This window comes from Limosilactobacillus sp. DJ3M12, assembly GCF_947381695.1.
Classification (GTDB): domain Bacteria; phylum Bacillota; class Bacilli; order Lactobacillales; family Lactobacillaceae; genus Limosilactobacillus; species Limosilactobacillus kinnaridis.
Genome location: NZ_CANCWY010000009.1, coordinates 1 through 57,346 on the forward strand (window position 1 = coordinate 1; position 57,346 = coordinate 57,346).

General features: G+C 38.9%; 60 protein-coding genes, 3 tRNA genes, 1 other RNA gene and 1 other annotated feature (1 of these 65 cut by a window edge). Of the genes, 11 read left to right on the forward strand and 53 right to left on the reverse strand.

Translation table 11 applies throughout. From position 1 onward, the window contains the following. Positions 1 to 131 precede the first annotated feature (131 nt). The 12 genes from QOS06_RS05985 to tadA all read right to left on the reverse strand — a co-directional run bounded on the left by QOS06_RS05985 (position 132) and on the right by tadA (position 7,969). On the reverse strand, positions 132 to 893 hold the full coding sequence (locus tag QOS06_RS05985) for an acyl-[acyl-carrier-protein] thioesterase (protein ID WP_085680164.1): 762 nt from the start codon (positions 891 to 893) through the stop codon (positions 132 to 134). Between the two features lie 9 nt (positions 894 to 902). Next, complete coding sequence (gene rsmI, locus QOS06_RS05990) at positions 903 to 1,769, reverse strand: 16S rRNA (cytidine(1402)-2'-O)-methyltransferase (RefSeq protein WP_085680166.1); 867 nt, start codon at positions 1,767 to 1,769, stop codon at positions 903 to 905. 8 nt (positions 1,770 to 1,777) lie between these two features. After that, positions 1,778 to 2,128 carry a DNA replication initiation control protein YabA gene (locus QOS06_RS05995; RefSeq protein ID WP_003670513.1) on the reverse strand — a complete coding sequence of 117 codons (351 nt, stop codon included), beginning with the start codon at positions 2,126 to 2,128 and terminating at the stop codon, positions 1,778 to 1,780. Positions 2,129 to 2,138: 10 nt separating this feature from the next. Then, entirely contained in the window at positions 2,139 to 3,152 is a 1,014-nt protein-coding gene (gene holB, locus QOS06_RS06000; protein ID WP_085680168.1) for a DNA polymerase III subunit delta', read from the reverse strand. Between the two features lie 14 nt (positions 3,153 to 3,166). After that, positions 3,167 to 3,490: a cyclic di-AMP receptor DarA gene (gene darA / locus QOS06_RS06005; protein ID WP_003670516.1), complete on the reverse strand. Its 324-nt coding sequence runs from the start codon at positions 3,488 to 3,490 to the stop codon at positions 3,167 to 3,169. 19 nt (positions 3,491 to 3,509) lie between these two features. Next, positions 3,510 to 4,151 (reverse strand): dTMP kinase, encoded by a 642-nt coding sequence (gene tmk / locus QOS06_RS06010; protein WP_085680170.1) that lies wholly within the window; start codon positions 4,149 to 4,151, stop codon positions 3,510 to 3,512. Positions 4,152 to 4,160: 9 nt separating this feature from the next. Next, positions 4,161 to 4,409, reverse strand: a complete 249-nt coding sequence (locus tag QOS06_RS06015) for a YaaL family protein (RefSeq protein WP_003670521.1) — start codon at positions 4,407 to 4,409, stop codon at positions 4,161 to 4,163. A 4-nt stretch (positions 4,410 to 4,413) separates the two neighbouring features. After that, positions 4,414 to 5,016, reverse strand: coding sequence for a recombination mediator RecR (gene recR, locus QOS06_RS06020; RefSeq protein WP_003670523.1), 603 nt, complete (start codon positions 5,014 to 5,016; stop codon positions 4,414 to 4,416). Between the two features lie 3 nt (positions 5,017 to 5,019). Next, complete coding sequence (locus QOS06_RS06025; protein WP_003666329.1) at positions 5,020 to 5,328, reverse strand: YbaB/EbfC family nucleoid-associated protein; 309 nt, start codon at positions 5,326 to 5,328, stop codon at positions 5,020 to 5,022. A gap of 20 nt (positions 5,329 to 5,348) precedes the next feature. Beyond that, positions 5,349 to 7,184 (reverse strand): DNA polymerase III subunit gamma/tau, encoded by a 1,836-nt coding sequence (gene dnaX, locus QOS06_RS06030; protein WP_283595658.1) that lies wholly within the window; start codon positions 7,182 to 7,184, stop codon positions 5,349 to 5,351. Between the two features lie 139 nt (positions 7,185 to 7,323). Next, an RNA gene (ffs, locus tag QOS06_RS06035) (signal recognition particle sRNA small type) lies at positions 7,324 to 7,421 on the reverse strand. A 35-nt stretch (positions 7,422 to 7,456) separates the two neighbouring features. Continuing rightward, positions 7,457 to 7,969 (reverse strand): tRNA adenosine(34) deaminase TadA, encoded by a 513-nt coding sequence (gene tadA / locus QOS06_RS06040; RefSeq protein ID WP_085680174.1) that lies wholly within the window; start codon positions 7,967 to 7,969, stop codon positions 7,457 to 7,459. Positions 7,970 to 8,226: 257 nt separating this feature from the next. Here tadA and nrdH point away from each other — a divergent pair, with 257 nt between their 5' ends. The 4 genes from nrdH (at position 8,227) to adhE (ending at position 14,847) form a co-directional block, all read left to right on the forward strand. Then, positions 8,227 to 8,448, forward strand: coding sequence for a glutaredoxin-like protein NrdH (nrdH, locus tag QOS06_RS06045; RefSeq protein WP_003666324.1), 222 nt, complete (start codon positions 8,227 to 8,229; stop codon positions 8,446 to 8,448). A gap of 99 nt (positions 8,449 to 8,547) precedes the next feature. Then, positions 8,548 to 10,719, forward strand: a complete 2,172-nt coding sequence (gene nrdE, locus QOS06_RS06050; RefSeq protein WP_085650324.1) for a class 1b ribonucleoside-diphosphate reductase subunit alpha — start codon at positions 8,548 to 8,550, stop codon at positions 10,717 to 10,719. Between the two features lie 114 nt (positions 10,720 to 10,833). Continuing rightward, complete coding sequence (gene nrdF, locus QOS06_RS06055) at positions 10,834 to 11,853, forward strand: class 1b ribonucleoside-diphosphate reductase subunit beta (RefSeq protein ID WP_003670529.1); 1,020 nt, start codon at positions 10,834 to 10,836, stop codon at positions 11,851 to 11,853. A 357-nt stretch (positions 11,854 to 12,210) separates the two neighbouring features. Then, a complete protein-coding gene (gene adhE / locus QOS06_RS06060) occupies positions 12,211 to 14,847 on the forward strand; it encodes a bifunctional acetaldehyde-CoA/alcohol dehydrogenase (protein ID WP_003670531.1) in 2,637 nt (878 codons plus the stop codon). Positions 14,848 to 14,947: 100 nt separating this feature from the next. Here the strand turns inward: adhE and QOS06_RS06065 are convergent, their stop codons facing one another. From QOS06_RS06065 to QOS06_RS06075, 3 genes are read right to left on the reverse strand one after another with little or no spacing between them, the layout of a single operon-like run. Next, positions 14,948 to 15,703, reverse strand: a complete 756-nt coding sequence (locus QOS06_RS06065) for a DUF4097 family beta strand repeat-containing protein (RefSeq protein ID WP_085680176.1) — start codon at positions 15,701 to 15,703, stop codon at positions 14,948 to 14,950. Further along, the gene (locus QOS06_RS06070) at positions 15,704 to 16,315 is read right to left on the reverse strand and encodes a DUF1700 domain-containing protein (RefSeq protein ID WP_078009989.1); all 612 of its coding nucleotides are present in this window, start codon (positions 16,313 to 16,315) and stop codon (positions 15,704 to 15,706) included. Beyond that, positions 16,308 to 16,640: a PadR family transcriptional regulator gene (locus tag QOS06_RS06075; RefSeq protein ID WP_085680178.1), complete on the reverse strand. Its 333-nt coding sequence runs from the start codon at positions 16,638 to 16,640 to the stop codon at positions 16,308 to 16,310. Before QOS06_RS06075 ends, QOS06_RS06070 begins: the two co-directional genes overlap by 8 nt. Positions 16,641 to 16,746: 106 nt before the next feature. On the opposite strand from QOS06_RS06075, the gene mscL reads away from it, so the two are divergent. The 3 genes from mscL (at position 16,747) to QOS06_RS06090 (ending at position 17,899) form a co-directional block, all read left to right on the forward strand. Further along, positions 16,747 to 17,118 carry a large-conductance mechanosensitive channel protein MscL gene (gene mscL, locus QOS06_RS06080; protein ID WP_003670538.1) on the forward strand — a complete coding sequence of 124 codons (372 nt, stop codon included), beginning with the start codon at positions 16,747 to 16,749 and terminating at the stop codon, positions 17,116 to 17,118. Between the two features lie 133 nt (positions 17,119 to 17,251). Beyond that, a complete protein-coding gene (locus QOS06_RS06085) occupies positions 17,252 to 17,482 on the forward strand; it encodes a hypothetical protein (RefSeq protein WP_139561175.1) in 231 nt (76 codons plus the stop codon). A 132-nt stretch (positions 17,483 to 17,614) separates the two neighbouring features. After that, entirely contained in the window at positions 17,615 to 17,899 is a 285-nt protein-coding gene (locus QOS06_RS06090) for a hypothetical protein (protein WP_139561174.1), read from the forward strand. A gap of 187 nt (positions 17,900 to 18,086) precedes the next feature. Here the strand turns inward: QOS06_RS06090 and rplL are convergent, their stop codons facing one another. From rplL to QOS06_RS06170, 16 genes are all read right to left on the reverse strand, one after another. Continuing rightward, positions 18,087 to 18,452, reverse strand: coding sequence for a 50S ribosomal protein L7/L12 (gene rplL, locus QOS06_RS06095; protein WP_003666310.1), 366 nt, complete (start codon positions 18,450 to 18,452; stop codon positions 18,087 to 18,089). Positions 18,453 to 18,514: 62 nt separating this feature from the next. Next, entirely contained in the window at positions 18,515 to 19,015 is a 501-nt protein-coding gene (gene rplJ, locus QOS06_RS06100; RefSeq protein WP_003666309.1) for a 50S ribosomal protein L10, read from the reverse strand. 32 nt (positions 19,016 to 19,047) lie between these two features. Further along, positions 19,048 to 19,166, reverse strand: a sequence feature (ribosomal protein L10 leader region). Between the two features lie 46 nt (positions 19,167 to 19,212). Then, positions 19,213 to 20,334 (reverse strand): non-hydrolyzing UDP-N-acetylglucosamine 2-epimerase, encoded by a 1,122-nt coding sequence (gene wecB, locus QOS06_RS06105; protein ID WP_182589891.1) that lies wholly within the window; start codon positions 20,332 to 20,334, stop codon positions 19,213 to 19,215. 158 nt (positions 20,335 to 20,492) lie between these two features. After that, entirely contained in the window at positions 20,493 to 21,284 is a 792-nt protein-coding gene (locus QOS06_RS06110; RefSeq protein WP_231119689.1) for a glycosyltransferase family 2 protein, read from the reverse strand. 848 nt (positions 21,285 to 22,132) lie between these two features. Beyond that, positions 22,133 to 23,326, reverse strand: coding sequence for an aminotransferase-like domain-containing protein (locus tag QOS06_RS06115; RefSeq protein ID WP_107690470.1), 1,194 nt, complete (start codon positions 23,324 to 23,326; stop codon positions 22,133 to 22,135). A 177-nt stretch (positions 23,327 to 23,503) separates the two neighbouring features. Then, positions 23,504 to 24,196: a 50S ribosomal protein L1 gene (gene rplA, locus QOS06_RS06120; RefSeq protein WP_003666300.1), complete on the reverse strand. Its 693-nt coding sequence runs from the start codon at positions 24,194 to 24,196 to the stop codon at positions 23,504 to 23,506. A 91-nt stretch (positions 24,197 to 24,287) separates the two neighbouring features. Next, on the reverse strand, positions 24,288 to 24,713 hold the full coding sequence (gene rplK / locus QOS06_RS06125; RefSeq protein WP_003666299.1) for a 50S ribosomal protein L11: 426 nt from the start codon (positions 24,711 to 24,713) through the stop codon (positions 24,288 to 24,290). Between the two features lie 139 nt (positions 24,714 to 24,852). After that, positions 24,853 to 25,395 carry a transcription termination/antitermination protein NusG gene (gene nusG / locus QOS06_RS06130; protein ID WP_003666296.1) on the reverse strand — a complete coding sequence of 181 codons (543 nt, stop codon included), beginning with the start codon at positions 25,393 to 25,395 and terminating at the stop codon, positions 24,853 to 24,855. A 116-nt stretch (positions 25,396 to 25,511) separates the two neighbouring features. Next, a complete protein-coding gene (gene secE / locus QOS06_RS06135) occupies positions 25,512 to 25,688 on the reverse strand; it encodes a preprotein translocase subunit SecE (RefSeq protein WP_003666294.1) in 177 nt (58 codons plus the stop codon). A gap of 11 nt (positions 25,689 to 25,699) precedes the next feature. Then, positions 25,700 to 25,849 (reverse strand): 50S ribosomal protein L33, encoded by a 150-nt coding sequence (gene rpmG / locus QOS06_RS06140; protein ID WP_003666293.1) that lies wholly within the window; start codon positions 25,847 to 25,849, stop codon positions 25,700 to 25,702. A gap of 65 nt (positions 25,850 to 25,914) precedes the next feature. Continuing rightward, positions 25,915 to 26,664 carry a 23S rRNA (guanosine(2251)-2'-O)-methyltransferase RlmB gene (rlmB, locus tag QOS06_RS06145; RefSeq protein ID WP_003667343.1) on the reverse strand — a complete coding sequence of 250 codons (750 nt, stop codon included), beginning with the start codon at positions 26,662 to 26,664 and terminating at the stop codon, positions 25,915 to 25,917. Continuing rightward, on the reverse strand, positions 26,654 to 27,067 hold the full coding sequence (locus QOS06_RS06150) for a Mini-ribonuclease 3 (RefSeq protein WP_003670544.1): 414 nt from the start codon (positions 27,065 to 27,067) through the stop codon (positions 26,654 to 26,656). Before QOS06_RS06150 ends, rlmB begins: the two co-directional genes overlap by 11 nt. A gap of 11 nt (positions 27,068 to 27,078) precedes the next feature. After that, positions 27,079 to 28,491, reverse strand: coding sequence for a cysteine--tRNA ligase (gene cysS, locus QOS06_RS06155; protein ID WP_107690467.1), 1,413 nt, complete (start codon positions 28,489 to 28,491; stop codon positions 27,079 to 27,081). Positions 28,492 to 28,871: 380 nt separating this feature from the next. Beyond that, on the reverse strand, positions 28,872 to 30,029 hold the full coding sequence (locus QOS06_RS06160; protein WP_003670546.1) for a PIN/TRAM domain-containing protein: 1,158 nt from the start codon (positions 30,027 to 30,029) through the stop codon (positions 28,872 to 28,874). A 17-nt stretch (positions 30,030 to 30,046) separates the two neighbouring features. Beyond that, positions 30,047 to 31,420 carry a DNA repair protein RadA gene (radA, locus tag QOS06_RS06165; RefSeq protein WP_003670547.1) on the reverse strand — a complete coding sequence of 458 codons (1,374 nt, stop codon included), beginning with the start codon at positions 31,418 to 31,420 and terminating at the stop codon, positions 30,047 to 30,049. 25 nt (positions 31,421 to 31,445) lie between these two features. Further along, positions 31,446 to 31,982 carry a dCTP deaminase/dUTPase family protein gene (locus QOS06_RS06170; protein ID WP_003670548.1) on the reverse strand — a complete coding sequence of 179 codons (537 nt, stop codon included), beginning with the start codon at positions 31,980 to 31,982 and terminating at the stop codon, positions 31,446 to 31,448. A 138-nt stretch (positions 31,983 to 32,120) separates the two neighbouring features. Here QOS06_RS06170 and QOS06_RS06175 point away from each other — a divergent pair, with 138 nt between their 5' ends. From QOS06_RS06175 to QOS06_RS06185, 3 genes are read left to right on the forward strand one after another with little or no spacing between them, the layout of a single operon-like run. Next, a complete protein-coding gene (locus tag QOS06_RS06175; RefSeq protein WP_003666282.1) occupies positions 32,121 to 32,417 on the forward strand; it encodes a GNAT family N-acetyltransferase in 297 nt (98 codons plus the stop codon). Between the two features lie 11 nt (positions 32,418 to 32,428). Beyond that, the gene (rpiA, locus tag QOS06_RS06180; RefSeq protein WP_003670550.1) at positions 32,429 to 33,112 is read left to right on the forward strand and encodes a ribose-5-phosphate isomerase RpiA; all 684 of its coding nucleotides are present in this window, start codon (positions 32,429 to 32,431) and stop codon (positions 33,110 to 33,112) included. 28 nt (positions 33,113 to 33,140) lie between these two features. Next, positions 33,141 to 34,481, forward strand: a complete 1,341-nt coding sequence (locus QOS06_RS06185) for a C1 family peptidase (protein WP_085719644.1) — start codon at positions 33,141 to 33,143, stop codon at positions 34,479 to 34,481. A 107-nt stretch (positions 34,482 to 34,588) separates the two neighbouring features. Here the strand turns inward: QOS06_RS06185 and QOS06_RS06190 are convergent, their stop codons facing one another. From QOS06_RS06190 to QOS06_RS06215, 6 genes are all read right to left on the reverse strand, one after another. Beyond that, positions 34,589 to 35,380 carry a transporter substrate-binding domain-containing protein gene (locus QOS06_RS06190; RefSeq protein ID WP_283595660.1) on the reverse strand — a complete coding sequence of 264 codons (792 nt, stop codon included), beginning with the start codon at positions 35,378 to 35,380 and terminating at the stop codon, positions 34,589 to 34,591. Positions 35,381 to 35,395: 15 nt separating this feature from the next. Beyond that, entirely contained in the window at positions 35,396 to 36,145 is a 750-nt protein-coding gene (locus QOS06_RS06195; protein ID WP_003670553.1) for an amino acid ABC transporter ATP-binding protein, read from the reverse strand. Positions 36,146 to 36,150: 5 nt separating this feature from the next. Beyond that, entirely contained in the window at positions 36,151 to 36,852 is a 702-nt protein-coding gene (locus QOS06_RS06200) for an amino acid ABC transporter permease (protein WP_003667322.1), read from the reverse strand. Between the two features lie 26 nt (positions 36,853 to 36,878). Further along, positions 36,879 to 38,021, reverse strand: coding sequence for a trans-sulfuration enzyme family protein (locus QOS06_RS06205; RefSeq protein ID WP_085680194.1), 1,143 nt, complete (start codon positions 38,019 to 38,021; stop codon positions 36,879 to 36,881). A gap of 277 nt (positions 38,022 to 38,298) precedes the next feature. Then, positions 38,299 to 39,165, reverse strand: a complete 867-nt coding sequence (locus QOS06_RS06210; protein WP_283595661.1) for an alpha/beta hydrolase — start codon at positions 39,163 to 39,165, stop codon at positions 38,299 to 38,301. Beyond that, complete coding sequence (locus tag QOS06_RS06215) at positions 39,140 to 39,889, reverse strand: 2,3-bisphosphoglycerate-dependent phosphoglycerate mutase (RefSeq protein WP_139561170.1); 750 nt, start codon at positions 39,887 to 39,889, stop codon at positions 39,140 to 39,142. The genes QOS06_RS06210 and QOS06_RS06215 overlap by 26 nt, the downstream gene beginning before the upstream one ends. Before the next feature lie 130 nt (positions 39,890 to 40,019). Between QOS06_RS06215 and QOS06_RS06220 the strand changes: the two genes are divergently transcribed. Beyond that, positions 40,020 to 41,789, forward strand: coding sequence for a putative glycosyltransferase family protein (locus QOS06_RS06220; RefSeq protein WP_003670560.1), 1,770 nt, complete (start codon positions 40,020 to 40,022; stop codon positions 41,787 to 41,789). Between the two features lie 97 nt (positions 41,790 to 41,886). Here QOS06_RS06220 and QOS06_RS06225 read toward each other — a convergent pair whose 3' ends face one another. From QOS06_RS06225 to QOS06_RS06300, 16 genes are all read right to left on the reverse strand, one after another. Next, complete coding sequence (locus QOS06_RS06225; RefSeq protein WP_139561169.1) at positions 41,887 to 42,846, reverse strand: beta-galactosidase small subunit; 960 nt, start codon at positions 42,844 to 42,846, stop codon at positions 41,887 to 41,889. Beyond that, complete coding sequence (locus tag QOS06_RS06230; protein ID WP_182589878.1) at positions 42,830 to 44,716, reverse strand: glycoside hydrolase family 2 TIM barrel-domain containing protein; 1,887 nt, start codon at positions 44,714 to 44,716, stop codon at positions 42,830 to 42,832. Before QOS06_RS06230 ends, QOS06_RS06225 begins: the two co-directional genes overlap by 17 nt. Positions 44,717 to 44,875: 159 nt before the next feature. Next, positions 44,876 to 44,961: transfer RNA gene (locus QOS06_RS06235), tRNA-Leu, on the reverse strand. A 57-nt stretch (positions 44,962 to 45,018) separates the two neighbouring features. Then, positions 45,019 to 45,471 carry a SprT family protein gene (locus QOS06_RS06240; protein ID WP_283595662.1) on the reverse strand — a complete coding sequence of 151 codons (453 nt, stop codon included), beginning with the start codon at positions 45,469 to 45,471 and terminating at the stop codon, positions 45,019 to 45,021. Next, complete coding sequence (locus QOS06_RS06245) at positions 45,464 to 47,641, reverse strand: Tex family protein (protein WP_283595663.1); 2,178 nt, start codon at positions 47,639 to 47,641, stop codon at positions 45,464 to 45,466. The genes QOS06_RS06240 and QOS06_RS06245 overlap by 8 nt, the downstream gene beginning before the upstream one ends. Before the next feature lie 65 nt (positions 47,642 to 47,706). Further along, positions 47,707 to 48,534 carry an NAD(+) synthase gene (gene nadE / locus QOS06_RS06250; RefSeq protein WP_078009714.1) on the reverse strand — a complete coding sequence of 276 codons (828 nt, stop codon included), beginning with the start codon at positions 48,532 to 48,534 and terminating at the stop codon, positions 47,707 to 47,709. 12 nt (positions 48,535 to 48,546) lie between these two features. Further along, a complete protein-coding gene (locus QOS06_RS06255; RefSeq protein WP_003670572.1) occupies positions 48,547 to 50,013 on the reverse strand; it encodes a nicotinate phosphoribosyltransferase in 1,467 nt (488 codons plus the stop codon). A 61-nt stretch (positions 50,014 to 50,074) separates the two neighbouring features. Then, a complete protein-coding gene (locus QOS06_RS06260; protein WP_003666262.1) occupies positions 50,075 to 50,776 on the reverse strand; it encodes a GntR family transcriptional regulator in 702 nt (233 codons plus the stop codon). 153 nt (positions 50,777 to 50,929) lie between these two features. Then, positions 50,930 to 51,649, reverse strand: a complete 720-nt coding sequence (locus QOS06_RS06265; RefSeq protein ID WP_098047044.1) for an aspartate/glutamate racemase family protein — start codon at positions 51,647 to 51,649, stop codon at positions 50,930 to 50,932. A 32-nt stretch (positions 51,650 to 51,681) separates the two neighbouring features. Beyond that, positions 51,682 to 53,331, reverse strand: a complete 1,650-nt coding sequence (locus QOS06_RS06270) for an aspartate-alanine antiporter-like transporter (protein WP_098047045.1) — start codon at positions 53,329 to 53,331, stop codon at positions 51,682 to 51,684. A 90-nt stretch (positions 53,332 to 53,421) separates the two neighbouring features. Further along, positions 53,422 to 54,822, reverse strand: coding sequence for an MFS transporter (locus tag QOS06_RS06275; RefSeq protein ID WP_003670576.1), 1,401 nt, complete (start codon positions 54,820 to 54,822; stop codon positions 53,422 to 53,424). Between the two features lie 117 nt (positions 54,823 to 54,939). Next, positions 54,940 to 55,584 (reverse strand): hypothetical protein, encoded by a 645-nt coding sequence (locus QOS06_RS06280; RefSeq protein WP_085680218.1) that lies wholly within the window; start codon positions 55,582 to 55,584, stop codon positions 54,940 to 54,942. 93 nt (positions 55,585 to 55,677) lie between these two features. Then, positions 55,678 to 55,749 (reverse strand) — tRNA-Gln (locus QOS06_RS06285). 10 nt (positions 55,750 to 55,759) lie between these two features. After that, positions 55,760 to 55,842, reverse strand: a tRNA-Tyr gene (locus tag QOS06_RS06290). A gap of 99 nt (positions 55,843 to 55,941) precedes the next feature. Then, positions 55,942 to 56,772: a metallophosphoesterase gene (locus tag QOS06_RS06295; RefSeq protein ID WP_085680220.1), complete on the reverse strand. Its 831-nt coding sequence runs from the start codon at positions 56,770 to 56,772 to the stop codon at positions 55,942 to 55,944. 56 nt (positions 56,773 to 56,828) lie between these two features. Continuing rightward, positions 56,829 to 57,346 carry the 3' end of a peptide MFS transporter gene (locus QOS06_RS06300; protein ID WP_003670582.1) on the reverse strand. 982 nt of this gene lie beyond the right edge of the window, so the window shows 518 of its 1,500 coding nt (coding positions 983-1,500); its start codon lies beyond the right edge, outside the window; it ends in the stop codon at positions 56,829 to 56,831.

Below are 57,346 nucleotides of genomic sequence, written 5' to 3' on the forward strand. Positions count from 1 at the left end.
AGCACTAACGTGCTTTAAGAGAGCGATTCATCCCCTACTTATAGAAGTGGGGGTATTCTCGCAAATTTATGGATAAAATAGCAACTAATTTCCTGCCTAGAAACCAGTTGCTATTATTCATTGATTAATTTTTAATACCATTCTATCTCAGCAATTGCATCAACTTGCTTATCAACGCCAATCTGGTGGTAAGTTACCGTTCCATCATTTGTTTGGAGCTTATTAACTTTGCTTTCCACAATTTCCCCATTGCGTACCTCTTGAAGATACTGCAAATTAAATCTTTTTATCTGATTCTCTCGTAAAAAATCACGGCCAAGAGGATCAAGAAGCCAATCAAAGTAACGCGCATTATTAACATGGTGATTAGCATCAAGGTCAAAATAACGAACTTGATAATTTTTCTTTATTATCGAACCATTTTCATCCAATTTTTGAGGTCGCTTTAGACGAGGAATTCTTTTCGCAACAGGAGCATTAAACGGTCCAATTAAAGCTAGTGGAATTGATTGCATTCGCCGCGTCTTTAGATTCATAAACACAAAAATCGACCTAATTCGTGCATATTCAATCTGGTGTTCTTTATCCGTTATCCAAAAATCACGAACAGCAAAAAAGCGGTTATAGGAAACAGCTTTGGTTCCTAAAATAACTGTTTCGCCAAAAGAAGGTTGATTTGCGGAAAGATGTCCTTCATAGCCGCTTACTACCCATGTACCGCCAGTAGATTGTATTTCTTCGGTTCCCATTCCTAAAGACATACTATGCTCATCGGATACCATGGAAATCATACTTAATATCATGCTTAGGCTTGGACGACTTGTTTCATCACACTCATAATATGTTAGTAAGTGCGGCATTTCAAATGTTTGTGCTTCTTGCTTTAACTCCATATTTTTCTCCTACAATTGATGATATTGTTTATATAATTCCTGGCGTTTTATATTATTTTTCTTTGCCACCAGCTTAATCGCAGCATTAGTGGAAAGACCATTTAAGATTTCCTTATCAACCTGTTCTGTTAATGGTAATTCAATATCATTATCTGTCTCCTCTGCCGGGTGTTCATTCCCAGCTACTAGAATAACGAATTCTCCTCGTGGTTGATGATCTTCAAACCAGGCAGTTGTTTCAGCAAGCGTTCCCCGCGTAAACTCTTCATAGCGTTTAGTGAGTTCCCGTGCTAAAACAACTCGCCGTTCATTACCGAAAACTTCCGCCATCGTAGCTAAAGTCTTTTTTAAGCGGTGTGGAGCTTCATAAAAGATCATCGTTTCTTCACGCTCTTTTAATTGCTCCAACGCCGCTACCTGTTGCTGATGCTTACGCCCTAAAAAGCCAAAGAAGTAAAATGGCTGGGGAACTAACCCCGAAGCGATAAGAGCCGTCAATCCTGCATTAGCTCCTGGAAGGGGGATCACTGGCAACCCTTCTCTAACTGCCGCCGCTACCAATTCCTTGCCGGGGTCAGAAATCGAAGGCATCCCTGCATCACTGCATTGGGCAATCGAATAACCAGCTTTTAATTTCTCAATCAATTCCGGAACACGTTGTTCAGTATTATGCTCATGAAAGCTAATTTGACGGGTTAATATATCAAAATGGTTTAATAGTTGCTGAGTATGACGCGTATCTTCAGCAGCAATCAGATCCACTTCTTTTAAGGTTTTAATTGCACGAAAAGTCATATCATCTAAATTTCCAATTGGGGTTGGAACTAAGTATAAACTTCCTGATCGGTGATCATTAAAACTACTAATTTGCTGCATACTATCTCCTATTTTGTCATTCCTTGTTCATGTCCGAATATTGCATCTAAACAAAAAGTACAAGATTCATTAGGCTCAAGACGTTTACCATAATACTCACTGCAAACATGAAAACCCTGTTGGTAAAGCTCTTTTAAATTTTGCCGTGATCCAGATAATTGGTTTTCACTATGATGTGATTGCTTTTCTTTAATCATCTGACGCAAATGCTTATTTTCAATTGAAAGTTCAACATTTTCCTCAGAAATAGCAATAATTTTTGCCTGCAACTGCTCCATTTTATTAACTAAATCCTGGGTCTGGTTCATCACCTGCGCAAATTGTTCATAAAGATTATCTGAACTATATTCTTCACTCATCTTTTCGCTCCTAACTAATGCTTAAAACCTGCACAAGCCGAATCGTCAATTGTTCAACAATATTTTGAAAGCTAATATTTTGTTCTAACATGTGACGAGTTTCCAACGTTAACTGACTAGCCGCTAACAATTGTTGAGGAGAGTATTTTCTAACTACTTCTCCCATTTCTCCTAAAATATTATTAAAGTGAAGGCGGTTGGCAACTGTAATTCCGGAATTTACCATTAGCGTATCACGCCAGATTAAGGTAATTAGGTCCAAAATCACTTGTTGTTTATCCCGGTCGGTAGCTACTTTTTGTAGAATTGTCTGAACATCAACGAAGCCTAACATCCCATTTCGTGTCGTATCTTGATACCACTGAATGACTCCTTTGATCGCACTCTCAAACCAATTATCTTCTTGCCACTGTTCAATCATTGCGACGGAATCTGTAATCCCAACAGCAATCTGTTGCTGAGATGATGGAATATTATGTTCAGTTAAAACTGTTAACAATGCATCTCGTTTTAATGGTGGCAGTTCAATCACCTGTGTTCGTGATCGGATTGTTGGTAAGACAGCACTTTTATTAGTCGTTAGCATAAAAATATAAACGCCAGTCCCCGGTTCTTCAATAAACTTAAGAAGACTATTTGCTGCACCATTTGTCATTTTATCAGCATCTTTAATAATAAAAATTTTCTTATTGCCTTCTACCGCACTCTTAGAAAATTCTGCTTTTAAGTGACGAATCTCATCAACCTTTATTTGGCGACCTTCTGGAGCAGCATAGACAATATCAGGATGGTTCCCAGACAGGATTCGCTGACACTCGGCACAAGTTAAATCTGGTTTATTGTCTTGGGGATGAAGACAAAATAACCGTAACGATAACCATTGAGCAATTGACATCTTTCCTGAACCGCCTGGCCCAACAAACAGATAGGCATGAGCAAGTTCTCTATTTAATAATATTTTTTGAAAACGAGTAATTATTGCTGGTTGTAATTTTTCTGCACGTGTTTGTCCCTGTTCAGCCAACCATCTTCACCTACTTAAAATTTAATGAAGTCTTCTACTGGTAAGACAAAAACAGTTGCCCCACCAATCTTTACGTTGACAGGAAATGCTGAACCTCCTTCAACATCCATATGCATTTGCGATGTAACGTATTGTTCACGTGACTCAGCATTCTTTTTAATTACTGATAATACTTCTTGAACTCGTTCATCTTCAATTCCAATTAAAAATGTCGCATTTCCTTCACGAAGGAAACCACCAGTTGTTGATAATTGAGTAACGTGAATATCAGCTTTATTAAATGCTTTTCGTAAACGATTGCTATCTTTTGATTGAACAATTGCAATAATCATTTTCATTATTAATCACCCTTTTTTATTAAAACAAATCTGAAAAACGGTCATGAATTGTTGCTTTTACATCCTCAATCACTTTTTCCAGTGGCTGCCTTGCATCAATTAACTTTATCCGTTCTGGATAATTTTTGTAAAGTTTCAAGTAAGATTGACGAACGGTTTGATGGAAAGCAAGCTTTTCCTTGTCTAATCGATTAATTTGATTAGAACGATGCTCAGCAATCCGTCTTAAGCCAATTTCCGATTCAATATCAAGGTAAATTGTCAACGACGGCATTAACCCATCAATCGCAAACTGATTAATTTGCCAAATTTCTTTTTCACCAAGGCCACGACCAGCTCCCTGATAAGCGATGGAACTATCTACAAATCGATCACACAGAATAACTTTGCCTGCTTTCAACCCCGGAATTATTTCTGAAACAATGTGTTGCCGACGAGCAGCAGCAAAAAGCAATGCTTCTGTCCGCCCATCCATATCGGTATTTTGACCATCAAAGAGTACCTGGCGAATTTGCTCAGAAATCTTATTACCACCCGGTTCACGAGTATACATAACTTTTTCTGTGCCAAGCTGATCTTCCAATTGTTGTTGAATCTGTTGGATTACACTTGTCTTGCCAGCTCCATCTGGTCCCTCAAATGATATAAATTTACCGTCCATTTCTCTCTCCTAGCGATCAATTACTCCATCATTTAACGTCCCGTGAACTTTAAACTTACGAGCAATTTTATATAGGTATAAAAATTTTTGTTCTTGAATCCGGGAACGGTAATGAAGTTCACTATTAACGTTTGCTTCATATACTGCTCGTTCAGTTTCACGTGCATGATCCCAACTGGCCTTCGTAGAATATACCGCTTCTAACAGGCGCTGATTCCGTTCACGTTCCACTTCTTTAGTAGGCCGCTTAAAAAACATTTTCTTACATCTCCGTTCGCCCTTGAACTGCTTTGAATAATGTCATCTCATCAGCATAGTCAATATCTGCGCCAACTGATAACCCATGCGCCAACCGAGTAACCTTAATTCCCGCAGGCTTAATTAGCTTAGCGAGGTACCCAGCCGTTAACTCACCATCTGATGAAGCATTAGTTGCAATAATAATTTCCTTTACTTCATTATCTTTCTTTAACCGTTTAAGTAAACTTGTAATATTAATATCTTCTGGGCCTGTTCCTGCAACTGGGGAAATAACTCCATGAAGGACATGGTATAAACCATGATATTCATGCATCCGTTCCATTGCCATAACGTCTTGTAACTGCTCAACAACTAGAATTTGCGAATGATCACGGGTCTTATCGCGACAAATCGGACAAGGATCATCTTCAGTAATATTGCCACAAATACTACAGTTATGAAGGTCTCTTTTAGCAGATAGGAGAGATTTAGCAAAGTTCGTTACATCATCTTCTTGCATACTCAAAGTATAGAACGCCAGGCGAGTTGCAGTCTTTTGCCCGATTCCTGGCAACTTAGTATAGCTTTCAATTAATTTTGCTAATGGTTCTGGATATTGGATCACTTTTTACAACCCCATACCTTGCGTATATTTACCAAGCTTTTGTTGAGTAGCATCATTGACTTGTTTCATTCCGTCTTTCACAGCAGCAATTACCAAGTCTTGAAGCATATCAATATCATCTGGATCAACTGCTTCTGGCTTAATCTTTAAGTCAATTAATTGATTATCCCCGCTAAACGTAGCAGTTACCATATCATCCGGTGCTTTTCCAACAAATTCCTGTTTAGCAAGTTCTTCATGTTCAGCCATCATTTTCTTTTGCATTGCCTTAGCCTGCTTCATCATTTGTTGCATATTCATTCCACGCATCATAATATCATCCATCCTTTTTCTTAATTATCTTCTACTTTAACAATATCACTACCAAATAACTTCTGTGCTGTTGCTACTTGGTTATCTTCTTGAGGTGACTTTTCTTCAGTTAGTGTCTCATCTTCTGGTGGTAGCGGTGGTTCCTCCATCGGTGCTGGTGTAGCTGCAGGAGTTTGTCCGCTTTCTTCAGTAGTTTGCGGCTTTTGTTTAATAGGTTGCGACTTTTGCTGATTCTTACCAAAACCATGATCCTTGATAAAGTCTTGCCGAATTTTTGGCCATTTATCCTTAGGTACAAAAACAACTTGCCGTTCATTTCCAGTTAAACGTTGCAGAGCACTTTCCATATTCTCTAACAACGTTGTATCATCAGCTGCTTGTTGGAATAAGAACGGATAATCAAAAGCAACAATTATTCCCGCGGCACTAGCGGCAACTGGTTGTGAAACGTGAAGTAAGGACCGTTGCGGCACCGACAATAGATTCAACATATCTCCCCATAGCTCACGAACATTTATTAAATCTTGACGAGTCGCATTTTCTAACACTGGGTAAATCTTATTGAGATTAACCTGCACTTTCTTTTGTTGTACTCGTGGTTGCTCATTTTGTTGCCGAGGTGATGGTCGACTAGCCTTTGCCGGCGCATTCTGCAACTGTTTTACTGTTTGTTGCAATTGCTGTATCTCTTGTTGTAATTTTTCAATCGTCTTAGTAGCTTCAGTATTTGTATCCGAAGAAACCGCTGGTGCCGATTGAATATTCTTTTGTGGTTCGATTTGTGCAAGTTTTATTGTAAGAACTTCCAAATACACATCCGGATGGGTCGTAAAACGCATCTCTTCTTGAATATTATTTAGTTCATCGATCATTTGGTATAAGGTCGCTGAAGAAGCAAGTTGGACTATTTCTTCAAAGTCTTCCTGCTTTAGTCCCGTACTTTCAACACTAATCAAGCTTGGTGATTCTTGGTATAAGAGAATATCACGAATAAAGGAAATCAAGTCCTCAATGAACCGCTGACCATCTTTTCCTTCATCCAAAATATCTTTCATGGTGTCAAGAGCAGTCACCCCTTCATGCTTACTAATCTCCAAAAAGTACTTTTTTAATAATTGTTTAGTAACACTTCCTGTAACTAGTAAAGCATCATCCAACTTTACCTCATTATCACTGAAAGAAAGAACCTGGTCAAGGATACTCAACGCATCCCGCATTCCTCCTTCAGCGGCATTTGCAATTACCCATAATGCTTTCTCATCATAAGTAACTTCCTTTTGATCAAGAATATATTTCATTCGATTAAATGCATCTTCTGCTGAAATTCGTCGAAAATCAAATCGTTGAACCCGCGAAATAATTGTTAAAGGAATTTTATGCGGTTCTGTAGTTGCAAGAATAAAAATCACATTGGCTGGTGGTTCTTCAAGCGTTTTTAGCAGTGCGTTAAAAGCCCCTGTTGAAAGCATGTGAACTTCATCAATTATATAAACTTTGTAGTCCGCTTGGGTAGGAGCATATTTTGCCTTATCCCGAATATCACGAATCTCTTCAACCCCATTATTAGAAGCCGCATCGATTTCAATTACATCATTTAATTGCCCGTTTGTAATTGCTTTACAAATCTCACACTCATTACAAGGTTCGCCATCCTTGGAATGATGACAATTAACCGCTTTAGCAAAAATTTTTGCTGCTGAGGTTTTACCGGTACCACGTGGACCAGCGAACAAGTATGCATGGCTTATCTGGTGAGTGATAATGGCGTTTTTTAGGGTTCTTGTAACAATCTGTTGACCGACAAGATCATCGAATCGCTGTGGTCGCCAGACACGATATAATGCCTGATAACTCATCGCCAGACTCCCTTTCTGAATTTAAAATACTATAAAATATTATACAAGGAATTAATCACATAAAGTAGGTAAAATACATTTTAATTAAAATTTAAAAATAAAAAAGACCCGCAATAAACCATTACGGGTCAGCTTAATTATCAATAAAACTTAGAGCACAAGGTATATCATACTTAGTGCTGCTTCCTTCCAGACCTGACACGGTTCGTAAGCATACCCTTGCTCTAAGGCCTTACGGCAAATAGTATAATACACTATTTTTCTTTAAATTACTAGGGGTTAGCCTTATTTTTTCGTCGAGCCTCTTTCCGGCGGCGACGAATTTTACGGAAAAAGTTTTTTAACATTTGACTACACTCATCCCCTAAAATACCAGAATGGACATTAACTTGATGATTTAAACGGGAATCATTTAGTAAATGGTATAAGCTATCAACCGCCCCGGCTTTCGGATCAGCAGCACCATAATAAACATTTTTTATTCGTGCGTTGATAATGGCACCGCTACACATGATACACGGTTCTAACGTAACATATAAGTCACAGTCCTCTAAACGCCAACTTCCTAAATTCGTGCATGCTTCCATAATCGCAAGCATTTCTGCGTGATAGGTAACATCTTGAAACTTTTCACGCATATTATGACCACGCCCAATTACCTGTCCCTCGTGGACAACAATCGCACCAATTGGTACTTCATCTAAAATTCTGGCTTGTTTTGCTTCTGCAATTGCCATCTCCATAAATTTTTGTTGTTCAGATAATGATGAATTGATTTTTTTCATTCTTTTTCTCCAAGCACTTAAAATTCCCCTGTTGTTCAGTGTATAATAATAGATTAGTTTTTCAAATTAATTTTATTAAGCACCTGCTTAAGTATTCTATCAAAAAAAGTTTCACAGGTGTTAACCACTAGTTCAAGCACTATATGTTGTGTTTCACTATTTTTCAAGCACGAAATATAGTGCTTTTTTAATTGATTTTTTCTAATTCATCGTTATACTAGAAAACATCGACTAATCGTTTAGGAGGCCTCGTGAAGATGGTAACTGTATTTTCAAAAAATAATTGTATCCAATGCAAGATGACAAAACGTTTCCTTGAGCAACACAAAATTTCATTTATTGAACACAACATCGATGAACAACCAGAATACATATCTCAACTTAAGTCTGAAGGTTTTATGGCGACTCCAGTTGTAAAACTTCCTAACGGTCAAGCTTTTTCTGGCTTTCGTCCTGATCAATTAAACCAACTTGCCTAAGTTTAAATAAACTAATATTTTGCCAGGCATCAATTCGCTATTGGTGTACTGGCTTCTTTATTGACATAATCAAATTAATTCAGAAAGTGAGTTATTAATATGGCGTTATCCGATATCGATATGACCAAAGTTAAATATTACGATTATAACAACGAAGTAAATATCCCCAAAAACGGACAAATTCAACTAGATAAAGATAAATTGGCCTTAGAAGACTTTATCAAAAATAATGTAGAACCGAATACCAAAAGCTTTTCTTCATTAAAAGAACGTTTTCAATGGTTAAAAGAAAATGATTATATTGAAGAGGAATTTATGAATAAATATAGTGAAGCATTCATTGAAAAGCTTTACGATTATTTAAAAGCCCAAAACTTCCACTTCCATTCTTTTATGGCAGCTTATAAGTTTTATGCTCAATATGCCTTACGAACAAATGATAAAGAGTACTACCTTGAAAACTATATTGATCGAGTCGCAATGAATGCTCTTTACCTCGCTAATGGTGATGAAGAGTTAGCAATGCAGCTCGCTGATGAAATCATCCATCAACGTTATCAACCCGCAACTCCAACATTCCTTAACGTTGGGCGTAAACGCCGGGGAGAATTTGTTTCTTGCTTTGCGATTCAAACAACGGACGACATGAATACCATTGGTCGAACAATCAATTCTGCCCTCCAACTTTCTAAAATTGGTGGTGGTGTTGGAATTAATTTAAGCAACCTTCGTGAAGCTGGTGCCCCAATCAAGAAAATACAAGGTGCTGCTAGTGGAGTTGTTCCTGTAATGAAGTTGTTAGAAGATAGTTTTTCCTATTCCAATCAACTGGGACAGCGACAGGGAGCTGGAGTCGTTTACCTTAGTGTTTTCCATCCTGATATTATTGAATTCTTAGGAGCAAAAAAGGAAAACGCTGATGAAAAGATTCGCTTAAAGACCCTCTCTCTCGGAATTACGGTTCCTGATAAGTTTTACGAATTAGTAGAGCAAAATGCTGATATGTACTTGTTTAGTCCCTATGATGTTGAACGAGTATACGGAATGCCATTCTCCTACGTCGATATCACAAAAGAATACGACAATTTAGTAGCAAACGATGATATTCGCAAGAAGAAAGTTAATGCCCGGGACTTGGAGGATGAAATCAGTAAACTTCAACAAGAATCAGGTTATCCTTACATTATCAATATTGATACAGAAAACCGGGATAATCCGATTAATGGAAAAATTGTGATGAGTAATTTATGTTCAGAGATTGCTCAAGTACAAGTACCAGCGCAAGTAAATGATGATCAATCATATTCTGAAATGGGAATTGATATCAGTTGTAATCTTGGGTCAACCAATATTGCTAATATGATGGAAAGCCCTGACTTTGGTAAATCGATTAAGGCAATGATGCGAGGATTAACCCGAATCAGTGACGTAGAAGACCTAGATGTTGTCCCAACTATTCAAAACGGAAATCGGCTTGCCCATTCAGTTGGTTTGGGTGCAATGGGATTGCATAGCTACCTCGCTAAGCACCATATTCAATACGGAAGCCCGGTTGCGATTGAATTCACAGGTGTTTACTTTATGCTCTTAAATTATTGGTCATTAGTGGCATCAAATGAAATTGCCAAAGAGCGGCAGGAAACTTTCCACGATTTTGAGAACAGTAAATATGCGGATGGTTCCTACTTTGACAAATATGTTACTAAGGATTGGGGACCACAATCAGATGTTGTTAAAGGTCTTTTTGAAGGTATTTTTATCCCTGGAATTGAAGATTGGAAGAAGTTGAAAGAAAATGTAATGCAAGATGGTCTTTACAATCAATACCGTCTTGCTGTAGCGCCAAACGGTTCAACTTCCTACATTAACGATTCGACTGCTAGTCTACATCCAATCATTAATCGTGTTGAAGAGCGTCAAGAAAAGATGATCGGTAAAATTTATTACCCTGCCCCATATCTTTCAAACGACACGATGCCTTACTATCGTTCAGCTTACGATATGGATATGCGAAAGGTTATTGACACTTACGCCGCTGCACAACAGCACATCGATCAATCTCTTTCAATGACCCTCTTTATGCGGTCAACAATCCCAGCAGGCCTTTACGAATGGAAAAATGGACGAACAGATAAAATGACGACTCGTGATTTAAACATCTTACGGCACTATGCCTATAAACGCGGGATTAAGTCAATTTACTACATTCGAACGTTTACTGATGATAGCGATGAAATTGGTGCAAACCAATGTGAAAGCTGTGTTATCTAAGCCTAATCAGAATTTGATTTAAACGTTGGGCACTGGTAAACTTGATATTATGTATACAAATGGCTTTTGGCATCTCGATTTATTAAAAGCAACGTATTTGGAGGAGCTCAATCAATGAAACTGGAAGAATTTAAACCTGTAAATCAATATAAAGCAATTAATTGGAATGAAGTTTCCGACATGATCGATAAAGCTACATGGGAAAAGCTAACAGAACAGTTCTGGCTTGATACGCGGATCCCAGTTGCCAATGATATGGATGATTGGCGTGAATTAGATGACGATCATCAATGGACTGTCGGACATGTTTTTGGTGGTTTAACCCTTCTTGATACTGTTCAATCAGAAGCAGGATTAACTGCCCTTAAAGAAGATGTTAAAACTCCTCATGAAACAGCAGTTCTTAATAACATCCAATTTATGGAATCAGTTCATGCTAAGAGTTACTCAACTATTTTCTCTACTCTTAATACCCCAGACCAAATCAAAGAAATCTTTGAATGGTCCGATACAGAAGAATATTTGCAAAATAAAGCTGTCAAAATTGCAAATATGTACCTTGATCCAAGTCAAGATCCGCTCAAAAAGAAAGTAGCCAATGTTTTCCTTGAAACTTTCTTATTCTATTCTGGTTTCTACACTCCCCTTTATTACCTTGGCCACAATAAATTAAATAACGTGGCTGAAATTATCAAGCTAATTTTACGGGACGAATCAGTTCACGGGACATATATTGGATACAAGTTCCAAGTCGGCTTACGTGATCGAACAGAAAAGCAACAACAAGATATGAAAGATTGGATGTACAATTTCCTTTATGAACTATACGATAATGAAGAAAAATACACTCATCTTCTTTATGATCAAGTTGGTTGGACAGATGATGTTTTAACCTTCATCCGTTACAACGCTAATAAGGCATTGATGAACCTTGGTCAAGATCCACTATTCCCTGATACCGCTTCTGATGTTAACCCAGTTGTTATGAATGGAATTTCTACTTCAACTTCTAACCATGATTTTTTTAGCCAAGTCGGCAATGGGTATCGCATGGGTGCCGTTGAAGCAATGAATGATAGTGATTATGACGTTAAAGATCCAAACGCGGGAAAAGACATTAATGCCCGCGATTAATAAAAAAGCTACCATTTCTGAATGGTGGCTTTTTTATTATTCCCAATAATAATCTGTTAATGATTAGTTAACTTAATAACTAGCCGAGTTAAATTAATATATTCGCTTTTATATTCTATTTGTGAAACAGGCTTCAATTAATAACAGTATACAAATCTATCATCTCTTAATCTCAAAAATAATACCAATGTTTTTTGTTGCTATACAAGTATTATAAAGACAATATTGTAAGCGAATTCATACAAAGCAACCATTGTTTAAACGTTCACAAGGGTATTTACAAAGCAAAAAAATGTAGTAATATTATACATGTTCAAATGTTAACAAAGAAAAGAATTGAAAAAGGAGATTTCAATTATGCCTGCTAACAACAAAAAACAAGTTGAAAAAAACGTATTAACTGAAGAAGAAAAAAAGCAAAATGCGCAAAAATTAGTTAATGACATAATTGCCAAAAGTGAAGCAGCTTTTGAACAATTACGTTACTACTCACAAGAACAAGTTGATAAAATTTGTCAAGCCATGGCCTTAGCTGCTGAAGAACACCACATGGACTTAGCTATTGATGCAGCTGAAGAAACTGGTCGTGGGGTTGCCGAAGATAAGGCTATCAAGAACATCTACGCAAGTGAATACATTTGGAACAACATCCGTCATGATAAGACTGTCGGAATCATCGAAGACAACGATGAAAACCAAACCATCACTATTGCTGATCCGCTTGGTATTATTGCAGGTATCGTTCCAGTTACTAACCCTACTTCAACAACGATCTTCAAATCAATCATTAGTGCTAAGACGCGGAATACAATTATCTTCTCATTCCACCGTCAAGCCATGAAATCTTCCATTAAAACAGCTAAGATTTTACAAGAAGCTGCGGAAAAGGCCGGTGCACCAAAGAACATGATTCAGTGGCTTCCTGAAAGTAGCCGTGAAAATACAAGTGCATTGTTACAACACCCTAAGACTGCTACTATTTTAGCAACTGGTGGTCCTTCATTAGTTAAGGCTGCCTACAGTTCAGGTAACCCTGCTCTTGGTGTTGGTCCTGGTAACGGTCCAGCTTACATTGAAAAGACTGCTAATATTGAACGTTCTGTTTACGATATCGTTCTTTCTAAGACTTTTGATAACGGAATGATCTGTGCTACTGAAAACTCAGTTGTTGTTGATGAAGAAATCTACGACAAGGTAAAAGAAGAATTCCAAAAATGGAACTGTTACTTCTTGAAGCCAAATGAAATTGATAAGTTCACTGAAGGCTTCATTGATCCTAAGCGTCACCAAGTTCGTGGACCAATTGCTGGTCGTTCAGCTAACGCCATCGCTGATATGTGTGGAATTAAAGTTCCTGAAAACACTAAGGTTATCATCGCTGAATATGAAGGGGTTGGTGACAAGTACCCACTTTCAGCTGAAAAGCTTTCACCAGTATTAACAATGTACAAGGCCACTTCACATGAAAATGCCTTTGATATTTGTGCTCAATTATTACACTATGGTGGTGAAGGTCACACTGCTGCTATTCATACCCTTGATGATGATTTAGCAACTAAGTACGGTCTTGAAATGCGTGCTTCACGGATCATTGTTAACTCTCCATCTGGTATCGGTGGTATTGGTAACATTTACAACAACATGACACCATCACTTACTTTAGGTACCGGTTCATACGGTGGTAACTCAATTTCTCACAACGTTACTGATTGGGATCTCTTAAACATCAAAACAATTGCAAAGCGGCGTGAAAACCGTCAATGGGTTAAGATTCCCCCAAAAGTATACTTTCAACGCAACTCACTAAAAGAATTGCAAGATATTCCAAACATTAACCGAGCATTTATCGTTACTGGTCCTGGAATGAGCAAGCGTGGTTACGTTCAACGTGTTATCGATCAATTGCGTCAACGTCAAAACAACACTGCTTTCTTAGTATTTGATGACGTTGAAGAAGATCCATCAACAAACACTGTTGAAAAAGGTGTTGCCATGATGAACGACTTCAAACCTGATACAATTATTGCTCTTGGTGGTGGTTCACCAATGGATGCTGCTAAGGCTATGTGGATGTTCTATGAGCACCCAGAAACTTCATGGTATGGGGTTATGCAAAAGTATCTTGATATTCGGAAGCGTGCTTACCAAATCAAGAAGCCTACTAAGTCTCAACTTATTGGGATTCCTACTACATCAGGTACTGGTTCAGAGGTTACTCCATTTGCGGTTATTACCGATTCAGAAACTCATGTTAAGTACCCACTTGCTGACTACGCCTTAACTCCAAACATTGCGATTGTTGACTCACAATTCGTTGAAACTGTCCCAGCAAAAACTACTGCATGGACTGGACTAGATGTTTTATGTCACGCTACTGAATCATATGTTTCTGTTATGGCAACTGATTACACTCGTGGTTGGTCACTACAAACCATCAAGGGTGTTATGGAAAACCTTCCTAAGTCAGTTCAAGGTGACAAGTTAGCTCGTCGTAAGATGCACGACTTCTCAACAATGGCCGGTATGGCATTTGGTCAAGCCTTCTTAGGAATTAACCACTCTCTTGCCCACAAGATGGGTGGAGCATTCGGTCTTCCTCACGGTTTGCTTATCGCTATTGCAATGCCACAAGTAATTCGCTTTAACGCAAAACGTCCACAAAAGCTTGCTCTCTGGCCTCACTATGAGACTTACCATGCAACTAAGGACTACGCTGACATTGCACGGTTCATTGGTTTGAAAGGCAACACTGATGAAGAATTAGCTGAAGCATATGCTAAGAAAGTTATCGAACTTGCTCACGAATGTGGTGTTAAGCTTAGTCTTAAGGACAATGGCGTTACACGTGAAGAATTTGATAAAGTAGTTGACGATCTTGCTCGCTTAGCTTACGAAGATCAATGTACTACTACTAACCCAGTTGAACCACTTGTTAGCCAACTCAAGGAATTACTTGAACGTTGCTACGATGGTACTGGCGTTGAAGAAAAATAATCCAGCGTATAATTAAAAATTAAGACTTTTCTCCTATTATAAAAAGCCCCTCGACATCTAATTTCTAGATATCGAGGGGCTTTTATTAATCTTAGTTACCTTAATTCACTTCATTATCACCAGATTGCGTTATCAAGCGGAGCACATTTTCTGCATCATCATTCTGATGTAAGGGTTCTTCACCCTTATCTTCACCATTAAGTTCATTATCACCTGCATCAGTCTTTAGGAAGTAGCCATCAACAGTTGTGTTTGTGACCGTATTATCACCAGATTGATTATTAACAGTATATTGTCCTTGAACTGTTAAATCATGTCCTGTGAAGTTACCTGACGAGAGTTTTGTACTTCCTCCACGTAATGTAACTTGACGGTATTCAACCTCGCCTGCATCACTGTTAACATCAATATTGTCCATTTTAACTTGAGAAACTGTTAGATCACCACTCTCTAAATGAATACGACCAGCTATGGCTTGATCATGTGGGATAGTCACAATGATTAAATCTTGGTGGGGCTGATAATCATTAAAGTTAAAGACAAGCGGAAAGCCACCAGTTTGGCGAATTGAAGCAACGTTATTATGAACAGTTACAGCTGGAGTATGCCTGCTTATACCAGAATAAGTAATCTGATATTTCTTGCCTTCACGAACTATTACATTAGCCGTCAATGCTGAGATATCAATCCGTTCAAAAGCTTTATTAGTACTTATTGTTTTAGTGTGAGAATGAAAGATTGCTGGACGATTGTTCTCAAAATAAATGGCCTTATTACCACTATTAAAGAAGCCTATTCCGAGGAGGATTACTCCTAAGATTAAAACAATTACTCCTATCTTAAATATTCTTTTCATTTACTTTTTTCTCCTTGCCTGCACTTTTGCATAAATGAACTTAGCAAAGTTCGCAATCCCTTGAACAATAACTCTGATTAACCAGTAAATTAAAGGTAAACAAATAAGGAATAAGCCGATCAGTGTCAATCCTAAACCAAAATAAAATAGTCCACTGAACAAGTCTGTCGCAATTAAACCAATTCCAACATAAAGAGATATAATTGCCACAGCAGCAACTCCAAAGATCAAGACAATTATTCCAGCGATTAAACCGAATGCGACTCCACCTGCTGCCAACAATAGTGCTAATACGGCAATTCCTAGCCCAAACGTTATTGGGGAAGTAATAATTGCTACTAGCACCCACCAAAAGACGCGCCAACTAGAATGAGGCGAAGCAGGATGTCCTTCTTTGATCGATTCATTATTGGCTTTAATTGAATAATCGGCTAATATCTTATGACTTAACTGTCGTGGCGTTCCTAACCTTTCTTCAATCGCTGTTCGGGTCTCCAGCCCAGCGTCAGCAATATATTCATCATAAAATTCTAAGGCATCATTTCGTTCTTCATCAGTTAATTGTCTTAAATATATTGATAAATCATTAATGTATTTTTGACGTTCATTCATCTTTATCTTCTCCCTCACCTAACCCATAAAAAATACCATCTAAACTATTTTTATAATCAGTCCATAACTTACGAATACGTTGTAAGTGTTCCTTGCCGGCTTCCGTAATTTGATAATAACGGCGATTCCGTCCCTGGTAAGGCTGATCATAAGTTATTAAATAACCGTCTTTTTTTAACCGGCGTAAAACGGGATACATTGTTGATTCGGAAATGGTAATAGCTGATTGCATTCGCTGGGTTAAAGCATACCCATAGTAATCTTTGTGTTCAAGAATTGCTAAGACCATCCCATCGAGTAAATCAACTGTAATTTGAATCTTCATTCTATCCCTCCTTTTTATCTGTAATATTATATGTCATATAATATAATAGTTTGATATAATCATAATTAAAGTTGTTCCCCTCTAGAGCTAGAAGGAGGCCTATTTTATGTTAAAAGAATTCAAAACATTCATTGCTCGTGGTAACGTTATTGACATGGCAGTTGGGATAATTGTTGGTGCAGCTTTTACCTCAATCGTAAAATCATTGGTTAATAACCTTATTAACCCCCTTATTGGTTTATTCATTGGTCGAATTGACCTATCTAATCTTGTTTTGACGGTCGGCGATGCTCAGTTTAAATACGGAAGTTTCCTAAATGCAGTCATTAACTTCCTGATTATCTCCTTTGTTGTTTTCTTAATGGTAAAAGCAATCAATACATTCCGCAAAAAAGAAGATAACAAAAAAGATACTCCTAGCGAAGAAGTTATGTACCTCAAAGAAATTACTGAACTTCTGAAAAAGAATAAAGATTAATAAAAATGCTGGTTAAAAGTTTCTAACCAGCATTTTTATTAATACATAATATTTTAATTTTTATACTATATCATTGGAATTGAGTTTGTATACTTGTTACTATCATGGTAGGACAACAAAAGAGGTGATAAAGATGTTCAAAAAGAAAAATTGTCCTACGTCAAATAGCCAAAATGGTGCAACAAATGCATACCAAAAAGGTTATGATCAAGTAGTTAAGGATTATAAGGCTCTAGAACCTTTCAGGAAGTATCCGCAACGAATTATTAATGTCACCAATAAGTTTATTAAAGGTAAGATGCATGCTCTTCGTGACTATGTTGACGGGTATGAAGATGCTAAGCAACAACTTTCCCAAAATTAGTAAAGTATTACCAATCATTGTAAATAACTTCAACTGCTAACCACACCGCGTAATACTTTTTTCGAATGTTGCTATTCATCAGTTCAATACGCGTTTATTAATGTTTATCGAGGCCCTAAGGAGGGATATCTTATGTTATTTAATGTTATTTTTTGGATCTTGGCAATTTGGTTTGTCATTAATGTCATTTGGATGTGGTTCCAACTTAATAATCAAATTCTACAAAAGACTTTCGCTTGGATCAATATTTGTGCAATTGTTATCGGTTTTTGGGTTTATTATGGTGTATCTCATGATGCAAGCGCAATTAACAGTTGGTTTATTGCTATGAACTGGGTTAACATCGCTATTGCTGCTATTCAATTCTACTTTGGTTACCGCACAAGCAATGATAGTACTACTCATCCTGCAAAGTAGACTTATTTACTTTTAACTTTCCTGTTCTTCTAAAATTTTGCACACATCATAAAATAGCTCCTTATTTAGAATAAATGGTAGGAGCTATTTTCGTATTATAAAAGAACACCTCATATGGTATCCCCGAAATAAAAAAGAGTTACGAAAACAATATTTTCGTAACTCTTTTTTATTTAATAATTTAAGACTACTTAAGGGTAACAGTAGCACCAGCGGCTTCAAGCTTTTCCTTGATGTCGTTAGCTTCGTCTTCCTTAACGTCTTCCTTGATAGCTGATGGAGCACCATCAACAAGGTCCTTAGCGTCCTTAAGACCAAGACCAGTAATGTCCTTAACAGCCTTAATAACCTTAACCTTAGCTGAACCTGGTTCAGTTAATTCTACAGTGAAGCTGTCCTTAGCAGCAGCGTCGCCACCAGCAGCACCTGCAACTGCAACTGGAGCAGCAGCAGAAACGTCGAATTCTTCTTCGATAGCCTTAACTAAGTCGTTAAGGTCAGAGATTGATGCTTCCTTTAATGAAGCAATGATAGCATCCTTATCAAAAGCCATGTTTATTTCCTCCAATATTTAGGTAATTAATTTTAAATTTGTATTGTATTGATATACGGCAATTATGCGGCTTCGTCTTCCTTGTCGGCAATGGCCTTGACTGCGCGAGCAATCTTCCGCATTGGATCTTGCAATGCAGATGCAAGCATTGACAACAGTTCTTCGCGACCTGGCATATTTGCGTATTCGTTGATTTCGTCAAGAGTCTTAACACTCTTTTCGATGAAACCACCCTTGATTTCAAGAGCGTCGTGATCATCAGCGAACTTCTTCAAGATCTTAGCTGGAGCAATTGGGTCTTCGTCAGAGAAGGCAACAGCAGTTGGTCCCACAAAAGTAGAACGAAGATCTTCGTAGTCAGTACCTTCAACAGCACGATCAAGAATCTTGTTCTTGATAACTGACATTTGGATACCAGCATCACGAAGTTGCTTACGTAAGTCAGTAACTTCCGCAACAGTTAAACCACGGTAATCTACAACGATAGCACTTTGAGCTGCGTTAAGCATATCAGTAGTTTGCTTAACGATTTCAGCTTTCTTAGCAATAGCTGCTTCACTCATGAATTTTCACCTCCTGCAATGTTTTTTTGATCGGATTTATAAAAAAATCCCTATGACCGCAGACATAGAGAAGGAACTTTCATTTCTTCCTCGGCAGGCATTTGATTAAGGCTTTCGCCACCTGAGTCTTAGGCAGAGTCATATTTAATCAACTGTTACAGTTTAACATATTCTCTGAAGTTCTGTAAAGGGACTTTTTATAATTCTTTTTGAGTTGCTGCCCATTTAGCAATAGCATCTATAATTCGTTCGCTTGCATGCCCATCCCCATAAGGATTCTGTGCCTCACTCATCTTATTATATTCTTCAGGACTATTTAATAGGGACGATAACTCTTTCATTACATTATTAAATTGCGTACCGATTAACTTAAGAGTTCCAGCAGTTACTCCTTCCGGCCGCTCTGTAGTATCACGCAAAACTAGAACTGGTTTATGAAGTGCTGGTGCTTCCTCTTGAACCCCACCCGAATCACTCATCACAAGTAAAGACTTACTCATAATATTATGAAAATCAACAACATCTAATGGGGAAATCAAATGAAAATGATTATCGTTTCCAAAAATTTTATTAGCAACCGCTTGAACTTTAGGATTCAGATGAACCGGATAAATAACGTCAATATCATCCCGTTGATCCACAATCTCTTGAATCGCCTTAAAAGTTTCTTCCATCGGTTTACCCCAATTTTCTCGCCGATGCATGGTAAGTAAAATAACCTTCTTGTCGGGATCAATTTCGTCTAATACTTGGTGATGATACGAATGGTCAATTGTATACCGCAAAGCATCAATGGCAGTATTTCCCGTCACTATAATCCCATGCTGATGATTTCCCATTTTGAGATTGTTAGCACTTGTTTGGGTGGGAGCAAAATATAAATCAGCAAGATCATCAATCATTTGCCGGTTCATCTCTTCTGGATAAGGCGAATATTTATCCCATGTTCGTAAACCAGCTTCAACATGACCAATAGCAACCCGATTATAAAAGGCAACTAAGGCGGAAGCATAGGCAGAACTAGTATCGCCATGAACTAATACAATATCTGGTTGCTCTTTTTGAATAATTGGTTCAAGCTTCGTCATCGTTTCAATTGTAATTTCCGTTAATGTTTGTCCAGGATGCATTATTTTCAAATCATAATCAGGGGTTATTTGAAAAACAGCTAAAACCTGTTGAAGCATCTCAGCATGCTGACCTGTCGAAACCACTACTGATGAAAAGCGATCATCCTGCTCCAAGGCCTTGACTACTGGCCCCATTTTGATTCCCTCTGGACGAGTTCCAAATACCGTCATTACTTTAATCTTTCTCATCATATCTCCCCGCTATTCAAGAAACATTTTTTCCATGTTCCGTTTTTATCCACGAATTTTGGCGAAAACTCCACCGCCAATAAGCCATTATAATACTAAAAATAAGATAACATACATATAGGAAATTCCAAGCGGTAATAAGGCCAATTGGTGTTTTTTTAAGGAGGTTCGTGATAGTGAGCTAAGTCACGATAGTAAAATATTCCAAATATTATTCTCCAAAATAACGAAAAGACTACCAAGCCGGCCATCACTAATGAAAAAGTCATAAGAGTCAAGTGGCCATAAAGATTATGCCAATGAGTAAGGGCAATCGTCGTTAAAATAATAATCGCAACGTCTGCAAGAAAATTAAGCCATGGTTGAAGCAGGAAATAATATATACCAAGTTTCTGTGTCCTGCTTAAAATGCAGCTTTTAATAATCTCGGGAAGATGCTTAAGACAATTTAAATCGCCTTGTACCCACCGGCTTCGTTGACGAATAAACCCTTTAGGAGACGTTAACGCTTCCTGGTAAACGTATGTATCTGTCATATAATCAATATGCAATTTTTTCAGCATCATTTTTATCGTTAATTCGTAGTCATCTAATAGTGCATCGCCCCATGGATGCGCACCGATTTTATCAATAATTGGTTTGAATCGAAAGAACTGGCTATTCCCACTTAAACCAACTGTTTTAGTATACATTCGCATAATTTGGGTCATATGGTTAATACTAAAAAACTCAATATCTTGTAAAATCTGCAGCCAATTTTTAAAGTGTGGATACATTTTAACTCGCATCTGAGTAATATTCGTTCTTGGCGAAGAAAAATAGGCATTTAATCGCTGCAGAGCATTGTCAGCTAATTGAGCATCCGCATCCACTACGCCAATAATAACCTTTTCAAAAGGAACCCGCTGTCGGATAGTGATCTGACAAATATAATCTAGGGCAAAATTCAATACATCCCCCTTGCCTGTATGGGCATTAGAAGATGCCGTCGCAAAAGGTGGACATGCGAGTTAGTAATCTGCTTAATCTGACTAACTGAATTGTCACTACTAGCATCTTTCAAATTGCTTAAATCGCAACAAACATTTGATTGTTCGTTGAATAACTGCTGCCTCATTAAAACATGGAACAATAACACAATATTGTAAATTGTAGTCAATTTTAGCTGATTGTTGGTTTCCCGCGAAGTGATGAAAGTCCCGAGGATACGAAATCATCCGAAATAGCAGACTAATCAATGAATAAACTAAAAATATAAACAGCGCGATCCCCCAAATAAGCGTAAAAATTATAATTATCATCTCTCAATTATCCTTTTTTCATATTTTGGTGGTAAATCAACCAAAATAAAAAACTAACTGCAAAGGATATTACAAACATTATTATTAAAGTAAAGATAACGGCTACTGCCATTTCTGTATTAGTGAAATCTATCATTGACACTATCAAAAACTCCTTTTCCCTTAAAAATTTTTGATAATGCTTATTACTATCCCAATTAGATAGCCAGAAACCCGAATATTTAAAACTTTTCAGCAATTAATATAATTAAAATCACAATTAACTCAAAGTACAGAGGGAGTATATTAACCTACTACATTTTAATGACTAAAAAAGGAATGAACATATGTCAGATTACGTCCACATAAGACAAATAGTGCAATATAAAGGCCTCTAACGCCTGGTAATTTCAAGCGATAGAGGCCTATTATTTATTTACGAGAGCTCTTCTGTCTTGCTCCCATCATCATTTAAATTCGTTTTTTATTAGGATTGTATTTATTAATGGCTAAAATAATTACTTATTAACTGCAGCTGTTAAGGCCGCTCCTAAACGTTTTAAACCAACTTCAATCTGGTCTTCTTTCATATTTGAATAGTTCAAGCGGAAAGCACCAGGTTGAGCTTCACCAGCAAAGAACGGATCGCCTGGAACAAAGGCTACATCATGTTCAAGGCATTCCTTAAATAACTCTACTGTATCGTCAACGCCAGGAACTTCTACCCATAAGAACATACCGCCTTCAGGATTCGTATATTTAACTCCTTCTGGGAAGTACTTTTTAATTCCCTCAAGCATTAAATCTTTACGTTTGCCATATAAATCACTAATTTCTTTAACGTGGGCATCCACATCGTTGTCAGCAAAGAATTGGGCAACCGCGAATTGAGCTAAATTATCTGTATGGAGGTCAGCTGATTGCTTAAGGACCGTTAATTTATTAACCACATCTTCATCAGCAACCAACCATCCTAAACGAAATCCTGGTGCTAATGTCTTTGAAAATGTACTCATGTAAAGAACATGACCCGATTTATCAAATGACTTAACTGCTGGTACATGTTGGCCAGCAAAACGAATTTCACCATATGGATTATCTTCTAGTACATATACATCATATTTTTCTGCTAATTCAGCTAACTGCTTTCGTCGTTCTTCAGTCATTGTCCGTCCAGTTGGATTTTGGAAATTTGGCACAGTATAGATGAGTTTGGTATTTGGATTAGCCTTTAGTGCTTCTTCTAAAGCATCCATCTTCATCCCATCTTCGTCCATCTCAACACTAGCAAAATTAGCACCGTAAGAACGAAAAACATCTAAAGCACAGAGGTACGTTGGCTGTTCAACTAATACAGTATCACCCGGATCAACAAAAGCCTTGCCCACTAAATCTAAGGCTTGTTCTGATCCCGTTGTTACTAAAACATTGTCTAATTCGGAATCCACATTTTCTTTTTCCTTCACATGTTGTTGGATAACCTCACGTAAAGCTGTGACTCCCTTCGCTGCCCCATACTGCATGGCTTCTTGACCGTGTTCTTCAAAAACTTTATCAACAGTTGCTTTCATTTCTTTAACAGGAAACAGTTCGGGTGCCGGCAATCCCCCAGCAAATGAAATAATCTTAGGATCCGCCGCTGCTTGTAAAATTGCACCAACCGCATCCGTACCATCTGCTGGAACACGCTTTGAATATTTAAATTGTGTCATTGTCGTCACTCCTTAATTAATTTTAAACTCAAATGATAAAATCTAATTATTTTTTTAATCTTTTTATCATTGATTAATAATATAGCACAACAAATCTCTATTGTGAAGTAATATTTAAAACAAAAAAAGACTTTGAGCAAAAATCTCAAAGTCTTTTTTCATTTTAACTAATTTAAATTAAAATGTGGTTAAATCAAGCGTAACACTTGGTCCAAATGTTGAAGAAATGGAAGCGTGCTTGATGTATGTTCCACGTACTGAAGCTGGACGAGCCTTAGCCACAATATCTTCTAAAGTAGCCAAGTTTTCAACTAACTTGTCAGTATCAAATGAAACCTTACCGAATGGTACAGCAACGTTACCATCACGGTCAGTCCGGTAAGTTACTTGACCAGCCTTGGCATCAGAAACAGCCTTGGCTACGTCCATCGTAACAGTACCAGTCTTAGGGTTTGGCATTAAGCCCTTAGGTCCGAGGACACGTCCTAAACGACCTACTTTAGGCATCATGTCTGGTGTTGCGATTGCAACATCAAAGTCAAGCCAACCGTCTTGAATCTTTTCTACTAAATCATCGTCGCCAACAAAGTCAGCACCAGCTTCTTGGGCAGCCTTAGCATTTTCACCATTAGCGAAAACAATAACTGTTTGATCCTTACCAGTACCATTTGGTAAAACAACGGCACCACGTAATTGTTGGTCAGCTTGCTTTGTGTCAACGTTTAAGTTAAATGCTACTTCGATAGTAGAGTCGAAGTTAGCGTAGGCAATATCTTTTACTAATTGGACAGCGTCTTTAACAGCGTATTCTTTCTTGCTGTCAACTTTCTTGAGCGCGTCTTGGTACTTCTTACCACGTTTTTTAGCCATCTTGTGTTTTCCTCCTTGCAAATGTGGTCTAACGGAGTTATACCTCCCACGTGGGTGCACTATTTTCATAGTGCATCCCGACTGCTAGTAATTAGTCTTCAACAGTGAAGCCCATGCTACGAGCAGTACCTTCAATCATGCGCATAGCTGCTTCTACGTCAGCTGCGTTTAGATCTTGCATCTTAGTTTCAGCGATTTCCTTAACTTGGTCCTTCGTTACTGAAGCAACCTTGTTTGTGTTAGGTTCACCGGAACCATGTTCAACACCAGCGGCCTTCTTTAGTAAGACAGCAGCAGGTGGCGTCTTAGTAATGAAGTCGAATGAACGGTCCTCATATACAGTAATTACAACTGGGATCAACATACCCTTTTGGTCTGCAGTCCGTGCGTTGAATTCCTTAGTGAAGCCCATAATGTTAATACCTGCTTGTCCAAGTGCAGGACCTACTGGTGGAGCTGGTGTAGCGGCACCGGCAGGAATTTGCAACTTGACAATGTTAGCTACTTTCTTTGCCACGAGACAAAACCTCCTTAGTCCGTGTTGTGGTCATGATGAGGCAGTAAGTTTTACCTCTCCCACAGTATGTTAATAGCATACTTAGAAAACATACCACAATTCTCAATTTATTTCAACAATTTTCAAAATATTAAATTAACTAAAATGTATCAATCTGATCAAAGCCTAATTCAGCAGCCGTTTCACGACCGAACATTTCAACAGTCGCCTTAATCTTTTGCTTTTCGTGATCAACTTCTACAACCTTGGCAGTCATATTTGCAAAGGATCCCGCAATAACTTTTACAGTATCGCCTTCCTTAACATCAATGTCACTAACAGTTGTTTCGGTTCCCATCCGTTTCATAATCCGATCAACTTCTTCAGGAAGCAATGGGGTTGGTTTGGAACCACCACCGTGAGATCCTAAGAAACCAGTTACGCCGGGAGTATTACGAGCAATGTACCAAGCTTGGTCAGTCATTACCATTTCAACCAAAACATAGCCTGGGAATGTCTTTTCAATTGTTTCTTTTGCTTGACCGTCCTTAACCTGGCGAACTTCTTCTTCAGGAACAACTACGCGAAAAATGTAGTCTTCCATTCCCATTGATTGAGCCCGTGATTCCAAGTTACTTTTAACCCGGTTTTCATAACCAGAGTAGGTATGGAGCACATACCAACGTTTTTCATGTGATTCCACGATGAATCCTCCTATCATAATTCAAATCATTTTTCAGTAAAATAAAAAACTTCGTAATAACTACGAAGTTCCCTTAGATTTAGTATAACAAACTAATTTCTATTTGACTACTAATGTTAAACAAAGAGTTTCATCATTAATTGAATTAACCAATCAAATAGAGCAAAGAATAGTACGAAGAACAGAGTCAATGAAACAACAATAGTCGTATCACGACGATTCTCTTTAGCTGTTGGCCATACAACTAGCTTCATTTCGTGGTTAACACTCTTAATAAATCGAATTAAGTGCATATTTTCCTCCACTATCTGCTTTCACGATGAATAGTATACTCACCGCAATGTTTACAGAACTTACGTAATTCTAATCGTTCTTGTCGTTGAGGGTTAGCGGTAATCGTATAATTACGCGCACCGCACTTTGTACATTCCAATGCTACTTTTTTCTGGGACATACTTATCACCTCCACACAGTACTTAGGTTAGCACGAATCAAGGTTTAAAAGCAATAAAATCAAAATTATTTTAAAGGATGACGAGAGTTAAAGCCTTGGTAGATCAACAAACTTGCCGCCACACTCGCATTTAAACTTTGAACATGCCCAACCATTGGAATTGTTAGCATTTCATCACAAGTTTTCTTTAGCAAGGATGAAATTCCTTTACCTTCATTGCCGATAACCAAAGCGACGGCACCATGCGCATCCCATGTTCGGTAATCTTTTCCTTTCATATCAGTACCAAACAGCCAAACACCGCGTTCTTGCAATTCTTTAGCAGTTTGAACCAGGTTTGTTACTCGGGCAACTGGTACATGTTCAATTGCTCCCGTAGATGTTTTGGCAACCACTGAAGTTAATCCTACTGCTCGCCGGCGTGGAATAATAATACCATGAACACCAGCGGCATCAGCAGTTCGCATGATTGAACCTAAATTATGCGGATCCTCTAGTTCATCAAGAATAAGGAAAAATGGATCTTCGTCATGCTTAGCCGCGTTATCAAAGAGGTCATCAATAGTTGCATATTGGTATGCTGCTACAGCTAACACAACCCCCTGGTGATTTTGTCGGTCAGTCATCAAGTCCAATTTATTCTTAGGAACATTCGATACTACTAAGTGGCGTTCTTTCGCTAATTTAACAATCTGGGAAATAGCATCGGCCTTTAACCCCGACTGAATAAAAACTTTATTGATCTCTTGGTCAGATTTTAGTGCCATCACAGCTGGATGTCGGCCAATAATAAAATCCGTATTCTCATTTTTCATGTGCTGTTCGCCCCGCTTCTACTTGTTCGATACACCATTGCGCTAATTCAGCCAATCGCTCTTCTTTACCAGCTAATTTGAGGTAACCCATTACTGCTTCAAATCCGGTAGAAATCCGATAAGTCATAACTGATGTATTCTTAGCGTGAGTATGACTGTTAGCATTTCGCCCACGTTTAAAATACGACCATTCTTCATCAGACAGTAACTCGTCTTCTTTCATCAAGTCAATAAGAGCCGCCTGTGCTTTTGCCGAAACATAGTGGGTAGCAATATGTTGTAGTTTCGTTGGCTTACTAATTCCCTTGGTTAAAAGATGCTGACGAATGTAAACCTCATAAGCTGCATCCCCTAAATAAGCCAAAGCAATTCCATTAAGTTGTCGATAGTCTGCTTGTACCATAAGGATCCTTTCTATTCCTTTTTGTAACGCGTTCCTTGAGGAGTATCTTCAAGAATAATCCCTTGTTTTTTAAGATTGTCTCGAATTTCATCACTTCGCGCAAAATCTTTATTCTTCCGTGCTATATTTCGTTCTTCAATCAATTGCTTAATCTTTTCATCATTGATTTGATTGTCACTTGCTTCAAGCTTAACGCCAAAAATACTCATCAATTCAACAAGCTCTTTTTTGATTGCTTGAATGGCACCTAAGCTAACATTATCTTGTTGAGCATAAACATTTGCATATTTAACTAATTCGTAGACTGTGGCAATCCCGTTTTGAACATTGATGTCATCATCCATTGCTGTAATAAATTGGTGATGGAATTGCTCAAGCCGATCAGTGACTTCTTGAACATCTCCCTCATCGGCATCTTGTTCACGATAAGTCAAGTTATCAAAGGCTATTTGAATGTGATTAAGATTATTTTGCGCATCAGTTAGGTTTGCCTGGCTATATTGAATTGGACGCCGGTATTGCGTAGTCGCCATAAAGAAACGTAAAACCTGAGGATCTACTTCCTTGATAATTTCATGAACAGTAATGAAATTATGGAGAGACTTACTCATCTTCTCGTTGTCTTTTCCAATTGTTACGAAACCATTATGCATCCAGTAACGAACAAATTTTTGGCCCGTTTCTGCTTCACTTTGGGCAATCTCATTTTCATGGTGAGGGAATTCAAGGTCTTGTCCCCCCGCATGAATATCAATTGTCTTGCCCAAGTACTTAGTAGACATCACTGAACATTCGATATGCCATCCCGGACGACCTTTTCCCCATGGTGAATCCCAACTAATTTCGCCGGGCTTAGCTGCTTTCCATAAAGCAAAATCAAGCGGATCTTCCTTTTTATTAACCTCATCCGCACTAACATGTTCACTTGCCCCAACTTCAAGGTCATCAAGTGATTGCCCAGAAAGCTGTCCATAGTGGTTAAACTTTCGTGCCCGATAATAAACATCCCCATCTTTAGGGTAGGCATATCCTTTCTCCACTAATCCTTGCACGAATTTAATGATCTCCGTAATGTTTTCCGTTGCCCGGGGATGAAGAGTAGCTGGCTCAATATTAATTGCTGCGGTATCTTCCATAAAAGCATTGATATACTTCTCCGCTAATTGTGGAACGGTAATCCCTTGCTCGGCAGCTGCCTTAATCATTTTATCGTCAACGTCTGTAAAGTTAGAAACATAATTTACTTTATACCCTTTGAATTCAAGGTAACGTCGGACTGTATCAAAGGCGATCGCACTGCGCGCATTTCCAATATGAATGTAATTATAAACCGTCGGACCACAGACATACATGTTAACAACGCCTGGATGCAATGGCTTAAATTCTTCTTTTTTTCTTGTTAACGTATTGTAAATTGTTAGCATGTCTATCCGCTCCTTAAAAATCATTAATAAAGAATTAATTTGTACAGTTAATCTTACCACATTCCGTATTAGAATAGCATTTCTAATGATATTAATTTGTATCCAAAAAATTATTTACCATTTGGTCATACTTTCTTCACATTCTACTGCTATTATATATATCGTAGTAAAGATGAACTTTACTACATCAATGAAACCTATTATTTTTCAATTACTCCTCCCAATAGTAACCGAAAAAAATATTTTCTTTTTTACGAAATCTCCCCCAAGATTATCGTAATACTCCCTAAGAAGCAGCTTTTTCCCGAGCTGCTTCTTTTTTGTTTTAAAAAATAGCTGGAAGCAAGAAAACTCTATTTCTTCTTCACAGCCATTCTTTGTTATTTTTTCTTATCTTTATTATTTCGGTTTTCTTTATGTTCCGTATCCGTATACTCGTCAATTCCTCGTTGTGAATGAAGCGGACGAGCAAAGATCATTCGACCAGCGTCTGTTTGAAGAGCACTAGTTACTTCAACTTCAATTTGTTTATCCATAAAGTAACGACCATCTTCAACAACCACCATCGTTCCATCGTCAAGATAAGCAACACCCTGTTGTCGTTCAGTTCCTTTTTTCACAACAACAACCGTCATCGTTTCGCCCGGAATAACTCGTGGTCGTAATGATTTTGCTAAGTTATTAATATTCAATACTTGAACATTTTGGAATTGAATTACTTTATTAAGGTTATAATCATTTGTCACAATTACCCCATTGACTTCTTTAGCGAGGGCAATTAATTTGCTATCAACCTCTGGAATATCTTCAAAGTCTCCATCATACATTTCGATTGGAACAATTTTTTCTTTCCGTAACTTGTTTAAAATATCAAGGCCACGGCGCCCACGAACACGCTTAATACTTTCGCCAGAATCAGCGATATATTGCAATTCATATAAAACAAAGTTAGGAACCAGTAATGTTCCCTCTAGAAAACCCGTTTTGACTAAATCATAAATGCGTCCATCAATCAGAATATTTGTATCTAGGATTTTATAATGGTGATAATTATCATCTTGCCGTTCAATCACATTACCACCATCGGTTTTACTACTTTTGGCATGGGTAAATGCTTTACGCCAATCATCTAACCGCGTCGTACCAATTCGAAAACCAAAATAACTAAAGACAATCATTAGAAGGATCGGCAGAATATTATTAATTACCGGAATCCTCGTTCTCCACAATGGAATCGAAATAAGAACTGCTAAAACTAAGCCAATAATCGTTAATAAAGTCCCAAAGAAAAGGTATACAGGACTACGCTTGGTTAGTTCTTTTTCGATTCGCTGGATCAACTTTTCAGTGCCGCTAACCAATGGGAGGGATAATAGCCAGAAAATAAGTGCACCAATAATAATGTCGATAAATACTAATAATGCCGGATTAAGAGCGATGTTCAAAATCCCCCATAATAATGGCAAATAGTAAAATCCCACTGCCGCGCCAACTAGAATATAAATGAGAGTAATCATTCTACGCCGCATTTGCTTCATCCTTTCAATTATTTATTTTACCCCAGCGCTAAATATAACGCCTCTTTAAGCGTTGAGACACCGACTACTTGAATATTAGTTGACGGTTTCCAACCCTTTAAATTATTTTTGGGAATAAAGATTCGCTTAAAGCCAAGTTTTTCTGCTTCAGCAACCCGCTGTTCAATTCGGTTTACCCGGCGAATTTCCCCAGTCAAACCTACCTCACCGACAAATGCATCGGTGGGCTTGGTTCCTTTATCCCGATAACTGGAGGCAATACTTACTGCAATTGCCAAATCAATTGCTGGCTCATCTAACTTAACGCCCCCAGCTGCTTTTAAGTAAGCATCTTGATTTTGAAGCATTAGGTTAGCACGTTTCTCTAATACCGCCATTATCAATGATACTCGGTTTCGGCTCAAACCGGTAGCAGTTCGCTGTGCATTCCCATAAACGGTCGGTGTTACCAGCGCTTGAATTTCAACTAAAATTGGTCGTGTTCCTTCTAATGAAACAACCACCGCTGAACCGGTTGCATCATGTAATCGTTCCTCTAAAAAGATTTCTGATGGATTTTTTACTTCCGTCAGCCCATTTGTATGCATTTCAAAAATACCAAGCTCGTTAGTTGAACCAAATCGATTTTTCACTGATCGCAAAATACGATATGTATGGTGCAGGTCTCCTTCAAAATACAAGACTGTATCAACCATGTGCTCCAAGATCTTTGGACCAGCGATTGCACCGCCCTTTGTCACATGTCCAACGACAAAAATCGTAATGTTATTACTTTTAGCAATTTGCATTAACTGGGCAGTAACTTCACGAATTTGCGATACACTACCAATTGCTGAACTTACATCAGTCGCCTGCATCGTTTGTACCGAGTCAATCACGACATACTCTGGCTTGAGGTCACGAATAGTATCCCGAATACTATCCATATTCGTTTCTGGATATACATAAAAGTCATCCCCAGCAACTTTTAATCGTTCCGCCCGCATTTTAATTTGTGTCCCACTTTCTTCTCCAGACACATATAAAACCCGGTGATGCTCATCACTTAATTGTCCGGAAACTTGTAAAAGGAGGGTCGATTTTCCGATTCCCGGATCTCCTCCAATTAGAATTAGTGATCCGGGAACGATTCCTCCACCTAAAACGCGATTTAACTCGTTCAATTTTGTTTTAACACGGGGAGTCTCTGTACTATCAATCTCATTAATTTTCTGTGGTTTGGCAACTAAGCCGGTTAAGGTGGTGGTTGCTTTTTTGGTTGGTGCAGAACTAGCTTCTACCTGTTCTTCTACTAAAGTATTCCACTCACCACAATTTGGACACCGGCCTAAATAGCGTGGTGAGTTATAACCACAGTTTTGGCAAACATATTGTGTTCGAATTTTTGCCATCGCTTTAATTCCTCTCTAAGTTTATTTATTCTTTTGTTGAACCGAAGCCGCCAGTCCGTTTAGCGGTTGGTTGCTCTTCACTATCAGCAGTTAAATAAGGCATAAAAATCCCCTGACCGATCCGTTCTCCCTTTTTTATATGATAATCTCGTAACCCGTAGTTAATAAGCTGGAAGAAAATTTCCCCTTCATTACTATCATTATCATAATAGTCTGCATCCACAATGCCGATTCCATTTGGTAAAATCAGGCGCCGTTTAAAAGGACCACTTGACCGATTAGCTAATAAGAGAAATTCATCAGGTTGCATGTAGGCTTTGATGCCAGTTGGTACTAAGTATGGCTTTAAGCAGGAATCAGCAGCCTTAAACTCTTCATCAGTTAGCTTTTTTTGTTGATGAATTTGCCAAAGCGCCTTTAAGAAATTGCCTTTCCAAATTGATGGCAGGACGAAATCTTCCGATGCCTCAAAATCATATCCGGCCGCCCGTGTTGTTTGACGTTGGGGTAAGTGTATATCTTGGCCTTTCTTACTAGAAACAATCTTAAATCCACGTTTCATTACGTTCACCTCATAGTGTTTTATTCTTAATAATTCCAGTATACTATTATATGATAGATAATAAGTTAATGGTATCGCTTTGATAACTTGACTTTTAAAAGCAGTTTATCGAAAATTATTATGAAAGGATGCGTTTATATGCAATATCGAGTTGATGGTCAGCGGATCATTGCTTTTGACGATCAAGAACCTTTAGTTGGCGAGATCAGTTTTCCAAAAGTTCCAGATACAAATGATCACGTTGTCGTTGAACGAGTTTTTGTGCAACCAACTTACCGTGGGCAAGGAATTGCAGCTGAACTAGTACGTCAATTTGTGGATTATGCAACAAAAGAGCAATACACCGTCAAGCTCATGTGTCCATATGCGGTAGCGCAATTCAAACTACATCCAGAATATCAGCAACTATTGCCAGTTGCAGATCGCTTTAATTAGGAGGAATATTAATGGATCAAAATGCATTAAAAGAACAAACAGGTAAGGAATCAGTTAAGTACATTAAATCTGGGATGATTGTCGGTCTCGGAACTGGATCGACTGTTAAATATATGGTTGATGAGCTTGGTAAGCAAGTCCAAGAAGGTAAAATCAAAGATATCATCGGTGTAACGACTTCAAACCGAACTGCTAAACAAGCACGCGACCTCGGAATTACAATTAAAGATATTGATGACGTTGACCACATCGATTTAACTATTGACGGGGCAGATGAAATCAGTGATGACTTCCAAGGAATCAAAGGTGGCGGTGGCGCCCTCCTTTGGGAAAAGATCGTTGCCAATGCCTCAAATAAAGTAATGTGGATTGTCGATGAAAGCAAACTCGTCCACAAACTTGGCGCTTTCCCCCTTCCTGTTGAAGTAATTCCATTCGGTTCTCAACATGTCTTTGACCGTCTTGAAAAGAAAGGCTACAAGCCGACTTGGCGGATGGATGGAGATAAAAAGTTCCGTACTGATGAAAATAACTATATTATTGACCTTCATCTTGGCGAAATTGATGATCCTAAGGCCTTAGCTGACGAATTGATCCACATGGTTGGAATTGTTGAAACTGGTTTATTCTTAAATCGAGTTAACGACGTAATTGTTGGTACTTCAGAAGGTCCAAAGGTATTGCACGCTCGTTAATTCAATCTATTCAAAGGAGATATTGCAAATGAGCTTTTCAATTAATAAAGAAGATATCGCTAGTTTTCATAAAAACTACCGTCATCACCCTAACAGCAGTGTCTTAGAAAATACTGTTACAAAAAACGGTGTACGGAATGCCAGCTTTAATTGGCATTCAATTGCTGATAATACTCCTCATTTCTCTATTGACCTTAAGACGGGGGACGTTGCTGATCAAAAACAATCCGGTCGTTGTTGGATGTTTGCAGCACTGAACACAATGCGTCATGATATGCAGCAAAAATTTAACTTACCTGATAATTTTGAACTTTCCCAAGCCTACCAGTTCTTCTGGGATAAGTTTGAGAAATCCAATTATTTCTACCAAAACGTAATTAAGACTGCTAAAAAGCCTACCGACAGCCGAAAAGTTTCATGGTTAATGAACGAACCACAAAACGATGGTGGCCAATGGGATATGCTTTGCGCCCTTATCAGCAAGTATGGGGTTATGCCAAAAGCCGCAATGCCCGAATCATTTAACTCTTCTAACTCACGGGGAATTGATGAAGTCTTAAACAACAAGCTTCGTCACGATGCCGTTATTTTGCGAAAAATGATTAACGAAGATCATGCAAATGAAGAAGCAATTAACGAAACGCGCCGTAAGATGTTGAACGAGAATTACCGGATGCTTGCTTACACATTTGGTGAACCGGTTAGTCACTTTGACTTCGAATATCGGACAAAGAAGGACAACGAATTCCACCGCGATACTAACCTTACCCCACAAGAATTCTTCAAGAAGTATGTTGGCTGGAATCTTGATGATTATATTTCAATCATCCAAGCACCAACTGCTGATAAGAAGTACCACCAAACTTACACCATCGATATGCTTGGCAATGTCGTTGGTGGCCGCGAAATCAAGCACTTAAACCTACCAATGGATGAATTCAAGCAACTCGCGATTGAACAATTAAAGAATGGCGAAAGTGTTTGGTTTGGTTCAGATGTTATTAAATATTCAGAAACTAAACTTGGGATTATGGCCCTTAACACCTATGACTACGACAAACTATTTGACGTTGATCTTGAAATGACCAAAGCTGAAGCACTTGATTATGGTGAAAGCATGATGGATCACGCAATGGTTATCACTGGTGTTGACCTTGTTGATGGGAAGCCAACCAAGTGGAAAGTTGAGAACTCATGGGGTAATAAGGTTGGCCATAAAGGTTACTTTGTTATGAGTGATGATTGGATGGACAAATACTGCTACCAAGTTGTTATTAATAAGAAGTACCTTAGCGAAGATCTTAAACGTGATTACGCTAAGAGCCCTGTTGTTCTTAAGCCTTGGGATCCAATGGGAACTTTAGCATAATAATTTAACATTAATCTGTGAAAAAGCTGTGATAAATATATTTTATTTATAGCTTTCAAAAAAGATCTCTAACACTGTAACACACAGACGTTGGAGATCTTTTTTACTTATTCAGTAATATCTGCACCGAAGTACTTTTCAGATAGCTTCTTGACTGTTCCATCTTGTTGAAGTTCCTTAAGTGCCTTGTTGTAGGAAGATTGAATAGCAGTATCTTTCTTGTTAAAAAGTGCTGAAATCTTAGCTGGATCTTGTTCACTAGAAACATCAATCATCTTAAGACCCTTAGTACTGTTCTTCTTGCTGTAAGCGTACCAAGCTTCACGGGAGTTAACCGTCCCGGCAGCCCGACCTTGCTTGATCATATCTAAGGAACTAGCAAAATCGCCATTTGGTGTAAGGTTGCCTTTATATTTTTTAACCACATTCGCATTATTAGTTCCTGTCCCAGCAATAATCTTCTTGCCTTTAATATCCTTCAAGCTCTTGATATTACTATCAGTAGGAACAATTAATGCAAACCGTGACTTGATATATGGAGTAGAGAAATTATATTGCTTTGCTCGTTCTGGTGTCTGTGTAATGTTGTTCATTACTACATCAAACTTACCTGAACCAAGACCGGCAATTAGTGAATCCCATTTAGTTGGTACAAAGTTAGCTTTTAAGCCCATCTTTTTAGCAACTGCTTTACCAAGGTCTACTTCAAAGCCAGTTAATTTGTTATTTTTACGGTAAGAGTACGGGGAGTAAGTTCCCTCAAGGCCAATTGTCAATTCTCCCTTATGAACTAATTCTGAATTAACAGCTGATGAAGCAGCAGAAACACTTGTGATTCCTGCAGAGGTACTGACTGTTAAGGCTGCAATTGTTAATAGTGCTTTCTTCCAAAATTTCATTATTCTAAACTTCCTTTATTTTAAATTTTCCATTGTCATCGAGGCGATAAAGTTTTTAATTCGTTTGTTTGGATTATCTGGAGCAAAAAACTCGTCTGGAGTACCATCATATAAAATTTCGCCGTTCTCGACAAAAATAATCTTATCCGCAACATGTTTCGCAAAGACCATGTTATGAGTAACAATTACCATTGATTGTTTTTCTTCAGCTAATTGCAACAGGACCTTCAATACACTAAGCTCTAATTCCGGATCAAGGGCAGAAGTCGGTTCATCCAGTAAGATATACTTTGGTGACATTGCCAGTGCCCGAGCAATCGCCACCCGCTGTGCCTGTCCGCCAGATAATTCATTCGGATAGGCATCTCCGTAATCTGCTAAGCCCACTTTAGCAAGTAAATTATGCGCGTTTGCAATTGCTTCCTTTTTCGCCTGTTTCAAAACCTGTGTTGGTCCTTCAATAATGTTACCAAGGACAGTTTTATTAGGGAAAAGATTGTAGTCTTGGAAAACCATCCCTGTTTCTTGACGAATTGCCAACTTATCTTTATTGCTTACTTTTTGACTAAAATCCAAATGATGATCATCAAAATCGTATTGGCCGCTCTCTGGTATTACTAATAAGTTAAGTGAGCGGAGAATTGTTGATTTACCAGATCCAGATGGACCAACCATTACTGTTGTTTTACCTGCAGGAAACTCTAACGTGGTATTTTTCAAGACATTTTTATTACCAAAACTTTTATTAATATTTGTTAATTTCATTTTTCTCACCTATTATTTGCATTTACTTGACGGTCTACTACCCGCTCAAGATACCCTTGGAAATAGGATAAAACTGTCGTAAAGACCGCGTAGACCATTGCTACTAAAGTATACATAAGTAATGGTTGATAGTTTTCGGCCGCAATTTGTTGACTGACGGCAAACATTTCCATAATTGTAATTGAAGCAGCCAATGAGGTGTCCTTGACCAAACTTATAAAACTGTTTGATAAGGGCGGTAAAGCTACTCTTAAGGCTTGTGGTAAAATAATTCGCCATAAGATTTGCAACCGCGTCATTCCGATTGCTGCGCCCGCTTCCCATTGCCCAGTTGGAACTGAACTGATCGCTGCCCGAATTGTTTCTGAAGCATAAGCACCGGTATTAAGTGAAAATGTAATAATGCCGGCTGTAAATGGTTCTAATTTTATTCCATGCGGTAGGACTCCCTTAATTCTCAGATATGGCAGTCCAAAGAATACAATAAATAATTGAACCAACAGCGGTGTTGACCGAAAAAGCCAGACATAAAAACTAGCAATCCATTTAAGAATCATGAATGCACCACGTTGACGAGAAAGACGAATTAAAGCTGTTACTAGTGCAATAATCAGTCCAAAGAAAAATGAAATAATCGCTAACGGAATCGTATATTTAAATCCCGCTGCTAAGAGTTGTGGTAAAGATGTCTTGATAATTTCCCACATAAGTCACAGTTTCCCTTCTTCTATAATTAATCTAATTTTTTAAGTGCTTGTTGCAAGTCAGCAATAATATCTTCAGGGTCCTCAATTCCCACTGAAAGACGAATCAACTCATCTTTAATTCCGTTTTCTAATCTTATTTCCCGGGGAATAGATCCATGGGTCATGACAGCTGGAACTTCAATCAAGCTTTCAATTCCTCCCAAACTTTCCGCAAGATCAATTAATTGTAGATTTTCAACAAACTTCTTCGCATCTAAACCATCCTTAAGTTCAAAGGAGATCATTGCTCCAAAGTTCCGCATTTGCTTAGCCGCAATCTCATGACCAGGAAAATCTTTTAAGCCTGGATAATAAATTTTTCCAATATGGTCATCGTTTTGGAGAAAATTAATAACTTCATTCGCATTTTCTTGGTGAGCTCGCATCCGCGCACCGAGAGTTTTCATTCCCCGTTGTAATAGCCAACTATCATCAGGGCCAAGTGTACTACCGATTGAGTTTTGCAGGAATGCTAATTGTTCAGCAATCTCATCATCGTTAGTAACTGCTAATCCGGCAACAACATCACTATGACCGCCTAAATATTTGGTTGCGGAGTGAACAACAATATCTGCCCCAAGAGTTAACGGTTGTTGGTTATAAGGGGTAGCAAAGGTATTATCAACAATTGTCTTTATTCCATGCTTTTTTGCGATATCAGCAATTGCTTTAATATCAGCGATTTGCAAGAGCGGATTAGTTGGCGTTTCAAAATAAACTGCAACGGTATTATCTTGAATTGCATTTTCGACTGCTTCAAGGTCTTGCATGTCAACAACAGTAAATTCAAGGCCAAAGCGTTTTAATACCTTGTTGATTAACCGGAATGTTCCCCCGTATACATCACTACCAACTACAAAATGATCGCCTTGAGAGAATAAAGAAAAAGTAGCATGAATAGCAGCAGATCCAGAAGCAAATGCAAAGCCGGCTGTCCCATGTTCAAGCTCTGCGATTAATTTTTCAAGAGATGCACGTGTTGGATTTCCTGTTCGAGAATATTCCCATTTAGGTTCACCGCCAAGAACATGTTGATGGAATGTTGATGAACGGTAAATCGGTGTTGAGACCGCACCAGTGGTTGGATCTTCACTATTACCGCCATGAATTAATTGTGTATTGAATTTCATAATATCTATCTCCTTTAGAATGCAAAAACGAATACAAAAAAGGCACAAACTCAAGAACTTCTCACTTGAATTTGCGCCTTATGCATTTATTCCCGATTACGTTAGCAGTTACTCAACTAAAAGTAAGCACGCCAAACTGTGGGTCGCATAAGACGCGATCCACAACAACAAACAGTAGCGCTAATTAATTGTTTGTTAAACATGACGTGTTCCTCCTAACTTAGTATGTCAAAATCATAACTTATAAAAAATAAGTTGTCAATACAATTACTAAAATTTATTTAAATTGATCGTCAAGAAACTTCTGCACAATGTTATAAATTGTTGGACTCCAGAAATCTCGTTCATGGTTCGCACCCTTAACCCGGTACGCTTCAACAGAATTTCCATTATCCTTCAACCGCATATACATTTTTTCCATTTGTTCATATGGAACAACTTTATCAGCATCTCCGTGGAACAATAAAAATGGTGGATAGTTTTGCCCATCTTTGACTTGATATAGGGGACTCATTTGCTTTTCAATTTCTGGCCACTTTGATACATCAGGCACCAATAAGCAATATTGCAGTAACTTATTTCCTGGAACATTAGCATCATACTCAAACGTCTTCTCCACGTCCATTGGTGCAAAACAACTAACCACCGCATTTACTGCATCCGATTCGTCTTGATAAAGGTCAACTTTATAGTGCGGATCATCACCCGTTAAGCCGACTAGCATTGCCGCATTGGCTCCAGAGGAAGTACCCCAAATTGCAACCTGTTGCGGATCAATTGCATATTTTTGCGCATTGGCCCGTAAGAAACGGATGGCTGTCTTAACATCTTGCAAAAACGCAGGAAATGGGTGACCATCAATTGAACTACGGTGTTGAACAGTCGCTACAATATACCCGGCCTGAACAAATTGAACCAGTTGTGGAATTTCTTCTCCCATTTTTGGGGTTCGCCACGAGCTTCCTTGAACAAAGACAATCAATGGCCGAGGTTCAGTTTGATATTGTTTTGGGAAACGTTGCGTCCACGGTGCTAAGATCGACATATGTAATGCCTCACCATCCATCGCACCATAAACAATATTTTCAATCAAGCGTACTTGGCCGCTTAACGTTGGGTTATTTGCTAATTCGTGTATTGTCATCAATTTCACCATCCATTGTTATAAAAGTCTTTTTAATGACATTAAGGTGATCATCAAAGCAATATAAAATTGGCTTGCCATTTGGAACTTCCACTTTATCAATATCGTTATCTGAAATACCATCTAAATATTTAATTAGTGCCCGCAAAGAACTACCATGGGCAACAATTAACTGATTATGTCCATCAATCAAACGAGGCGCAATATGGTCTTGCCAATATGGGAGGAGTCGTTGGAGCGTCATTTCTAAACTCTCACTAAGCGGAATCTTAACTCCTAAGCGATCATAGCGGTGATCATGCTGACGTTCTTTTAATTGTGGTGGCAAATCTTTAAAACCACGCCGCCATTTATGAAGCTGTTCTGCACCAATCTCTTTCTTCACTTCATCTTTGTTCCGGCCACTCAATGCCCCATAATGACGTTCGTTTAGTCGCCACGTTTTATGGACAGGAATATATAACTGATTAATTTCTTCTAGGATAATATTAGTCGTCATGATTGCCCGTTCCATGTAAGACGTATATGCATCACTAAATTGGATACCCAGTCTTAGCAATTCCTTGCCGACTAATTCACCCTGTTCAATTCCTTTAGGAGTCAACGGAACATCAGTCCAGCCAGTAAAAATATTATCACGGTTAGCTTGACTTTGCCCATGACGTACAATTACTAATTCTGCCATTTTTTCACTCCCCTTTGCCACTATCTTATAATAGCGCATTTTACTAGTGCTTAACAATTAAACTAGCTGCAGAAGGTTATTTTACAGTCGACTTTTCTGCCGTATAATTATTAAGGTAAGTATTTGAGGAAAGGAAAAATTAAACTGATTTGGTTTAATTCTCAATTTTATGAAATCTAAAATTGCTAATCTAATTAATTGGGGGCTTCCATACTGTGCCATCGCTGCAATGGCCTATTTAATCATGTTCCCCCAGTTTGTATCACATGGAGTTATTTTAGGGACGGACTCCATTTTTCACTTTAACCGTTTTTACGATGCCGCTAAGCAAATTCAACAGCTTAATTTTAGCTATTTTCAAAGTAATTATAGTTTTCAACAAAGTGGCCGCATCATCAATGCCGTTTATGGCCCCCTCTTTGCATATTTAAATGGGGCTATTCTCGGCGTAGTAGGAACTTGGTATCAATATCAGATCGTCACTACCTTTATCGTCTATCTATTAGGTGGAATCGGTATGTATCAACTTAGCATCCGCGTTCATAGTAAACGGACATTTGCAATTATCTGTGCCCTAATCTATATGAACATTGGGTGGCTTCCACGATGGGAATTAGCACAGAACATGAATGCCTGGGGAGCTGCTCTGGCTCCTTATATGGTAATTTGCGGCGTACGCATGATTCAGGATCACCAACGACCAGTCAACTGGCTACAATTGATGACCCTGATGACGATTATCATTCAGATCCATATGCTAAGTTCTTTATTTTTTGTGATTACACTAACACCGTTCTTTATTATTGGGTTAATTATAACGACTAACCGTAAGAAAATGTGGATCGAAACGCTGAAGGCAGTCGGCGGAACTATTATTTTAACGGCTAATGTTTGGGGAGCCTTATTAATGCTTAACCTCCATAATAATATTGCCCATCCTGCCGATTTTAGCCTCGCCGATAATGTGCTACTGCCTTCAATGTTTAGCAGTACACGCGATTATCTAATCTACGCAATGTGGCTTCTCTTTATCCTTCAACTCATTTACGTATTATTCACCTTCAAAAAATCGCTTACTAATACAGTCCTGACGTTACTTGGTTCTTTGGTCCTCCTGCTTAGTTCTTCCCTTACTCCTTGGTCCTTTTTCCAAGATGTGGTCCCTGCACTTGGACACACTTTGCAGTTTCCTAACCGATTGACAATCATTGCCTTTCCCCTCTTACTCGCAGGAGTTGGGATCAGCGCTACAACCCTTGATAAAAAAGCGCAAGAGATTGACTTACGAAATCAATTAATCACCGGTATCCTCTTGCTAATGGTTTTTCTGGTCTTTACTCCTACAACAATTGATGTTTATAAACGCGCAGCACGCTATGACTCAGAAATTGTTCTTAATAGTTTTAGCGCGATTACCCGCGTAAGTGAAAATAAGGCCGCACTGCGACATTCCGTCCACGACCTTTACCCTGGTCAATTGTTAACGATGGTTGAGAAGAGAAGTCCTGACTATTTGCCGATTCCTAAGAAGTACATGAATCAAAAATATGTTCGTTCTTACGCTTACGAAGGGCAAATTATTAATGAAGCCCATAAATATCCTCATACTGTCTTGTCGCATGGAGGATTGCAATTATCATGGGAAGCAGGAAAAGCGGGAAAAGTTCGGTTGCCAATTATTACGTATCATGAATCACAATTAACGGCTAATGGTCATCTACTGCGCCACTATCAGCGATCCTCGGTTGGTGCCCCTTACGTTCAGCAACGTAAAGGGAAAAATACCGTTACCCTCTACTTTAAGCAAGCTAAATGGTTCACCGCCTTATTAGTGATCTCATTAGTTGGTCTTAGCATACTTGCAATTTATGGCCTTTATTATTTCTGTACTCATATTAAGAAATACTTCCAAGGGATTGCAGCTGGACAAATTAATTAAAACAAAAAGGTCTCTAACGTTCGGATTTACCGGGTGTTAGAGACCTTTGTTATACAACTTTTTACGAACATAGCGACATGGAATATAATCCAACCTCTTATTTTGCATTCAATACAAACGAAAGCTCAACATCACGGTCGGCAGGAATATGATACTGTTCTTCAACATCTGCTCCCCAGCTATCAATTCCCCCAACACCTCGAACGGCTCCCGCAATAACGAGAACAGTTCGTCGTGCGAGTGGGAGCTCTTCGATGTGTGTTGCATTTTCTAATTCCTCCGCTGTATATGGTAAACAACTGAAGGCAAATGGTTGCTCGTCTTGTTTAATAGTTAAGCTAAATGGTTCCCGAGAATGATCAGCATTATTTTGGGTGGAATCGCGGGTAATTGTTAATGCATGAGTATCCATGTGCATTCCATTTTCCTGAGGGACTAGATACTTAGTAACTGGTAAACCGTCAACATGGAAGGTACCCTCAGTCGCTCCTGCTATCCGGTCCGGGTAAGTTTCACCGGATAATCCTTGATAGTCAAAGCCGGTAGCAACGGTTGGCATGATAAAACGCATTCCTACTACTGGCAGACCAGGTAAGTCTTTATGACCGTAGTAGTGCATTGTCACTTTAATCTCACCTTGTCCGTTAACCTCATAAGTTACAGTGACTTGCGTAGCCGGAACTGTTAGCATCTCAAAAGTATACTTAATCTTGACATTCTCAGCAGATACCGGATCACTAAATTCATTGGTTATCGGCGCAATAGGTAATTCGGCAAAGTGTTGATTATCAACTGTCAGGTCAATCGCAACACACTTATGAAAAGTGTCCGCTGCTAACCACTGAGCAGACCGAATATTAAAGCCGCTTCCTCGGTCATTATCAGTGGTGGCCCGCCAAAACGTCGGCATTGGTTCACGATATAGCCATTCTTTACCGTTTAGCTTAAGCGATTCTAGTCCACCACGCTCATAGCTAAAAATATAATGAAAGCCGTCACCACTAAGTCCTAATGTCGCATCACCATATATCACGCGTAATTTATTTGTGTAAGCCATAGTAGTATCTTACCTCCTGCATTGCTGGCTTCGGTGTCCGATCAGCAAACATCAAGCCATCTCCCGAGAATTCGTAATCTGAGTGACGATCATCGAAATCACCACCATAGCGCATCACTTCTTGCCCACTTACCGGATCCTTAACAAGGAGGGCTTGATCAATAAAGTCCCAAATGAAGCCACCAAAGTATTGTGGGTATTTATCAAGTAAAGAAATGTACGAACCCATTCCACCATCAGAGTTCCCCATATCATGCATGTACTCACATTCCATAAATGGCTTGTCTGGATTGTTCTTCAAGTACTCCTCAACTTCTTTAGGTGGTAAGTACATCCAGCTTTCAACGTCTGAGATCCGATCACGGTATTCAGGAGTATGACAAACTCCTTCATAGTGAACAAGCCGACTGTCATCATGCTTCTTATAGAATTCATTCATTTTGACAATATTATCGCCAGCATATGATTCATTACCTAAAGACCAGAATAAAATCGACGGGTGGTTCTTAAATGTTTCATAGTTAGTCCGTGCCCGATCTACTACTACGTCACGCCATTGAGGAACTGAACCAGGGACATTATATGATGGTTCAATTGCTCCCATCTTCTGCCAGGTAGCGTGGGATTCCAGATTATTTTCGGCCATCATGTAAATTCCGTTATCATCACAAAGGTAATACCACGGAATTTGGTCTGGATAGTGACACGTCCGAACGGCATTAATATTATTTTTCTTAAAGGTTTGAATATCACTCGTCATATCATCCATCGTGATCGCACGGCCACGTTTAGCATCCCATTCGTGACGGTTAACACCATTGATAATTAGCCGTTGACCATTCAATAAGACAACATGATCTTTATTAATTTCAATTCGACGAAAACCAAAGTGGTATGGAACGAGTTCGACCAAATTACCTTCGTCATCACGAATTTCAATCAACAATTGATAGAGGTAAGGATCATGGTTATCCCATAAGTGAATATTTTCTAAAAATTGATCCCGAACTTCTACCGTGGAGTCAGCAGGGTGTGTTTCATTGACGAGCGTATTACCATCATTGTCGATAACCCGCACATTAACGTTCCCGGTCTTTTCACCGTGAAGTTGAAGGTCAACATTAAAAATACCGTCCTGATAATTATCAGTAACAATTGGCCGAATATTAAGGTCTTCAACATGAACAAGTGGTTGGGCTAATAGATTTACACTCCGGAAGATACCAGAAAAACGGAACATATCTTGATCCTCAATCCACGAGGCGGTACTATGCTTGAAAACTTCCACAGCCAAAACATTACCTTCATCTTGAATGTAAGGAGTCAGGTCAAATTCAGAGGGGGTAAAACTATCTTCAGCGTAACCAATAAAGTGACCATTAAGCCAAACATACATGGCACGCTCGACACCGTCAAACCGGATGCGAACCTGCTTTCCCCGTAAGGAAGGATCAAGGTCAAAACGTTTTAAGTATTCGCCAACAGTATTATCATCCCCATTACTAAATGATCTCTCTTGCGCATCATCAGGACTAAGGGCATATGCAGGACGACGGTAAATCTTACCTTCCCACGGAATCAAAGTGTTAATGTAATTATTTTGGGCGTAATTATTTAGTTCAATCTCACTAGGGACTTCGATTGTTCCAAAACTACTACTATCATAATCTGTCTTATAAAAATCTTCTTCGCGTTCACGCGGGTTTTTAGCAAAGTTAAATTGCCATTGCCCATCCAAGTTTTGCGCAAAACGACTATTATTATGCCGCCATTCATCATAGTTACCGTAATAATAATGGTCACTATGAGCTGGTAATTGATTAACGCGGAATGTTTCCGGTTCATCAAGCCATTTGATATCTGCATCCATTGATAAATCCCTCCTCGTTACTATCTACAACATCTAAAGTATAGCGCTTTCATGATTGAGATAGCAAGAGGAGAGGTAAAATTTACGTAAATTTTATTAAACAGAAATTTTAAAACAAAAAAGGCACTGAGCAAATATTACTCAGTGCCTTTTAAGTAGTGCGGCCGAGAGGACTTGAACCTCCACGGTCATAATCGACCATAAGATCCTTAATCTTACGCGTCTGCCAGTTCCGCCACGGCCGCATATCAACCAACGAATATTATTATAGCAAGATACCTATTCGTTGGCAACAACTTTTTTCAATTTTTTAAAATAAATTTGTGACCACATCGTCGACAAATATATCTTTGGGTGTTAAAACGCCGTTGTCGTGCGAATTCAACACCACATCCGGCACATATATAATACCATTTTTTCTTGGAATTTATCTTTCTTTTACTAGTCGGTGGCGCATATCTTGATCCTCCCACCTGTGCTAGTAAAGTCTTAAATTCTCTACTGCGATGGTGATAATCCATTCCTAACAGATGTAAATGATAATGGCACAATTCATGAAGGACCACTTGGCGCAGATTATGAAGATCAAACTCAGTATACATTAACGGGTTGATATCAATATGATGGTCACTTAAATGATAACGTCCACCAGTTTTTTTTAACCGCTTATTAAAAAATACCTTGTGCGTAAATTCGCGCCCAAAGTATTCTTTCGACCACTGTTCGGTCAATTGTTGTAATTCAGCATTAGTCATTTGTGACTGTCTCCGGTTCAAGCATCGTTAATTGAATTCGCTGGCGCTTCAAGTCGACATCATCAATCCACACGTCCACAATATCACCAACGGCTACCATTGCCCGCGGATCACGAATGAACTGCTTACTCATCTTTGAAACATGAACTAACCCATCATGTTTGACACCGATATCAACAAAGGCTCCAAAGTCGACAACGTTTCGGACAGTTCCTTGAAGTTTCATCCCCGGCTTAAGGTCTTCAATCGTCATTACATCATGGCGTAATAATGGAGCAGGCATTGAATCACGCAGGTCACGGCCTGGCTTTTGCAAGGAAGAAATAATATCAGTAACGGTTTCAGTCCCGACTTGATCATCCGTAAACTGCTTAACATCAATTTTCTTTAACTTATCATCAGCACTTGGCATTCCCAACTCATCGACATTAATTCCTGCCGCTTGAATAATCTTTTCCGCCACCTGATAACTTTCTGGGTGAACATCGGTGTTATCTAATGGATTTTCGCCACCAATAATCCGTAAGAAACCAACAGATTGTTGATAAGCTTTAGGTCCTAACCGTGGCACTTTCTTTAACTGTGTCCGGTTTGTGTAGCGGCCATTTTCATCTCGATAGGTAACAATGTTTTTAGCAATTGTTTTATTAAGCCCGGAAATCCGCGTCAACAATTGGTAACTAGCTGTATTGAGATTAACGCCAACCCGGTTTACCGCCCGTTCAACAATCGTTTCCAGTTCCCCACTCAATTCTTTCTTCGGCAAATCATGCTGGTATTGTCCAACCCCAACCGCTTGAGGATCAATCTTGACTAATTCGGCAAGTGGATCTTGCAAACGACGACCGATACTAATTGCACTTCGCTGTTCAACATGCAAGTCAGGAAATTCATCACGCGCTTCCTTACTTGCAGAGTAAACAGAGGCACCAGCTTCATTTACGATGACATAATAGATTGGCCGTTTGATCTTTTTAAGAGCTTCCGCAACAAATTGTTCTGATTCCCGGCTAGCTGTCCCGTTACCGATCGCAATCATTTCAACATGATACTTCTCTAGCAAATCAATAAATTCGCCTTCCGCTGCGGCTCGTTGCTTTTCTGGCGCTGGCTTATGCGGATAAATAACCGCTTTGGTTAAGAACTTCCCATTTTCATCAAGAACCGCCAATTTACAGCCTGTTCGGTAGGCAGGATCGAAGCCCAATACAACTTTTCCCTTGATTGGTGCTTGCATCAATAAATGATAGAGATTTTCACCAAAGACCTTAATCGCTTGTTCATCAGCGCCCTCTGTTAATTGTCGCCGCAGTTCCCGTTCAATTGCTGGACCCAAGAAACGCTTGTAAGCATCCTTGTAAGCTTCCTCAATAAAGGCAGTCGCATCATTTTTCTTGCTAGTTTTAATCAAACGGAAACGAAGGTAATTCATCACTGGTTCTTCAGCTAAAGTGATTTTGACGTTAATAATCCCTTCTTTTTCTCCGCGGTTAAAAGCCAAGATTTGATAAGAATTCAATTTCTGAACTGGACTAGTGAACTCATAGTACTGCTTGTAAGTCCCCAGTTCATCCTTTTCTTCACCATCACGTTTTACGCTTGTCTCTAATTGACCATGTTGAGCAGTATAATTTCGCAACCAGCTTCGTACCGTGGCCATTTCACTAATTGCTTCAGCCAAAATTTCATGGGCGCCTGTTAATGCACTTTCAGCATCAGGAACATCATCGTTAATAAACTCTTGCGCCTTCGCACTTAAATCATCATCGGGATAAGATAGCAGCCAATTTGCTAACGGTGTCAAGCCATGTTCACGAGCTTGTTGGGCCTTTGTCTGCCGCTTTTGCTTATATGGCAAGTAAAGGTCTTCTACTTCTTGCAATTCAGTTGCACTGTTAATTTGCTTTTCGAGCGCCGGTGTTAGCTTACCGAGCTCTTTAATTTTATTGATGACTGTTGCTTGACGTTCCCGTAATGTCGTTACCCGGTGATATTCATCCCGGATCGCTTGCAATTGAACTTCATCAAGCGTGCCCGTCATTTCCTTACGGTAACGGGCAATAAAAGGAATCGTATTTCCCTCATCCATTAATCCGAGGGCCGCTTTAATTTGTTGAGGGCGAATATCTGGCAATTGTTTGCTAACAAGCTGAAGTGTTTCCTCTTCCATTATCATTCTCCTTAAAACTAGTAAAGAGACTGAGTTGATTCCCAGCCTCCCATTTTATTATCAATTTACTTCCACCAAGTATCATATGGAGCAATCGGCAAGTGGCGCTTATGTTGGGTTCGACGATACCAGCCTTCAATTTTTTCAGCAGCTGCTGGCGAAACTTCACGACCTTCTAAGTAGTCGTCGATTTCATCATAGCGAACACCAAGCGCTTCTTCATCGGGACGCATTGGTTTGTCTTCTTCCAAGTCTGCGGTTGGTGTTTTATCATAAAGTTTTGCTGGTGCTCCTAAGTATTGTAATAAGGCTTTTCCTTGTCGCTTATCCAATCCAGAAAGTGGCGTGATATCTGCACCACCATCCCCAAATTTAGTATAAAAACCAGTTACTGCTTCAGCGGCGTGGTCTGTTCCCACTACGGCTCCTTTGTTTTCTCCGCCAATAGCATATTGAACAATCATTCGTTCCCGGGCTTTAATGTTTCCCTTATTAAAATCGCTAATTGGCGTACCGGCTTCGTTTAAGGATACTACCATCGCATCAGTAGCCGCCTTAATATTAACCCGCATTATTTTATCAGGTTTAATGAAGTCATTAATTGCAAACATTGCATCTGACTCATCAGCTTGCTCACCATATGGCAACCGGACTGCGATAAATTGGTATTCATTGTCGCCAGTCTCTTCCCGCAGTTTTTCGACTGCCAATTGTGAAAGCCGCCCCGCCAAACTTGAATCTTGACCGCCAGAAATTCCTAATACCAGGGCCTTCATCTTAGTGGTTTGGAGAAAATCACAGATGAACTGGATACGTTTAGTTACTTCTGCTTGGGGATCAATTTGCGAGTTAACGCCTAATGCATTAATTATTTCTTCTTGATACTTTCGCACTACAGATTACCTCTACTTATTCAATGATTTAACATATTCATGAACTTGGTGAATTAATTTAAGTTTGTTATCATAGCATTTCTGTGATAAATCGACTGGGTATACTTCTGGGTTTAAATCGCGTTTATATTCATCCCATAAAGCATTTAAGCTATCGAAACGGTGTTGACGACTCTCCTCTAAGGTCGGTTCATCATAAACATACTTACCATCTTGCCAGATTGGCTTTAGCATTGGCCGGGCAGTAAAATCTTCCACGTCTTTTTGCTGGAGTGGGAAGTTAGGATTGAACATATTGAGTGACTTTTCATTACGAGGATCCTCATCAACTAATGTAATATAATCCCCTTCACTCTTGCCGTCTCCACGATCGTTAATCCGCCATACTTGTTTTTTGCCGGGAGTTGACATTTTACCAACATTATTAGAGATCTTAATCGTATCAACAAGTTGGCCATCTTCATCTTCAATAGCGACTAATTTGTATACGGCCCCTAAAGTTGGTTGGTCATAGGCAGTAATTAGCTTAGTCCCGATTCCCCATGTATCAATCTTCGCCCCTTGCATTTGCAAGTTTTGAATTGTCTTTTCATCTAAGCCATTAGATGCGATGATTTTTGCGTCTGGGAAACCAGCATCATCCAACATTTTGCGTACTTTTTTAGATAGGTAGGCCATATCACCACTGTCAATGCGGACACCGATAAAGTTAATTTTATCGCCAAATTCCTTAGCAACCTTAATTGCGTTAGGAACCCCACTCTTTAAGGTATCAAAAGTATCCACAAGAAAGACACAATTATGATGAGTTTCTGCATATGCTTTAAATGCGTCATAATCATTCATGTATACCTGCACAAGAGCATGGGCATGGGTTCCTGAAATCGGGATACCAAATAATTTACCTGCACGGACATTACTTGTTGCATCGAAGCCACCAATATATGCTGCTCGCGTTCCCCACAAAGCTGCATCCAATTCTTGTGCCCGACGTGAGCCAAATTCCATTACAGTTTGGTTACCAACAATTGACTTAATCCGTGAAGCCTTTGTCGCAATCATAATCTGATAATTAAGAATATTTAAGATTGCCGTTTCAATCAATTGGCCCTCAATAATCGGCGCATCAACTTGAATAATAGGCTCATGGTTAAATACCAGATCTCCTTCTTCAAAGCTGTTGATTGAACCCGTAAATTTAAAGTTACGTAAATATTCTAGAAAGTCATCATCAAATTGATTCGTAGACTTTAAGTATTCAATGTCGCTATCAGTAAAATGTAATTGTTTTACATAGCGAATAATGTGATCTAACCCGGCAAAAACAGCGTACCCATTATTAAATGGCATTTTACGGAAGAAGGCCTCAAAGACAGCACGGCGGTTACCCATTCCTTTTTTCCAGTAGGTCTGCATCATACTCAATTCATACGCATCAGTATGCAGGGTAAGGCTATCATCCGGATAATCAAATTTCATTAGTATAATTCCTCTCAAAAGTAATATCGTTAATCAGTATTGTAACATGGATTTGTCTTGATTACTTTTCAAAGACAAATTCAAACCGTGATCCAACATATTGAGTGTGGACATATTCAAAAGGACGACCATCTTGCAAGTAAGATAGTTGGGTCATTCGCAAGAGAGCATCTCCACGCTTAATCTGCAAGTAATTAGCAATCTTTTCCGTCGCCTTCGTTGCTGAAATATGTTGGGTTGCATGACCAGGATAGAGGTTCGCCTTTTTTTCTAGCGTCCGATAAAAAGACGTGGTAATTTCTTCTTTGCTAAATTTTTGAACGAGGTTAGCAGGAACAGTTGCGATTTCATAACAAATTGGCACATCATTTCCATAACGAACCCGTTCCATTCGTAAAACCTGTTCATCTGGGGCTAACTTTAGCTTTTCAACCTCTGTTTGCGAAGGGATCGTCAAGTGGTAAGAAATTGTCTTACTAGCAGCTTTCTTCCCTGTCGCGTGCATTAATTCAGTAAAGCTCGTTATTCCTGACATCTTTTCTTGGACTTTGCGATTAGCGACAAAAGTTCCAGAGCCAACTCTTCGTTCAAGAATTCCTTCATCAACTAATGCTTGAATTGCTTGCCGCAAAGTCATTCGACTGACGCCAAAATCATTAGCGAGTTCGCGTTCAGCGGGAATTTTATCGCCAACTTTCCACTCACCATCTTCAATGTTTTGTCTTAACTGATTATGAATTTGAATATAAACAGGTGAACTCATTTTCTTTCCTCCTTACGCCATTGTTTGCTAAACATTGCGCATGTGTATATTTTACACCATTCCCAAAAATCTAGACCAATTTCTTAAAATATCGGCAAAAAATTAATAAAAATTAGAGACCGTTGGAATTATTACCTTTCTGGTCTCTAATTTTTAATTTTTATTATTTTGTCGTAATTTCAATGCTCGTTCAAGGGAGCGATCAACAATAATTGATTGTGAATCGGCAACAGGGTACTTAGTTTCAGGATCCATCTCTTCTGCAAAAGATAATTCAGTACAACCCAAAACTACTACATCTGCTCCTTGTTCTTCAATCATTTTCCGTACTAGCTCATGATACTTCTTGCCATCGGAATGACCAGCCTCTTTGATATCATGGTAAATCAGGTCTTCTGTCATATCGGCAATCTCAGGAGTTGGCTTGATAAGTTCGTACCCAGCCTTCTCAATATAAGGATCATATAGGTTAGCTGCCAAAGTTCCCTTAGTGGCTAATAGACCAACCCGCTTTGCATCCGGCTTAATCTTCTTGATCTCGTTAACCGTTTCTTGCAGCATATTGAGAATTGGAATCTCCGTTGCTGCCTGTAACTTATCAAAAGAGTAATGGGCTGTATTACAAATTAAAACAAAGAATGCAGGATTCAAAAGACCTTGCTGTTTAATATCTTCAATCAGGGCCTCATTAGGATCTGGTTGACTATGATCGAGAATCCATGTAGTACGATCAGGAACGGTTGCATGGTTAACAACTAAATAGTTTAAGTAATCTTGATCACGATGAATTGGCGTTCTTTTATCTAACAGACGTACATAACTCTCTGTTGCCAGCGTCCCCATTCCACCTAAAATTGTAAAAAATTGTTGCATTATAATTTTGCACGCCCTTTCTAAGCGATAAATTATGATAGTAGCGCCACAAAAATCGGCCCTAGTAATGTAATTCCAATATTACCAACTACAAACGCCGGAGTAAAGGCAGCCGCATAATATGCGCCACCTTCCGGCCCTGCTTTTTGCGAAATCTCATTCATTGCCGCTGCAATCGTTCCTGAACCAGTCAACGCACCAATTAAAGCAAGAGGTTCCATCTTCAATATATAGCGTCCAAAGAACAGCGTTAGCAAATGTGGCATTATTGAAATCATCGCCCCAATAAATAAGACTCCGATCCCTAACGACTTAATTGCACTTGTAAATGCTTGAGCTGATTGTAAACCAACTGTCCCCACAAAAAGCGTTAGTCCAAAACTCTGAAGAAAGCTAGTTACCGTTACAGGGATTGATTTACGGTCACGGTGACGCTCAATCCATGAACTCAGGATTAGTCCCATAATTAAAGCTGCCGTTCCATTTCCTAGTTGCAACGGAATACTATTTAATTTTAGCCCGATAATTCCTAAAAGGGAAGCACAACCGATTCCTAAAGAGAATAAAGAATAATTCATCGCTGTATCTGCAGCTTTCCAGTGTCCCATCTTTTTTAAGATTGCTTTGGTTCGTGATGTATTCCCAGTCAATGAAATCACATCCCCTGATCGCAACTGGTTAATCAATTGTTGGTTTCCAATGATTGGGTCTTGAATGTTCACAAAAACCCCATGTTGCCGTAGAAGGGCTAATTCACCCGGTTTAAAGTTTTTTCCCAGAACAAAAGCTCGTTCACGCGGCGCATTGGTTGGCGTCAATACTTCTGTTAATCCTGGTACTCGCATCAACCGATCGAAATGAACAGCGTAACCAATAACAGTTAGCAAGTCGCCAGCCTGCAATTGATATTCAAGGTGGTCAGTCATTTTGCCATCATGAAAAGCAGCTAACCCAATAATCCGGTAATTAGACCGTCGATTAAATTCCTCAAGCGTTTTGCCGACAAGCGGTGAATCATTTGCAATGCGATATGTTCGTCGCCACGTTGGGTTCGGGTTTTTAGCATGAAAGTGATAATGTTCAGCCATTTTAGGACCCTGTTCAGCAATTGAAATCCCCAAAATTTTAGGTGCTAGGTCACGTAAAAAGATAATTACCCCTAATGTCCCAAAAACATATGTTAAAGCATAGGCAACTGGGAGTTGAGCCTCATAAGTTGCCCTAACACTTTGACTGACTGGCAATGACCCAATCGTTTGCAACGAACTGGCAACGGTAGCTGACTGGGTGAGGGCTCCTGAAATAACCCCGGCAGCGATCCCTGGTCCAATCTTAAAGGCGGAAAAAAGACTCCACCCAACTAAGAATGCAACAACCATCCAGAAAATACTAGCGATTAAAATTCGAATCCCAAATAGTTTCAAACTAACTAATAACTGAGGCCCGATCCGATAACCAACAGAGAACATGAAGGCGCCAAAGAAAATCGTTCCTAACATTTCATCCCGGGGAAAACTCCCAATTTGCCCCACGATTAAGGTCACAATTAACGTTCCCACCGTTGCTCCAATATTAAATTTACCCGCAATTTTATAGTTGCCGATCAAAAAGCCAATTGCAAGACAAATAAACAGCGTAAAAACCTGATTGCTCACCATAAAGTGAACGATAGAATGTATCATTTTAACTTATAGTCACTTTCTTTAAAAACCTGTAATAACTTGTATTAATCAAGCCACATTATTACATTCTTGTCAGGCTAATTCAACCACTTATTGAGAAATACTTTCCTTCTTTTGTTGCATGCGATAGTTAGTAACCATTGTTAATAAAGTAATGATTGCCAAAACGCCCAATAAGATAAAGTCAAATCGTCCTCCAGCATATGTACGTCCCATCAGTGAACCGCTGTTGCCCATTTGGAATAAAGCAATTGTGGAAGCAAGCAGACTAGTTCCCAGTGAGCCGGCAAATTGTTGGACCATATTAAAAATTGAGTTTACATCAGGGGCATTTTGCGGTTGAACCAACATTGAAGCATTGGAAATTGTATTAGAAAAAGCAAAGTTAAACCCAATTCGCAAAATAACAAAGAAGATCGTTATTAGTAATGGCGTTAAATGACGTTGGAAAATACTGAAGCAACTTGTCCCAATAACCAAAAGAATCCCCCCGGAAATAACTGGCGTAGCAAAACCATAACGATCAGCCAAAGTTCCAGCAAATGGCGAGATAAAAGCACCGATTAATGACCCGGGAAATAAAATAAGACCCGCGACAATTGCCGAAGAGTGCAAAACATATTGAACGTAAATAGGAATAACAAGCGAAATTCCAATATTAATAAACTGTAAATTAAAATAAGTGACAGTTGATAGCCGCAATGGGAAAATCTTAAACACCTTTAAGTCAAACAATTCTGATTTACCATGATTATTGATATAGATAAAGGTGCTAAAGAAAATAATTGCTACCAATAATAAAAGCCAAAACTGCTTGCCAAATCCTTGTTTCCCAATTGAAGAAACTGCACTAATTATACTAATAAGGGCAATTGCCAGTGTAATCAAGCTTCCATAACTAAATGCTTTATCATTTCCAAGTGGTTTATTACGAATAAAAAGTTGACCACATACAAGACTAATCAAAACAATTGGTAGTAAAATCCAAAAGATCATCCGCCATGACAGCATTTCTGAAATGACCCCACCATATGTTGGTCCCAGTGCTGGTGCAAACGAAATAACCATTGCAGCCATTCCGGTCATCATGCCAATTCTTTCACGCGGAATCTCCGTAAAAATTAAATGGAACATGATTGGGGTTGCTAACCCAGTTGCCATTGCTTGAATCAATCTCCCCGTTAACAAAATAGGAAAATTACCAGTCAAAGCACACATCAAGTCACCAATAATGAAAAATGATACTGCAAATAAGTGCAACCAACGCGCTTGATATTGGCGTAATAGATAGGCAGTTGTCCCCATCGTAATTGTTACCATCAATAAATAGCCAGTTGTAATCCACTGAATAACATCGAGTGATACATTAAACTGAGCAGATAGTTCTGGATATGTGACGTTCATCGATGTTTCATTCAAAATTCCGATAAACGTTAGTAATGCAAGGGAACCAATTGCGAGATAAATCCGTGAATAGTTTTTTTCTGCCATTGCTTTCCGCTTCCTCCTTCAAATCAAAATAAAAAGAGCCACGGTGATAAAAACTCCACCACAGCTCTGCAATAACGATTTAATTCTACCAAGGAAGCAGAACGAAAGTCAACGTTATTATTTTTCTGCTAATTTCTTTAACCAGTCTTTCGTTTCTTCGTCTAGTTCAGGGGCAATTTCAAACTTAAATGGCGCCAGTAACAACCGTACTTTATCCCATTCAATCGTTTGATCATGATAGATCGTTGTCAGCATCATTGTCACCATCTGATCTTTTTTATGTGGATCAACTCCCGGCTGATTAATAAACGTAATTGCAGTAATCTTTCTGACCAATAATTTTGCAATTAACGTCTCCATTTCCTGGGTTGTGACTGGGTGCTTAATTCGTAGACGTTTTTCTAACGGAACTGCAGGAAGTTCTTTTTGTAAAAACTTTTGAAGCAAATCCCACTCTCCCAGAATTTCTGGATAGAATTGCCAAGGTACCCGGGCATTAAGACTCACTAGTAAATTTGGAATGATCGCCTGTAAATCCCCATCATTTTCTTGTAAAGAATCACAAATTTCAATCAAGAACCGTTGAGCAGTTTCTCGAGCCCCAGATTGAACCCTCTTCTTAGCTGTTAAAGCAAAGCGAACCACTAGGAAATCTGTTAACTGTTCATCATCAATGGTCGCACCAGTCGCATTGCGTTTCACTTTAAAATCATTTATTTGTTTAGTTCGCATGCTTTTTGCAAAATGACCTTGTTTAGGCATTGGCTGTCATTCCTTTTTTCATATAGCTTAATAAAATTTTGAACTAGAAAAGGCTAAGAAAAACAGATGTTTTTCTTAGCCTTTCAATAACAGTTGGGCTAGCTGGATTCGAACCAGCGCATGACGGTACCAAAAACCGTTGCCTTACCGCTTGGCTATAGCCCAATAATAAAGATGGAGGAGGGTGGATTCGAACCGCCGAACCCGAAGGAACGGTTTTACAGACCGTCGCGTTTAACCAGACTTCGCTACTCCTCCAAGAAGTTGCTTGATTAAATATTTCGTATCAATCAACGTTTATTATAATACCTAATTTCCAACCTCATTGCAAGTGTTTTTTTTATTTTTTTGAAAAAACTAGATTTTTTTAGTATAAAGGTGGCTAATCCATTGATCTAATAGGCTTTTCTCCTTCCAGTCCTCACTATTTTTGCGTCTTACGCCAACTGCTTGATTACGGTATTCAATATTTCCAACGGTAATTAATGGTTGAGCATAATGAAGATGCCCATAGAAAACTGCTTTTACTTCCGGGAATTTAGCGAGTAATGCTCCTAAGTGTCTACTACCCAACATTGCTGTCGTCATCTCCCACATCCGCTGCCGCCGTGCTGACTCAATAATTGGATGCGGGAGAGCTTCTCTAATCGGTGCGAAGTGGGTCATAAAGATAACCTGTTTTTGTTGATTGCGAGCCTGTTTTAGGTTTTCTTCAACTTGGTGTAAAACAATCGCCATTCGTTCTGGATCATTCATTGGCTGCATAATTGGACGATCCACCCAATATGCCCGCTTCCATTTTGCGACCCCTTTTACATTACTTTCATACGTTGAAAACGAATAATCATACCAACCATTGTTACCGATAATCCGCCAGTTTGTTTGGGGAATATCGATAAATCGGTTATGAAAATATAGATCATCATCCAAATTTTCTAATTGCTCATAAGTGACTCCTTCTAACATATCGTGGTTACCGGCAAGATAATGGACCTTTGTGATAGGCAATTGCGATTGTAGTTCCGCAAAATATACGCTGGTTTGCGCAAAATCATTAAAGGCATCCCCCACAAAAAAGTAATGGTCAATTTCTTGACGGGTTAAATAATGCGCCTGTTGAGTAATAATTTCTGCAACCTTAGCATGATTTAAATCTAAATGAAGGTCACTGCTTACTGCGATTTTCATAACTCACCTCATAAAAAAAGAGACCAAGAATTATTCTCGATCTCTTAATATAATTTTTAGTCTACACCATCCATTAAGCCATGAATCTTCTTAACGAATAAGCAAAGGATCAATCCGAAGACGATACTTACTGCCCCGATAATTAAGAAGTATGGAACTTCTGTAGCTGATGAGTAGTACTTAACAACCTGGGCGTTAACCGCTTGTCCAGCAGCATCCGCCAAGAACCACATACTCATCATTTGAGACTTAAATGCTTTTGGTGCAAGTTTAGTAGTTACTGAAAGACCAATTGGTGAAATTAACATTTCGGCGATTTCAACAATGAACCATGAACCAACTAACCAGAATGGGCTAACCCGTCCAGCAGTTGTACCGTGAATCATTGCTGGAAGTGCCATCCAAACATATGAAAGACCTGCAATTACTAACCCAGCAGCAAACTTACCAGGAGCACTTGGTTGTTTTTTCCAGTGATCCCAAAGTGCAACGAAAAATGGTGTTAGGATCATAATGAATAATGGGTTCAATGTCTGGAAGTTAGCAGCAGCAAAGTGCCAGCCACCAATGTGTA

Excerpts from the sequence above, each read along its gene's own strand:
- QOS06_RS05985 (WP_085680164.1), bottom strand. The coding sequence starts at position 893 with ATGGAGTTAAAGCAAGAAGCACAAACATTTGAAATGCCGCACTTACTA.
- rsmI (WP_085680166.1), bottom strand. The coding sequence starts at position 1,769 with ATGCAGCAAATTAGTAGTTTTAATGATCACCGATCAGGAAGTTTATAC.
- QOS06_RS05995 (WP_003670513.1), bottom strand. The coding sequence starts at position 2,128 with ATGAGTGAAGAATATAGTTCAGATAATCTTTATGAACAATTTGCGCAG.
- darA (WP_003670516.1), bottom strand. The coding sequence starts at position 3,490 with ATGAAAATGATTATTGCAATTGTTCAATCAAAAGATAGCAATCGTTTA.
- tmk (WP_085680170.1), bottom strand. The coding sequence starts at position 4,151 with ATGGACGGTAAATTTATATCATTTGAGGGACCAGATGGAGCTGGCAAG.
- QOS06_RS06015 (WP_003670521.1), bottom strand. The coding sequence starts at position 4,409 with ATGTTTTTTAAGCGGCCTACTAAAGAAGTGGAACGTGAACGGAATCAG.
- QOS06_RS06025 (WP_003666329.1), bottom strand. The coding sequence starts at position 5,328 with ATGATGCGTGGAATGAATATGCAACAAATGATGAAGCAGGCTAAGGCA.
- dnaX (WP_283595658.1), bottom strand. The coding sequence starts at position 7,184 with ATGAGTTATCAGGCATTATATCGTGTCTGGCGACCACAGCGATTCGAT.
- tadA (WP_085680174.1), bottom strand. The coding sequence starts at position 7,969 with ATGAAAAAAATCAATTCATCATTATCTGAACAACAAAAATTTATGGAG.
- nrdH (WP_003666324.1), top strand. The coding sequence starts at position 8,227 with ATGGTAACTGTATTTTCAAAAAATAATTGTATCCAATGCAAGATGACA.
- nrdE (WP_085650324.1), top strand. The coding sequence starts at position 8,548 with ATGGCGTTATCCGATATCGATATGACCAAAGTTAAATATTACGATTAT.
- nrdF (WP_003670529.1), top strand. The coding sequence starts at position 10,834 with ATGAAACTGGAAGAATTTAAACCTGTAAATCAATATAAAGCAATTAAT.
- adhE (WP_003670531.1), top strand. The coding sequence starts at position 12,211 with ATGCCTGCTAACAACAAAAAACAAGTTGAAAAAAACGTATTAACTGAA.
- QOS06_RS06065 (WP_085680176.1), bottom strand. The coding sequence starts at position 15,703 with ATGAAAAGAATATTTAAGATAGGAGTAATTGTTTTAATCTTAGGAGTA.
- QOS06_RS06070 (WP_078009989.1), bottom strand. The coding sequence starts at position 16,315 with ATGAATGAACGTCAAAAATACATTAATGATTTATCAATATATTTAAGA.
- QOS06_RS06075 (WP_085680178.1), bottom strand. The coding sequence starts at position 16,640 with ATGAAGATTCAAATTACAGTTGATTTACTCGATGGGATGGTCTTAGCA.
- mscL (WP_003670538.1), top strand. The coding sequence starts at position 16,747 with ATGTTAAAAGAATTCAAAACATTCATTGCTCGTGGTAACGTTATTGAC.
- QOS06_RS06085 (WP_139561175.1), top strand. The coding sequence starts at position 17,252 with ATGTTCAAAAAGAAAAATTGTCCTACGTCAAATAGCCAAAATGGTGCA.
- QOS06_RS06090 (WP_139561174.1), top strand. The coding sequence starts at position 17,615 with ATGTTATTTAATGTTATTTTTTGGATCTTGGCAATTTGGTTTGTCATT.
- rplL (WP_003666310.1), bottom strand. The coding sequence starts at position 18,452 with ATGGCTTTTGATAAGGATGCTATCATTGCTTCATTAAAGGAAGCATCA.
- rplJ (WP_003666309.1), bottom strand. The coding sequence starts at position 19,015 with ATGAGTGAAGCAGCTATTGCTAAGAAAGCTGAAATCGTTAAGCAAACT.
- wecB (WP_182589891.1), bottom strand. The coding sequence starts at position 20,334 with ATGAGAAAGATTAAAGTAATGACGGTATTTGGAACTCGTCCAGAGGGA.
- QOS06_RS06115 (WP_107690470.1), bottom strand. The coding sequence starts at position 23,326 with ATGACACAATTTAAATATTCAAAGCGTGTTCCAGCAGATGGTACGGAT.
- rplA (WP_003666300.1), bottom strand. The coding sequence starts at position 24,196 with ATGGCTAAAAAACGTGGTAAGAAGTACCAAGACGCGCTCAAGAAAGTT.
- secE (WP_003666294.1), bottom strand. The coding sequence starts at position 25,688 with ATGCACTTAATTCGATTTATTAAGAGTGTTAACCACGAAATGAAGCTA.
- rpmG (WP_003666293.1), bottom strand. The coding sequence starts at position 25,849 with ATGTCCCAGAAAAAAGTAGCATTGGAATGTACAAAGTGCGGTGCGCGT.
- rlmB (WP_003667343.1), bottom strand. The coding sequence starts at position 26,664 with ATGAAAAATGAGAATACGGATTTTATTATTGGCCGACATCCAGCTGTG.
- QOS06_RS06150 (WP_003670544.1), bottom strand. The coding sequence starts at position 27,067 with ATGGTACAAGCAGACTATCGACAACTTAATGGAATTGCTTTGGCTTAT.
- cysS (WP_107690467.1), bottom strand. The coding sequence starts at position 28,491 with ATGCTAACAATTTACAATACGTTAACAAGAAAAAAAGAAGAATTTAAG.
- QOS06_RS06160 (WP_003670546.1), bottom strand. The coding sequence starts at position 30,029 with ATGAAGCAAATGCGGCGTAGAATGATTACTCTCATTTATATTCTAGTT.
- radA (WP_003670547.1), bottom strand. The coding sequence starts at position 31,420 with ATGGCAAAAATTCGAACACAATATGTTTGCCAAAACTGTGGTTATAAC.
- QOS06_RS06170 (WP_003670548.1), bottom strand. The coding sequence starts at position 31,982 with ATGAAACGTGGATTTAAGATTGTTTCTAGTAAGAAAGGCCAAGATATA.
- QOS06_RS06175 (WP_003666282.1), top strand. The coding sequence starts at position 32,121 with ATGCAATATCGAGTTGATGGTCAGCGGATCATTGCTTTTGACGATCAA.
- rpiA (WP_003670550.1), top strand. The coding sequence starts at position 32,429 with ATGGATCAAAATGCATTAAAAGAACAAACAGGTAAGGAATCAGTTAAG.
- QOS06_RS06185 (WP_085719644.1), top strand. The coding sequence starts at position 33,141 with ATGAGCTTTTCAATTAATAAAGAAGATATCGCTAGTTTTCATAAAAAC.
- QOS06_RS06190 (WP_283595660.1), bottom strand. The coding sequence starts at position 35,380 with ATGAAATTTTGGAAGAAAGCACTATTAACAATTGCAGCCTTAACAGTC.
- QOS06_RS06195 (WP_003670553.1), bottom strand. The coding sequence starts at position 36,145 with ATGAAATTAACAAATATTAATAAAAGTTTTGGTAATAAAAATGTCTTG.
- QOS06_RS06200 (WP_003667322.1), bottom strand. The coding sequence starts at position 36,852 with ATGTGGGAAATTATCAAGACATCTTTACCACAACTCTTAGCAGCGGGA.
- QOS06_RS06205 (WP_085680194.1), bottom strand. The coding sequence starts at position 38,021 with ATGAAATTCAATACACAATTAATTCATGGCGGTAATAGTGAAGATCCA.
- QOS06_RS06210 (WP_283595661.1), bottom strand. The coding sequence starts at position 39,165 with ATGACAATACACGAATTAGCAAATAACCCAACGTTAAGCGGCCAAGTA.
- QOS06_RS06215 (WP_139561170.1), bottom strand. The coding sequence starts at position 39,889 with ATGCGCTATTATAAGATAGTGGCAAAGGGGAGTGAAAAAATGGCAGAA.
- QOS06_RS06220 (WP_003670560.1), top strand. The coding sequence starts at position 40,020 with ATGAAATCTAAAATTGCTAATCTAATTAATTGGGGGCTTCCATACTGT.
- QOS06_RS06225 (WP_139561169.1), bottom strand. The coding sequence starts at position 42,846 with ATGGCTTACACAAATAAATTACGCGTGATATATGGTGATGCGACATTA.
- QOS06_RS06230 (WP_182589878.1), bottom strand. The coding sequence starts at position 44,716 with ATGGATGCAGATATCAAATGGCTTGATGAACCGGAAACATTCCGCGTT.
- QOS06_RS06240 (WP_283595662.1), bottom strand. The coding sequence starts at position 45,471 with ATGACTAATGCTGAATTACAACAATTGACCGAACAGTGGTCGAAAGAA.
- QOS06_RS06245 (WP_283595663.1), bottom strand. The coding sequence starts at position 47,641 with ATGGAAGAGGAAACACTTCAGCTTGTTAGCAAACAATTGCCAGATATT.
- QOS06_RS06255 (WP_003670572.1), bottom strand. The coding sequence starts at position 50,013 with ATGAAATTTGATTATCCGGATGATAGCCTTACCCTGCATACTGATGCG.
- QOS06_RS06260 (WP_003666262.1), bottom strand. The coding sequence starts at position 50,776 with ATGAGTTCACCTGTTTATATTCAAATTCATAATCAGTTAAGACAAAAC.
- QOS06_RS06265 (WP_098047044.1), bottom strand. The coding sequence starts at position 51,649 with ATGCAACAATTTTTTACAATTTTAGGTGGAATGGGGACGCTGGCAACA.
- QOS06_RS06270 (WP_098047045.1), bottom strand. The coding sequence starts at position 53,331 with ATGATACATTCTATCGTTCACTTTATGGTGAGCAATCAGGTTTTTACG.
- QOS06_RS06275 (WP_003670576.1), bottom strand. The coding sequence starts at position 54,822 with ATGGCAGAAAAAAACTATTCACGGATTTATCTCGCAATTGGTTCCCTT.
- QOS06_RS06280 (WP_085680218.1), bottom strand. The coding sequence starts at position 55,584 with ATGCCTAAACAAGGTCATTTTGCAAAAAGCATGCGAACTAAACAAATA.
- QOS06_RS06295 (WP_085680220.1), bottom strand. The coding sequence starts at position 56,772 with ATGAAAATCGCAGTAAGCAGTGACCTTCATTTAGATTTAAATCATGCT.